The following is a 55876-nucleotide window of genomic DNA, read 5'->3' as shown; positions in this document are numbered from 1 at the left end:
CTCGGGTTCAACGTCACGACCCAGGACGGCCGGCCCGGCTTCCTGACAGCGGGGCACTGCGGCGTCGCCGTCGAGCAGTGGTCCGAGCAGCAGAACGGCCAACCGATCGCAACCGTGCAGGAAGCCGTCTTCCCCGGTGAGGGCGACTTCGCACTCGTGACGTACGACGACCCGAACGTCCAGGCCCCGAGCGCGGTGGACATCGGAGACGGTGAGACCGTGGAGATCAGGCAGGCGGCCGATGCGGCGGTCGGCCTTCAGGTGTTCCGCATGGGCAGTACGACCGGTCTGCGGGACGGCCAAGTGACAGGCCTCAACGCCACCGTGAACTACCCCGAGGGCACAGTCTCGGGGCTCATCCAGACCGATGTCTGCGCGGAGCCCGGTGACAGCGGCGGTGCCCTGTTCACCCGGGACGGAAACGCCATCGGCCTCACGTCGGGCGGCAGCGGCGACTGCACCTCGGGCGGTGAGACGTTCTTCCAGCCGGTGACGACCGCGCTGGACGCCGTGGGCGCCCAGATCGGCTCGGGCGGTGGCGACGACGGCGGCACCGACAACGGTGGTGCCGGTGACGGCGGTGCCGACAACGGTGGCACTGGTGACGGCGGCGCTCAGGACGGTGGCGTCAGCGGCGGCGAGGATGACGGCAACGGTGCCGCCAGCGGTGCCGTCGAGGAAGGCGACTACGAGAGCGGCACCGGCTGACGGTCACGGAGCCACGCAGCCCTGGACATCGGTGGCCGTCCAGGGCTGCAGCCGCGTCCACGGCATCGACCGGTACTTCACATGCCGAGCACTGGAGCTCGATGCTCGTAGAGGGCCATCCCGACGGCTACATCGACTGGTTCACCCACTCCGGTTCGTGGGAGGTCCTTCCGCTGCGGCCGATGCCCGGTCCGCGCGACAGCCGGGTCAAGGCGTACCGCAAGCAAGCCCGCGAAGGAACGCTCCCGCCCGTCCTGTTGTGGTGGGTCAGCGGCCTGGACTGCCATCTGGTCCTGGACGGTCACGCGCGGCTCGCTGCTGCGATCGCCGAGTTCATCGAACCTCCGCTGTTGCAGTTGCACCGCACGGTGCCGCGCGATGGCCTGGACGCCCGGTGGAGACGCGCAGTGGCACCGTATCGCACGTGAGGTGACCGCCGGCCAGGACTGGCCCCGCATCTGAGTCGCTCCCTCAGCCGGGTGGCCCTCCGAAAGCATCCTCCGGAGGCACCTGTTCTAACCGCAGTTGTCGACTGGGAGTGAGTACCTGTCCGGCCCGTTGGAGACGTGGCGGCGGAGGATCTGGGCCCGTATGAGGCAGACGGTTGGCGGGATCGGAGCGCGCACGGGCTCTCGGCTCCAACGCAGCCACAAGGCGAGGTCGCCAAGTGCGGCGGCTTGGGTGAGCTTGTCGAGGGAGCGGAGTTTGGTCCCGCGGTCGATCTCGATGCTCAGGCACCGTCCCTTGCCGGAACGGTGCGTGAGCCGGAGGTCGAGCAACTGTCGTCGTCCGTCAGGCCGGTTGGTGGGGAGCGGGACTTCCTGATGGGCGTTGTAGCCGAGGCTGTCCGCCCACTGGGCTGTCGAATGGGTGAAGAACCTCGTCACTTCAGGCGCGGTCAAGTCCGCGAAGTGCTGGGTGTTGAGCCAGGCGCGTAGGGAGTGGGCGGCGGTATCGAGTCCTGCTTCCGGCATGACTCGAGTATCCGGGACACCACTGACATGCGTCCGTTCCGAAGACGTGGACGACGACGAGGAGGAGGACCGGAACGGGAGCACGTTCCCGCGCCTGCCGTGTGCCTGTGCGGTCGTTGAGCAGGTAGGTCCGGCACTCAGCGGGCGCTTGGGCGCTCAGTACTCGCCGGTCACCGGCGCGCATTGGACTTTCGGCAGTGGCCGGACGGCGCCTGATGTCCGTACCGTCACCTCCGTGGACAGCACAATGATCAACGGGGAGTCGGTGGCCGGAGCCGCTGTCTTACGACGGGCGCTTGATCCTGGAACCGTCCTCACAGCGGCTGCCGCGGTGGCCGCCGGGCTGAGCGTGATGAATCTGTGGTGGGCTGTTCCGACTGCCATCGCCGCGTTCCTGGCAGGACGACGACCCGGACGGACGGCGCCGACGGCGCTCGCCCTGGTCGCGATTCTCGCGGCCGGCGTCGTGGCCCTGTCCGTCGTTCCTGCTTGGCTCTCATTGGCCGGGCGGTTCGTGACGGTGGTGGTCGCCGCCACGATGCTGCCCTGGTTCGCGGGCCGGTTCTGGTGCCAGTACCGGCAGCTTGTGCGGGCCGGGTGGGAGCGTGCCGATCAGCTGCAACGTGAGCAGCAACTGATCGCTGATCAAGCCCGGTTGCGCGAGCGGGCACGTATCGCTCAGGACATGCACGACGTACTCGGCCATGACCTCAGCCTGATCGCTCTGTCGGCCGGCGCGCTCAAACTCGCACCGGACCTCGAAGAGCACCACCGAAGGGCCGTAGGGGACATCAGAGCCAGAGCCGCGACCGCGGTGGAGCGTCTTGGCGAGGTGATCGGTGTGCTGCGTGAGGAGACCGACGCAACGCCGATGGACCTCAACGACTCCAGTCTCACTCGTCTGACCTCAGAGGCTTCCGCGGCCGGCCTCACGGTGGAGTTGCGTATCGACGGCGAGGCGGACGACGTGCCGCCCGTGGTCGGACGGGCGGCTCACCGGGTGGTGCAGGAAGCACTGACCAACGTTGCCAAGCACGCGTCGGGCGCGACCGCGACCGTCCATGTGTCGCACACGGCGGCAGAGACGAAGGTCGTCGTGGAGAACGGCCCGCCGTCGACTGTGGCCGACCAGCGGCCCCCGCCCCGGCCCCGGCCCCGGAGTGGAGGGCGTGGCCTTATCGGCCTGGATGAACGTATGCGGTTGACCGGCGGTTCATTCGCCCACGGCCCGCGCGACGGAGGCTACGCCGTCGTCGCGCGCATCCCGCACACCCCCTCGCCACCGCGCCTCGCGTACTCAGCCTCTCTCGGTGACGGGGTGCCGCAGGAACATCGTCGCGCTCGGCGCCGGGTCGGCCGGGCCCTGGTCGCCGCGGTCATGGTGCCCCTCGTGACAGGAGCTGTGATGAGCGGAGCTCTCATGGGCTGGGAGTTGCTGTCGGCGTCGCAGTCGGTCCTGGACCCACGCGACTATGCCCGTCTGCATGTGGGGCAAGATCGTTCCGAGGTGAAGCGTTTCCTGCCGGACCGGCAGACCAACTACCGACCGCTGACCGCCGAGCCGACGGGAGACGGCACAACTTGCGAGTACTACGCGATGACGGCCGACCGGTTCGACGACCGGTCCGGCGACGCCTATCAACTCTGCTTCCGCCAGGACACCCTGGTGTCGCTGGACACGATCACCCCGTGAGCGTTCGATGATCCGGGTACTGATCGCCGACGACGAGCCGATGATCCGCGCAGGTGTACGCACCGTTCTTGCCACGGATCCGGATATCGAGGTCGTCGCCGAGGCCGTCGACGGGCACGACGCCGTGGACCTGGTCCAACGTCATCGTCCCGACGTGGCCGTACTCGATATCCGCATGCCGGGAATCAACGGCATCGACGCCGCCGCCGAAATCCGCAACACCGTGCCGGCCACGAACATCATCATCCTGACGACCTTCGGTGAGGACGACTACATCCTCATGGCACTCGGCGGTGGTGCAGCAGGCTTCCTGATCAAGTCGGGCGAGCCGGAGGAACTGATCACCGGAGTCCGTGCGGTGGCCGAAGGTGCCGCCTACCTGTCACCGAAGGTCGCGGCCCGGGTCATCGCGCATCTCGCCGCGACAGGAGCGGGCACCATGGCCGGCCGGCGCTCCGCCGCCCGCCACCAGGTCGACGCCCTCACCGCCCGCGAGAGGGAGGTACTGGCCTTCCTCGGAAGCGGCCTGTCGAACGGGCAGATCGCCCGGCGGCTCCACGTGGTGGAGGGAACGGTCAAAGCCCACGTGAGTTCCATCCTGGCGAGGCTGGGCGTCGACAACCGGGCCGCTGCCGCGGTGGTGGCCCACGAGGCCGGGATCATTCCGCCGCACCCCTCCCAACGGTGATGCCGCCCCCTGGGCAAGGGGCATGAGTGTGAGCAGCACCGCCGCCACGAGAGCGCCGCCGAGCGCCGCGCCGGCGAGCACATCGTGCGGGTAGTGAACCCCCACCAGTACACGCAGCAGCGCAGCAGCCCCGGCCAGCGGCAGCGTGATCGCGGCGAGGCGGGGCCGCAGCACGGCCATGCCGACCGCCAACCCGGCGGCCAGGGTGGCGTGGTTGCTCGGGAACGCCCAATCCCCCGCTTCGGGGCACTGAGCGACGGATTCGGCGACAGCGCGCACCGCACGGCAAGGACGCTCCTCGTCCACGATGAGCTTCACCGCTTCGCTCACCGCATACGCCGCGACGGCACCGAGCCCGGTCAGGACGGATCCGGCGACCTCCCGTACGTCCTTGCGGCGGATTGCCGTCCACCACATCCAGACCAGCAACACTCCGAGGATCACCAAAGTACCTTCGGTGGCCACTTCCAGGAGCGGACCCAGCCACGACGGCGCACCCGCCACCGCCCCGGCCACCGACCGGTACGCGGACGCCGAGGCTCCACGCGTGACCTCGACGGCACCAGCCTCGCCCAGCCCACCGGGGGACAGCCACGTGACAGCTCCTGCTCCCACGCCCAGGACGGCCGACGCGCTGAGCAGCCGACCGGCTCGGGCTTTCCTTCGCGGTTCTCGTTTCATGAGGCCCGAACGTAGAAGCGGGAACAGCCGGGAGCCCGAGCCGAAAGGCAACACCGAGCCTTGACGATCGTCAGGGTTGACGGCTGCGGGCTGCCCTCCGTCGCAGCGCGTCGACCAGACGCACGCCCGGTCCAGCAAGGTGGGGGCCCGGCAGGCACGTTGTACGGCGGGGGCGCCGGCCTATTCGCGACGAACTCGCACACCGGCGGCATCTACGGATGCAACCTCATCGCCCGCGCCTGGTCTCCGACGGGCGGCCCCGCCAAGACCTTCGCCGCGGACGGCGAGCACCTGTACGGCCTTCGCGGTCCCTCTGCCGGCGGCCTGAGCGACGGTCAGGCGACGGGGTACCGTCAAGCGAGCCCTGGCACGGCGCGACTTCTCAGGCTTGCCCGGGTGACAAATTACCGTGCTGTAGCCTCGGACTCCCCTGGCATGCCCATGATCGAGGAGTCCGGATTGTTCGGGTGGTTTCGGCGGAGGCCGAGAGCAGCAAGGCCGCGGCGGGAGATACGGCCGCAGCGAGCAGATCTTCCATCGTGGATGCGGCCGTTGCCTGAGCGCGCCCGGACGCTGCCCGTGCCTGTCGAGGCTCAGAATGAGGCCCTCAAGCACATGCGGGCCGAGCGGCAGATCCAGGCAGTCAAGGTGATCCGGGCGGCCACGGGCTACGGGCTTGAGGACGCGGTGGACGTAGCGGTCGCCTTGCTGGACGGGATCGAGGTTCCGGAGCCTCGCGCCTAAAGCGTGTTGCAGAACGGCCTGCCGCTGGCGGACCGGGTCCTGCTGGTGGCTGTCTACTACCGGACGAACCTCACCATGCGTCAGCTCGCGCCGCTGTTCGGCTGCTCGCCGGCGACGGTGTGCCGGGTCATCCAGCGCCTGCGGCCGTTGCCGGCCATCGAGCCGGCCTCCCGTCGTGTCGATGCGGTCGAGCGGCTGTGGATCGTGGACGGCACCCTGGTCCCGGTCCGTGACCGGAAGGTCGGCGCCTCATCGCGCAACTACCGGTTCTCCGCGAACGTGCAGGTCATCATCGACGCCGACACGAAACTCGTAGTGGCTGCTGCCCGGCCGGTGCCGGGGAACACCGCCGATGCCAGGGCGTGGCGGGACTCCGGCCTGGCCGAGCAGTGTGTAGGCGTGACCGTGCTGGGCGACGGCGCATACATCAATACCGGTCTCGTGGTCCCACACCGCAAACGCCCTGGGCGGGCGCTGCTGCCCGGCGAGGAAGAAGACAACGCCGAGCACCGGAGGGTGAGGGCCCGCGTCGAGCACGCCTTCGCCCGCATGAAGCACTACAAGATTCTCCGCGACTGCCGACAGCGCGGCAACGGCCTCCACCACGCAGTCCAAGCCGTCGCACACATGCACAACCTCGCCCTCGCGACGTGATCAGACAGGCCGTAACCCCGCTCTGACCTGCCTGTTCACGACCTTCTGCAACACGCTTTAGGAACAGCCGGGCGCGCCGCGTGCCGCCGTCGTCCGGCCGGTCACGGTCTTCGCCTCAGCTTGCCCACGGCGGCCCGGAACGACAGGCCGTGCTCCGTCCACACCAGGCCGAGCGCCGCCCCCAGGACCAGCACCACACCTATGGCGATGAAGAACGACATCAAGGCGAACACGGTCCCGATCGCCCCGTACCTCTGGTTGTAGCTGACGATCAAGTCGGAGAAGATCGCCGAGAACACTGCGATCATGCCCACCCAGCACACGCTCGTGGCGACCGCACACGGCAACAACCTGCGCCAGGTGATCCCTCCCCCGAGCAGGAACCACATCGACAGCCAGAAGAAGCCGGTGCTCAGCACGAGATGCATGATCCAGAACAGGGCCGGCTGACTCTCGCGCACCCCCGACCCCGCCGCGGAGACCGCGAACAGCGCGCCCACGACCAGGGCCAGCCAGACGAGCGCGCGCACCGTGTCCGGCACGGCCCGGGCGCTGACGTCGAAGACCCTTTGGTACAGCTGCTGGACCGCCTTCGCCCCGGCCAGCCCGGCCAGGACGAAGAAGACCCACGCCGTTCCGGTCACCGCTCCGGAAATGGCAGACGATGACGCGAACAGCTCGCCGACGTCCGCTGCGGCCTGCTCGCTGAGCCCCATACGGTGCGACAGCGTCGCCGCCGCCGACGCCCCGGCCAGCGCGGTCACGATCAAGAAGAACGGCACCGCGCACAACAGCAGCGTGGCTGCCAGCACCATGGCCTGGCTGATGAAGTCCACCGCCCCCAACCGCCGCCACAGGGAATCGGCCCACGACCCGGTGTACTTCCCTCTCCCCCACTCGGCCGCCCGCCGCGCATGCCCGGATGACTGTGCCGGCTGATCAATTTGGTTGCTCTTTGAACCTTTGCTCGACGAATTCATGGTCTTCTCCCGGCGGCGTTCACCTGGAAGTCGGCGATCGGCGGGGCGTCCCCTACCTCGATCGTCCCTCGCACCTGCCGGCGGCGCAGGGCCGGCCGGCCCCCTCGCCCCGGGGCGTTCCGTGGGGAAGACGTTCGGCCGTGCCAAACTGCCGCGCCTCGGCAAACGGGCGACCGTGATCAGACGGGACGCAGCCGTCGGAGTACGAGCTGGGCGGTGGGGTCTCAGAGCGTCGAGCGCTCGGTGATCCAGGCGCGGCCGGCTGCTGCGGCGCGGGCTCGGTAGGTCTGGAGCCGGGGGGAGCCTTGGTCGGCTCGGCTGGTCCAGTAGGCGGTCAGTGAGGTGGCGAAGGCTGTGACGGCGGCGGGGTCTGCCTGCTGGTAGGCGGGAATCCGGGCGGCCCATTTCTCGGCGTCGGGCGCGGTGTGCCCGGCGAGGATGAGCTGGGGTACCAGGAAGGCGGTGTCGATCCAGGCCGGTCCCCGATGGGGCCATGCCCAGTCGATGACCCGGGTTTTGCCGTCTTCGGCGATCAGAAGGTTGTCCGCGCGCAGGTCGCAGTGGAGCAGGGTGTCGCCGGCGAACTGTTCGGCGGCGGCTCCCTGCAGGATGGCGCTGGTGGTGATGTGCGGGGCGTCGGGGAGCGGGCAGGGCGTCAGCGGCTCGTGGAGGCGGCTGAGGGTTTCGCTGACCAGCTGCAGGTCCGCGGAACCGGGGGCCAGGTCGGGGTGGCGTCCGACGATGAAGTCGAAGGCCAGCGTCACCCAGCCGTCGGCTTCGAACGAGGCGAGCAGACGCGGGCCGATGCCGGTGGGCAGGACCTCGTTGGCGGAGGCTTCCACGCGGTACATGTCCGCCGCGCCGGAGTCGGACGGGATCGCCTTGACGAACACGGCACCGTTGCGGGTGGGCATCCGGACTCGGACGCCGGGAGTGAATCCGCCGATGACGGGAACGGCGGAGCCCGTCGGCCGGACGAGGCCGTCCAGCCGGGCGCGGACGGCGGGAGGCAGGTCGTCCCAGGTCTGGGTGGTCACGCGGGTCTCTCCAGGTGTTCTCGTCATGGCCGACGTGGACGACCAGGCCCTCGCTACGACGGCGTACGACGGCGTACACGTGACGGCTGAGGTGGTGGCCGAGCAACGGCTCACCGGTTGGCCTGTCTGGTGAGGAGAGTAGAGCGTCCAGGGTCTGGTGGAGATCGAGTTTCGGCTTGCCGACCTTGCTCGGGGACGGCGGGCGGAGCTTGTATGTGATCGAACGACGCTCGCTTGCTCGCTCCTCCGGAGTCGTCTCGATCTTCGACTTGAACTCCTTGTGCCGGTCTCGGTGGCGGAGTCCTCCAACAATTCTCCTTGCATGTAGGGCCATTGCCTTCACTACGCTGGCGGGCATGATCACGTCGTCGAGCCCCCGCCTGACCCTGCAAGTCGCCCGGACGCTCCAGAACATGCTCCACACGGAGATCGGGCCCGGGCTCACCGAGCGGGAACTCGACGCGGTCGAGGCTCGGTTCGGCTTCCGCTTCGCGGCCGACCACCGGGTCTTCCTCTCCGCCGGCCTGCCGCACGGCTCCTCGCAGTGGCCCGACTGGCGCCACGGCGACCCCGAGGACCTGGCCGAGCAGTTGGCGTGGCCGGTGGAGGGTGCGCTCTTCGACGTGGAGCACAACGGGTTCTGGCATCCCGCCTGGCCTTCGAAGCCGACGGAGACCTCGGAGGCTCTGCGGGTCGCGCGCTCGGAGCTGGCGACCGTACCGCAGTTGGTTCCGGTCTACGGACACCGGTACCTGCCCGGTACGGCGGGCGAGTCCGGGCACCCTGTCCTGTCCGTCTGGCAGACGGACATCATCCTTTACTCGAACGACCTCATCGACTACGTCCACGATGAATTCGCCGGCCATCCGAGCAGCCGCCTCGCCCACGCGACCGTCGACTTCTGGTCGTACTTCGTCGAGGGTGGTTCGCACTTCGACGCCATCGCGCCCACGCCGTTCACGCCGTACGCCCTGAGCGCGCCGGAGGCCGTCGAGTGCCTCCGGATGCTGGCCCTCGAGCGCCTGATCGGCCGGCGGCACCACCCCGAGCAGCTCATCGACGCCGGCCTCACGGCCCTGGTCCTCGACGTCGAGACAGAGTCCCTGCCCCTCCTCGCCGGACTGACGCGCGCCGAGCGCGAGCAGGCCGACGCCCTGTTCGACCAGGTACTGACCGAACTCGGCCTGCTCAAGTACCTCCCGGCCGACGCCTCCGACCTCCCCTGGGAAGCAGCCCGCTGGGAGCTCGTCCGCTGGTGGCTGAGGCTGATCGTGAACGGAAGCCTGTCCCCCGGCTCCGGCGGGGACCTGATCGCCCACGAAGGCTGGGCCGCACTCACCCGGCCGCAGAAGCTCGGGCCTCTGGTCGAGAGGACCGACGCCTACAACACGTGGGCGGCGACCCGGCGCGGCGACCGGGGACAACTGGCGGACGCCATCGTCGAGGAGGCCCGACGCCTGCTCGCCGGGCCCTGGCCGCCGCTGGACTGACCTCACCGGCAAACACTGCGCTCGCCCGGGGTCATAGCGGGCCCAGCACCTCTCGAGGTTCGGCTTCCAGCTCAAGTGCCTCCAGCACAGTGAGCAGTTGCCGTTCCTCGTAGCGGAAGTGGCTCTCCATGATCGCGGCGATGCCTTCGAGGTGGCGATCGAGCTCCTCGGGTGGCGCAGCCCGTTCGACGGCGGTGCGGAGGCTGCCGAGCAGGTGGGCGATCATCGAGTGATCCTGCTCCAGCGCGCGCAGCACCGGGCGCAGCTCTGGGTGCGCGGCTGCGATGGCCGGGAACAGGGTGCGGTCTTCGCCCTGGTGGTGGGCGTCGAGGGCCGCGCAGAACCCGTGGCAGTACAGCAGGAGTTCACGGGTGGCCGCCTCGCCGGGGGTGCCGTCGGCGAGGGACTCACGGGTGACGGACAGTGCTTCCCGCAGGCGATGGTGCACACGGCGGAGTTCTTGGCTCCAGGCGACGAGCCTGGTCGTCTCGCGCTCAGTCACGCGAGAGCGAAGGGTGGTGCGACGAGAACATCGTCGGCCTCCTTCGGTTCGGCGCCTCCATGCCTGACACGGTCTGTCACCGGCACGCGACGCTTTCCCCACACTACCGCGCCTGTTGCCCCGTTGACACCCTCCGCCGACCCTCGCGCCGCGGTGCGCGTCAGGGGATCGTACGGAAGGACGGGGGGAAGGGTCGTGCATGACCGTGCGTCCGTTGATGACGACGGTACGGACGTTGGCTCCTGAGCAGTTCATGAGCAGGGTGCGGATGGGGTCGTCCACCGGGCCGGTGCGGGGATCGGTCAGGTCGACCACGATGAGGGCGGCCGCTGTGCCCGGTGCCAGGCGGCCCAGGTCCTCGCGGCCCAAGGCGCGGGCGCCGCCCAGCGTGGCCGCGCGGAAGTAGTCGGTTGTCTCGTGTAGTCCTCGGCGGGATTGTGCAACACGCCGTGGCCGGTCGCGGCTCAGGCTGCGATCATGCACGGCATGCTGTCGCTGAAGATGAACGAGGCCGCGGTACAGGCGCTGGGAGTACTGACCGGGCCGGCGGCCATGGCACCGCCCGGCGGGCTCGCACCCGGGCTGCGGGATCAGCTCGCCAGCGGAATCAGCCGCCGAGGTGACGTGCTCACCTGGGCCGACTCCGTCGGTAAGGCCGAGAACGCGCCCTCGTTCTTCAACGACCTCACCGCCTGGGAGTGTTCCGACAGTTCCTTCCATCTGGAGGACCACGCTCCCGTGCCTGTCCCCCTCGTCGATCACACGCCGCAGATCGCGGAGGACGACCAGCGGACTCTGCTCGTCCACGGCGTCGCGTTCGCCATGGAGTTCGGCCGGCTCGTTCACGGGCTCGACCGGCCTGTTCCCGTACGCTGCATCGTCGCCGCGAACGAGACCAACGCGACGTTCAGGTTCCACCAGATCCGTCCTGGCGAGTTCTGGAACCATCCGGACCTCGACCGCTACGCGTCGGAGAAGTTGATTGTGATCGACTTCGAACCCGCTGCCGCCTGAGACGGACGCTGTCGCCCCGTTCAAGCAGAACCGCCCGGCTCCTCACGCAGGGCGGCGGCGGCCAGGCCTTCGAGGGCCTCGCGCGGTACGCCGCCGCCGCTCACCAGTCGGTCGAAGACCAGCCCGTCGATGCAGGTCAGCAGGGTGTGCGTGCGGTTCTCGACGTCTGCGACGCCGTGCGCGGCGAGGAACAGCCGGACGGCCTCGCGGCCGGCGTTCTCGCGCGGTACGAGGATCTCGCGTAGCTCCGGGTCGCGCACGCTCTCGACGGTGCAGGCGTAGCGGGCGAGCGAGCGGCGCCGGCCCTCGCCGGTGAGCCGCTGTCGGGCGAGCAGCGCCATGCCGTCCACCAGGTCCTCGACGGTGCGCAGGGGCGGCAGCTCCTCGGGCACCGACTGCAGTTCCGCCTGGTCGAGTTGGACGAGGCGGGTGACGAGTGCGGTGAGCAGCGCGGCTCGGGTGCGGAAGTAGGCCGAGGTCGTGCCGGGTGGCATGGCGGCTCTGCGGTCGACCGCGCGGTGGGTCAGGCCGCGGATGCCTTCGTCGGCGAGTACGTCGATAGCCGAGTCCGCGAGGAGGGTGCGTCGATCCGAAGCCATGCTCCTTTCTACACCTGTTTCTACACCTGTAGAAACTCGGATAGGATCACCTTCTACAGATGTAGAAGAATGGGGGCTTCGGTATGGGCAGGACGGCAGTGGTGGTCGGAGGGGGCATCGGCGGGCTGGCCGCCGCGATCGGCCTGCGCCGCGTCGGATGGGACGTGACCGTGGTCGAGCGCGCGTCCACGCTGGAGGACGCCGGGGCGGGCATCTCACTCGCCGCCAACGGCCTGCACGCCCTCGACGAACTCGGTGTCGGCGAGGCGGTACGGGCGGCCTCGCGAGGCCAGTACAGCGGCGGCACGCGGACGCCGCAGGGCGGCTGGCTGGCCCGGATGGACGGCTCGGCGCTGGAGAAGGCCGTGGGCACGCCGATCATGGGCATCCCCCGCTCCACCTTGCACCGACTGCTCCGCGACTCCCTGCCTTCCGGATCCCTGCTGGTCGGCTCGGAGGCGACCTCGGTGGAGCAGACCGGCCCGGGAACGGTTCAAGTCGGCTGCGGAGACACGGTCCTGAACGCCGATCTGGTGGTGGCGGCCGACGGAATCCGCAGCAAGGTCCGCAGCCGTCTCTTCCCGGACCATCCAGGCCCGGTCTACAGCGGCTCGACGGTGCTGCGCGCCATCACCGAGCACGCGGTCGACGCGCGCGCCGACTTCGAGCTGACCTGGGGCCGCGGCGCGGAGTTCGGGCACATCGCCTTCCTGGACGGGCGGGCCGAGTGGCACGCCGTCCTCAACCTCCCCGCCGGAACGCGATTCGCCGACCCGCTCGACGAACTGCACCGACGGTTCCATGACTGGCACGACCCGATCCCCGCCCTGCTCGATGCGACCATGCCCGCCGCCGTGCTGCACCACGACGTGAACGAACTCCGCACACCGCTCCCCTCCTACGCGGTCGGCCGGATCGCTCTGCTCGGCGACGCCGCTCACGCGATGACCCCGAACCTCGGACAGGGCGCCTGCCAGGCGCTGGAGGACGCGGTCACCCTGGCTGCCGCGCTCGGCGCCGAGTCCACCGTCGAGTCCGCGCTCGCCCGCTACGACGCCGAGCGCCGGCCGCGCAGCCAGGCCGTCGCCCAGGCAGCCCGGCAGGCCGGGAGCATGGGCCAGCAGCTCTCCCACCCCGTGGCCGTCGCCCTGCGCAACACGGCGATGCGACTGACACCCTCGCGGACGGCCATGCGCATGATCCTTCGCCACCACGCCTGGGTCCCGCCACGGCTGAACTGATCCGGTTCGCCAGAGTTTGCGTGGCGTCGGTGACGGGCTCATAGTCCGAGGTATGGACGCGCGCGAGACGGCGCTCCGACAGGCCCACGACCATGCCGTCCGATGGCTGGCCAGCCTGCCCGACCGTCGGGTTCCCGCCCGCGCCTCGGTCGACGAGATCGTACGCGCGCTCGGCAGCGAACTGCCCGACGCCCCCAGCGCACCCGCCGACGTCGTGGACCTCCTGGCCACAGCCTGTGAGCCGGGGCTCACGGCGTTCCCCGGCGGCCGTTTCTACGGGTTCGTGGTCGGCGGCGCCGAACCGGCCGCGCTGGCCGCCGACTGGCTGGTCAGCGCCTGGGACCAGAACTGCGTCATGCGGACCGTCACACCCGCGTACACGGCGGCGGAGGAGATCGCCGGTGACTGGGTGCTCGATCTGCTCGGTCTGCCGAGCGACAGCTCCGTGGGCTTCACCACGGGTGCGACGATGGCGAACTTCACGTGTCTCGCCGCGGCCCGTGACGAGGTGCTGCGGCGCAGCGGCCGGAACGTCGCCCGCGACGGCCTCACCGGCGGCCCGAAGGTACGCGTAGTCGCCGGCGAGGCCCGCCACATGGCCATCGACCTGGCGCTTCGCTACCTCGGGCTCGGCCGGCCCGAACTTGTAGCGGCCGACGGCCAAGGGCGCATCGATTCCGAAGCCCTGCGGCGCACGCTCGCCGCAGGCGGGCCGGGCCCCACGATCGTCGTCCTCCAGGCCGGCGACATCCACTCGGGCGCCTTCGATCCCTTCGTCGAGACCATCCGCGCCGCGCGCGAGGCGGACGCATGGGTCCACGTCGACGGCGCCTTCGGACTCTGGGCGGCCGCCTCACCCCGGTACGCCCATCTCGCCGAGGGCTGCGCAGCCGCCGACTCCTGGGCGACGGACGCCCACAAGACCCTGAACGTCCCGTACGACTGCGGCCTCGCGATCGTCCGCGACCCATCGGCAGTCCGGGCGGCCATGGGCGCCCGCGGCGACTACCTCATCCAGCACGAACACGGCGACCCCATCGACAAGGTTCCCGAACTCTCGCGACGCGGCAGGGCCTTCACCGTCTGGGCCGCACTCAGGTCCCTCGGCCGATCAGGCGTGACCGACCTCGTCGACCGGCTGTGCCGGCACGCCGCCGCGTTCGCCGCCGGCATCGCCGAGATCGACGGCGCGACCGTGCTCAACGAGGTGGCATTCACACAGGTCTGCGCCGAGTTCGGCAGCGACGCACGCACGGACCGGGTCCTCACCCGGCTCCTCGACGACGGCACGGCCTGGATCAGCGGATCCACCTGGCACGGCCGGCGCGTCATGCGCATCTCGGTGAGCAATTGGTCGACCACCGACGAAGACGTCAGGCGCACCCTCGGCGCGATCCGGCGGGCGGCTGCCGAGACCTGACACGAGGACGCCGGCCCCAGGCACATCGGGCCGTGTCGGGCGCTCGCGGGCGGGTCAGAAGTAGCGGCTGAGGATCGCGTCGAGACCCGCGGTCAGCTGCTCCTCGCCGCCGCGGGCGGCCAGCGCGGGGCCGATCGACCGCAGACGGGGGAACTCCTTGACCGGGAGGCGGTGCAGACCGAACCGGAACGCCGGATCGGACTCGTCGGGATTGTCCACGACTTCGCGCAGTTCGATGACGATGTAGCCGAGCACCCACGAGACGAACGCCCGGTAGATCTTCAGCGTGGTCTCCTCGTCCAGACCGGCCGTGTCCAGGAGGGCGAGCAGGCGTTCGTGGGCGCGCAGCACCGCCGGAGGCCGCCGCGTCAGGGGCACGGCGAAGGGCCGCGTGGCCACGAGCGGAACGACGTGGGGGTGGGCGACGGCCACCCGGTACATCGCCTGCGCTATGCACAACAGCGTCTCGCGCCACAGCAGCGCGGCGTCGCCGTGCGGGCCGGGCGACGGGTGCGGGGAGGGCGGCGTGGCGGCACCCAGCATCTCCTCCACCTCGATGAACAGGTTCTCGACCAGGCCGTCGAGAAGATCGTCCTTGCTGGGCGTGTAGCGGTAGATCGCCATGGTCTCCACACCGAGCTCGTCGGCCACCCGGCGCATGCTCAGGCTGCCGAGCCCCTCGTGGTCCACCACGTGGAGCGCCGCTTCCAGCACGAGCTCGCGGCTGAGCCGACTACGGGCGGCCATGGCCGCACCTCCCTGGGTCCCGGCGCGGGCCGGCCTGCGCTTGACTGCGATAGGGGACGGGTGGAGCCTGTACATGTACAGCATAAACGGACGATGTACGTATACGTGCACAAACGTCCTCAGCGTCGTGGTTCGACACGATGCCCGTGATCATCCGAGTAGAAGAGTGGTCGCGATGCGACACACGAACACACTCCCCCGGCGACACCAGCAGACCTGCACCGGGCCCTGCCCGGTCCCGATGTCCCCCGACGCACTGGCCCAGCTCTATGCCGACTACCTGGACCTGGTGGCATCGCGCCGGCTGCCGGACGGCACCACGTTCGAGGAGTACTACTACGCATGGCGCTCCGGCCGGCGGGGCGAGAGGCTGGTCGGCCTCGACGACGGCGCCGTACGAGCCGAGCAGGTCGCGGGACGGCGCCTGATCACACGGCCCGACAAGCAGCTCAAGGGGATCGTCCGCACTCTCGTGCTCCTGATCGACTTTCCCGACAAGCCGCATGATCCGGACCACCGCCCGGGCCACTACGAACAGCTGCTGTTCAGTACGAACTCCCTGCCGACCGGCAGCATGCGCGAGTTCTACCGCACGGTCAGCGGCTTCCAGTCGCTGGGCGAGGGCGGCATCGACGTCCAGGGCGAGGTCCACGGCTGGTTCCGGCTTCCGAAGCCGCTCTCGTTCTACACCGACGGCAACTCCGGCATGAACGGGTTCCCCCGCAACGCGCAGGGCATGGCCCGGGACGCGGTGAAGCTGGCCAGGGACGAGGGTGTGGACTTCACGCCCTTCGACGCGCTGGACGAGAACATGGTCACGGCGCTGTTCCTCTGCCACGCGGGACCCGGAGCCGAGAAGACCAAGAGCGGCGACGACATCTGGAGCCTCAAGTGGGGCGTCCCGGGAGGCGTCCAGGTCGGCCCGAACCTGACCGTGGAGACGTTCCTCACCGTGCCCGAGGACTGCGCCATGGGCGTCTGCGCGCATGAGTGGGGCCATCTGGCGGGGCGCTGGGACGACTACTACGACACCGGCGAGCTGCGGGCGACCACGTCCAACGGCCTCGGCAACTACTGCCTGATGGCCTCCGGCTCGTGGGGCAACTCCGGGCTCACACCGGTGTTCCCCAACGGCATGCTGCGGATGTTCCACGGCTGGGCCACACCGAAGCGCATCAGGAGGACCACGAAGGACGTGGTGCTGACGCCGGCCGCGGAGGGCGGCGACCTGCTCTTCATCCAGAACGAGGACAGGATGTCGGAGATGCAGTACATCCTCGTCGAGTACCGGCGGCGCCGGCGGCAGGACGCCTTCCTGCCGGACGAGGGCATCTCCGTGTACTCGGTCGACGAGGCCATCCCCGATGTGAACGACGAGGACCGCCTCGCGATCGAACTGCTGCAGGCCGACGGCAGGCGCGATCTGGGCGCGATCTTCGACCGGGGCAACCGGGGAGATTCCAATGACCTGTATCCCTCCCTGGGGAACAGGATCGTCGGCGAGACGACGACCCCGGCGCTCGACCTGCCCGATGGCACGTGGTCCGGCGTCACCCTTGAGTTCGACGGCAACCCTGGCGACGACGAGATGGCCGTCGACATCCACATGGCGTGAGTCCCGACGACCGGCCGACCGGCCGGAACTCCCTCACGACCGGAACTCCCTCACGAAGGGAGGAGCGTGGTGAGCACCTCCGCCGTCACCATCGCCAACCTGCTGGAGGACGCGCCCGCGGACTCCGCTCCCCGTACGCTCCCCTCCGCACCGGCGGCCGGCGCAGCACCTCCGGCCGCCCGTCCCCCGCTGACCGTGACCGTGGTCTGGGGCGACCTGCCGGAGGTCCCGGCCGATCTGCACGTCACCGGGCACTACCAGGCGGTCCTGCCCGCGGCCGCGGAGCTGGCCATGGACCGCGCCATCTCCGGCGGGCCGCGCCGGCTGATCACCGAACACACCAAGCTCGGCTGGATCGACGCCCAGCTGGGAGAGGTCACGTACTTCCCCTGCCGGCAGGGCACGGTCCGCTCGGCCGCCGTCGTCGGCATGGGCCCCTTGGGCACCCTGACGGAACGCCGCGCCGCCCAGTTGCACACGTCCCTGCTCGGCGAGGTCATGGGGCTCGGCCATGTGCAGACCCTCGCGACGGTCCTCATCGGCTCGGGCACGGGCAACCTCACCGTCGCGCAGGCCGCTCGGGCCCTGGTGAACGGCTTCGGTGGCGCGCTGCGCTCGCCGGCGCCGTCGGCAGCGGAGTCCGGGCTCACCGAGGTGCTCGTCGTCGAGATCGACCGTCTGCGGGCCGAGCAGCTCGTACGGGCGCTGACCGAATCCGCCCAGCGGCAGAAGTCCCTGCGGATCGCACCGCGGCTGCGTGAGGAGGGCAGCGGCAGGCTGTCGCCCCAGTCCGCGGCGGTGTACGCGCTCACGGCACTGACCGGGCTCACCGGAGGCGCGGGCCCGGCGACCGGTGAGGCCGGGCTCCCCGACGGTGCGGAGCCGCCGGTCGCCGGTGACGTCCTCGGCGAGGTGCTGGCCGGCCTGGAGCCCCGGATCCGTGACCGGGTGCGGGAGCAGCTGGGCCGGCTCGCCGACGTCGACCGGACCGACCTGTCGTTGAGGGTGCGCCGGACCATGGACACCGCCGAGGGCGCCGTACCGGTGCGGGTGTCGGCCCTGTCGGGCGTCGGCGGACTGCGCTGGGCAGCTCTGACGGAGCGGGCGACCGCGCCGGAACGGCTTGTCCCGGTGGACATGGACCTGTTGCGGCAGCTCGTGGACCGGCTGACCGAACCGAGCGCCGAGGACGCGCGGGACCTGCCCGACCTGCTGTCCCGGTTCGTGGTCCCCCCGGACTTCCAGCAGCTCCTCACGGATGAGGCGACCGTGCTGATGGAGCTGGACCAGGAAACCGCCCTCGTCCCCTGGGAGTTCCTGGCCGACGTCAAGCAGCGCAGCGGCGACAGGGAGGCGCCCTTGGCCGTCCGCACCCCGCTCTCCCGGCAGTTGCGCACCCCGTATTCGCGCGTGATCGCCGAGGAGACCGCGGCGGGTCCGCCGAAGGCCCTGGTGATCGGCGACCCGGGCGATCCGGAGAAGGGTTTCCAGCTGCCCGGGGCCCGCAACGAGGCCCTGTCCGTCGCGGCCCAGCTCAGCCGCCTGGGCGTGGAGGTCACGCTGTTCGTCGGCGCGACGGGCTCCAGCCGGGTGGCGGGCGTCCCGCCCGCGACCCGCCTGGACGTGCTGCGCGTCCTGCTGGCGGGAGGCCATCACATCGTCCACTACTGCGGCCACAGCACCCTCCAGGCCTCCGCCTCCGGGGTGCGGTCGGGGTGGGTCTTCGCGGACGGCCTGCTCACCGCGCAGGAGCTGGTACAGCTCGAACGCCCCCCGCGGATCGTCGTCGCCAACGCCTGCTACTCCTCCCGTCTCGCGGACGCCGGCAGGGCCGCGCCGCCGGCCGAGCCGCTGCCCGGCACCCCCTGGGGAAGCCCGCAGGCCCGCCTCGTGCCCAGCCTGGCCGACGAATTCCTGCGGGTCGGCGTCGCGCACTACATCGGAGCGGGCTGGCGCATCCCCGACGGCCAGGCGACCTCGTTCTCCACGGCGTTCTACAGGCATCTGCTGGAGACCGGGCCGGGAGAGCCCGAACACACCGTCGGCTCCGCGGTGCACACGGCGCGCAGGGCGCTGTACAGCGGACACGACGGTTCCCCGTTCGCCGGCGCCATCGCCCAGGAGGACCCGCCGGACGACGCGCCGGACGACGCTCCGGACCGGCGGCGGAACAGCACCTGGGCCGCCTACCAGCACTACGGCGACCCGACCGACCCGTTCGTGAGAGCGAGGGGCGACTAGAAAGGTCCGCTCATGGCCAGGATCCCGATGACCGACGTCGTCGTACTCCTCCCCGGCATCACCGGAAGCGTGCTCACCAAGGACGGCAAGGACGTGTGGGCCCCCTCGCTGACCGCCGTGCTCGGAGCGCTCACGAGCCTGGGCCGCTCGCTGGACTCGCTCGAGCTGGAGGACGACGACTGGCACGCCGACGACCTGGGTGACGGCATCGTCGCCGAACGGCTCGTGCCCGACCTGCACACCCTGCCCGGCCTGTGGAAGATCGACGGCTACAGCCGGATCGAACGCTTCCTGACGGAGCAGTTCGACATCAAGGAGGGCGAGAACTACTTCCCGTTCCCCTACGACTGGCGGCGCGACAACCGGGCCGCCGCGCGCCGGCTGAGGGACCGGAGCCGCGACTGGCTCGGGGACTGGCGCCGGACCAGCGGCAACGACGACGCCCAACTCGTCCTGATCGGCCATTCCATGGGCGGTCTCGTCGCCCGCTACTTCGTCGAGGCGTTGGCCGGCTGGCAGGACACCAGGGCCGTCGTGACCTTCGGCACGCCGTTCTACGGATCGCTCAACGCCGTCGAGTTCCTGGCCAACGGCTTCTCCAAGCGGATCGGCCCCTTCGAGCACGACCTCACCCGGCTGCTCCGCTCCCTCACCGCCCTGCACCAGCTCGTCCCCGTCTACAAGTGCGTGTACGGGCCGGACGGCGAGCCCGTCGCTCCCGTGAAGGCGGGGCTGCCCGGCTGGCAGCCGCGCTGGACCTCCCATCTGACCGACTTCTTCGATGAGATGGAGACGGCCGCCGTCGTCAACCGTAAGGACCCCGCCTGGGATTCCCACCAGGTGGTCTACCAGCCGATCGTCGGCATGGACCAGCCCACCCGGCAGTCCGCCCGGCTCGTGGACGGGAAGCTGGAGACCCTGCTGACCCGCGGGGACCACGACGAAGGCGGCGACGGGACCGTGCCCAAGCTGTCCGCCGCCCTCTCGGGCACCGAGAACGCCAGCACCTTCGTCCCGCAGCGGCATGCGAGCCTGCAGAACCAGGACGCGATGCTCGATCACCTCAAGGGCGTCCTGCAGTCCCTGCACCACGTCCAGATCGATGACCTGCGCGCAGCGGTGACCTCCTGGTTCAGCTACCTCGGCGACGACCTGTACCTGCCCGGCGAGCCCGTGGTCTGCGAGATCGGCTTCGAAAGCGCCCTCGGCGAAGCCCAGTTGCCCGAGGTGCCGGCGCGCCTGACCGTGACCGACAGACTCACCGGGCAGCAGGTCCACGACCGTCCCGTCACGGTGACCCGGCAGCGGCGGACGTTCAGCCTCGACCCGCTGCCGCCGGGCACGTACGACCTGCTCATCAGCGCGACCCCCGACACCGCGCCTCTGTCCGACGTGTTCGTCGTCGCAGCGCACGGCGCCGACGGCTGAGCCTTCGAGCCGGCAAGGACGACAGGAGGCGACACGATGAACTCCAACGGCAGCGAACCGCCCCCGTACGGCTTCATCGCCAAGGAACTCGTCGACGGCCGCGCCGTGCCCTTCCTCGGCGCGGCTGCGTCCTACGCCGGGGTGCCCGACGACCAGCCCCACCGGCTGCCCGGAGGCCAGGGCCTCACGGAACGACTCATCGCCGACTGGAGTGGTTACCCGGGCTCCGCCAGCGACCCGCTCACCCAGGTCACGCAGTACTACGAGGAATGCGTGGCCAGCCACATCGACCTGTGCCGCCGCTTCCGTACGGTGTTCTACGAGGAACAGCTCGAACAGAGACCGCCTCCCACCGCCCGGCTGCTGGCCGCCATCCAGCCGCCCGACGAGCGGCCCTTCGTGATCATCACCACCAACTACGACTGTCTGGTGGAGAAGGCGCTCGACCAGGCCGGTCGCCCCTATGCGGTGGTCATCCAGGATTCGAACCCGTGGAGCCCGCACAACCTGAGGGTGCGCGAGAGCGGCAGCGAACGCTTCGAAGGGGTGCAGAGCCAGGACCTGGTCCTGAAGGACTACGCGGGAGCCACCCTGATCTACAAGCTGCACGGCGGCTTCGGAGACGGACTCGACAAGGACGTCGACACCCTCGTGGTGACCGAGGGCGACTACATCCGGTTCGTCGCCTCGCTCGCCTCCAACGCCGTGCCACCCGTCGCCATCGCCGAGCACATCCTCCACGACCGGCGGATCCTCTTCCTCGGCTACTCCATGGCCGACTGGAACATGCGGGTGATCCTCTACCAGCTCGCCCAGCGCCGCCCCCAGCAGCAGGGCGTGCCGAGGTCCTGGGGCGTGCGCCGGAACATCTCCGTGGTCGAGAAGAGGTTCTGGGACAAGCGCGACGTCGAGCTCTTCGACATGGACCTCGCCGACTTCGTGGTTCAACTGCACGAGGCGATCGGAGCGGACGTATGACCACCACACGGGAGACCTCCGGGAGCGGCCCCTACGTCGGCCTGCGGCCCTTCACCGAACACGACCGGCACCTGTTCTTCGGCCGCGAACGTGACGCCGAGATGCTGTTCAACCTCGTCTACTCGACCCCGCTCACCCTCGTGTACGCGCCGAGCGGCGTGGGCAAGTCCTCGTTGCTGCAGGCCGGGCTGAGCCCGATGCTCGAAGAGGCGGAGGACTTCGACGTCGTCTACGTCCACTCCTGGCGGCCCCCCGTCGCCGATCAGCTCACCGAGGTGATCGCCGAGAGCTTCCCGTCGCGTGCGCACAGCCAGTCGTGGTGTGAGGCCCTGCGTGCCCACGCCGCCGACACCGGCCGCTGCCCGGTGCTGATGCTCGATCAGTTCGAAGAGGCGCTGCACTATCCGTCAGGACTGGACGCGGTGTGGGAGGAGCTGTCCGTCATCGGGACCCACCCGCGCAGCGGCGTACGCGTGGTGCTCGGGATCCGCGAGGACCACCTGGCCGAGCTCGACGAACTGCTGCGGCGGGTCCCCATGCTGATCGAGAACGGCATGAGGCTGGGACGCCTGAACGAGAAGAATCTGTCCCGTGCGTTCTACGCCCCGCTCCACGTCATGGAGCCGCCGTTCGAGGCCGACCCCGAGCTGTTCCCTGAGCTGATGTCCGACCTGGCCGAGAACGGACAGGACGGGGCGAAAGGCTTTGCCGAGCCTGGCTACTTCCAGGTTGTCTGCCAGCATCTGTGGGAGCTCGACCGCGACCGCCCCGACCGCACGCTCACCCTCGCCACCTACGAACGCGAGGGCCGCGCCCGCAAGGTCGTGCGGTCCTACGTACGGGGCAAGCTGGACGACTCGCTACCGGCCGACCATCTGGAGGTGCTCTACGCGATCACCCGGTATCTGGTCACCCCCACCGGAACGAAGATCCCGCTCGGCGTCGACGACCTTACGGAGATGGTGACCGTCCACGACTTCACTCCGCAGGCCCGGAGGCGTTTCGGGCTCGTGGACGACGAGAACGAGTGGCCGTTCGAGCAGCCGCGATTGCAGGGCCTGCTGTCCGACGTGCTCGAAGAGCTCTGCGGCGGCGGCGTTCTCATCCTGCGCCGCGTGTCCCACGGCACGACCCCGCGGTACGAGCTCTTCCACGATCTGCTCGGCCCGATCCTGCGCAAGTGGCGTGCCCGACGGCGCTCCCAGGCGGAGCGGGAACTCGCACGGCTGGCCGCACCGGTCGAGGGCCTGCGAGGAACGGCCATGGCGTCACTGGCGCACGCGAGCCGGCTGGAGGAGGCGGACGAGGAGGCACGCCGCCAGGTCGTCCGGGAACTGCGCGAGGTGCTGTTCCAGTCGACGGCTCTGAAGGACGAGGCTCTGTCCAGCGATGCGCGCAAGCGCCTGGAGGACCTGAGGAGACACGAGGACGACTGGAAACTCCGGCTGGAAGCCGGGCGGGCGCTCGGCCGGACCTCCGTCATCGAGGCCCCGTCCTGGCGCCGGGCCCTGCTAGCCGTCGTCCTCTACACCGTGCTCAGCGTGGCCGCCGTCGTCCTCCTGGCCTTCGGGGCGAAGGCGGCCATCGAGGCCGCCGGGCTGGAGGCGCCGTGGCTGGCCCTCGTCTTCGGCCTGGGCTGGATCGCGCTGCTCTGGCCCCTGCTGTACTTCGCCCAGGGCGTCTCCCACGGGCTGTACTCCCGGCACGGCTACTGGAGATCCCTGCTCAGACCGCCGTTCGAACCCTATGCCCTGGCCATCGGCTGGTTCGAGCACACCTCCGCCTGGCCCTTCAACTTCGTCGTGAGCGTCGTGCCCGCGGTGATGCTGGCTCCACTGCTCGCCCACGTCGCCCTGCCGTTCCTGTTCTGGCTGATCGCGCTGGTCTGTCTGTTCACGGCGTTCAGCCTCGTGGCGTACAACCGTGCCGTCGTACTCATCTGATGCCGGTCACACTCCCGTCGGCACGGCCGCCCGGCGGCGGCGCAGCAGCAGGCCGCCGGCGGCGAGCCAGCCGAGGATCGGCAAGGAGGCGAGTGCGTAGAACCACGGGCTCGACGTCGCCGGAGTGGGGCTGGCGTAGGCCTCGGGCAGTGGCTTGGAGCTGGTGATGCCTCCGAGCCAGACTTCGCGGCCGGTCCCGCTCGGCGCGTGCAGCGCGTTGCGTGCCGAGGACACAAGTCCGGGGTGGTCCTCGGCGAAGGCGGTGGCGCTGAGCCGGTTCTGGTTGATGCGGGTGAAGTCCACCCCGCCGTAGACATAGGTCTGGGTGTAGACGTACCCGCCCTTGGTCGTCTTGTGCTTCACCTTGAACTCGCCGTTCTTGTACGACTGCACGTAGCGGTCGAAGACCTCGCGAGGCGTCCATTTCTCCCGCGAGGCCCAGCGGCTGATGTCGCCTTTGCCGATGACGTCGGAGTACGCGGTGTGCTTGGTAGTGCTGCGCTTACGGAACCATTCGGCGGCGACCCGGCTGGCGTAGACCCGACGCAGGTCTGCGTACTCGGGCGCACGGTTCACCGCGTTCTGGACCTGCGGCAAAATCGTCGTACGGTACAGGGACTCGTTGTGCTCGGTGGTGGCCTCGTCCTGGAGGGGACAACCGTTGGCGCCCGCGACGCCTTTGGCCTTGACGACCTCCGATTCCATCTTCACCTGCAGTGGCGCGTCCAGGATGTACAGCTCGTCGCCGTTGTCGCGGACGGTGGCCGTGCCGGGCACGATCCACTGCCGCATCTGCAGGCACTTGGTCTCGCCCCGCAGGGATTCCCAGAACTTCCTGCCGCCCGCGGTGTCGGGGTGGATGAACTTCGCGACCGACTTCTTCATCGCCAGGTCGGCCTCCAGCAGCACCCGCCCGGCGTCGGTCCTGCCGAACTTCTCGTCGATGATCCGCTCGGGCTCGTCCGGGTTGAGGTTGACGGTGAACGCGGACGGCGGCAGCGCCAGCCAGACGAAGAACGGGTCCGAGGCGAGCCGGGCCGCGCGCCGCCCTCCGAAGGACTGCCGGCCGGTGGCCAGTTTGTCGGCCTTGAAGGCGTACTCCACGCCGGAGCCGTTGTGGTAGGTGTCGGAGACGTAGCGCAATTCGAGAGTGGAGAAGTCGACACCGCCGAGGTCGGGCTGGGTGACCGCCGGGATGTCGCCGTCCGCGGCGAGGTTCTCGGTGTGCCAGTCCTGGACCAGCCCGGTCCGAATTGCTTGCTGCAGCGAGTCGGGCGAGGATTCGACCGCCTCGGTCATCGGGCTGTCGGCAGGCAACTGGCCGGGAGCGGCGAGGACGTCCGGGACGGCCGCGTCACCGGCCGGCCCGCCTTGCGGCCCGCCGGGAGGGGTGGTGGGAGCCTGGGCGACGCCGCCCCCGCCGGGGGTGGGCGGCGGTGTGCTGCCCAAAGACCCGGGCGGTGCCTTCTGCCCGATCGCCGGAAAGTAACGGACGTCTGTCCGGACGCCGTGCTTCGCCGCGAGCTTCTTGATCATCTTCACCGACCCGGGGGTGGGTCGCTCGCCGAACACGGTGATCAGGCGGCAGCCGGTCGCTTTGGCGATCTTCATCAGGTCCTCGAACTGCTTCCGGCCCTCCTCGGTGTCGACGTCCTTGCCCGACTTGATCTCCAGGATGACCTTCAGCTTCTCAAAATCCGCGGCATCGAGCGGGCGGTCCTTCTTGTGCAGGCGCAGGCGCGAGAGCAGGGGCAGGAGCTCCCGGGGCACCCTCTGTCCGAAGCGCCAGTGGCCGTCGGGGTTCAACCCCTCCTTCTCGACGTACTCCTCACGGACGAGCGGCTCGAACGCCGCGCCCTTGCGCTTACTGTTGAACGCGTTCACATACCCGGTGCGCCACGTCTTCCAGTCCGGTACCGAACTGCCCTCCTTCTGCAGCTTCCAGTGCGCGAACATGAAGTTCCGGGTGGCCCAGGTGTATTGGCCGGGGGCACCGATGCCCTTCAGCACCTGCTCCGAGGGCTCGGTGACCGAGTTCAGCACACCGGGCTCGTTGAAGACGATCTTCTCGAACCGGGCGCGGAACTTGTCCCAGGTCACCCCCTTCTTGCTGTACGTCTTCCAACGTGCGAACAGGTGCTCCCGCGTGCCACGGGTGTACTTGTTCTTGTGTCCGATCGGGCCGAGATCCGCCTGTGTGGGCTCGGGAATGCCGTTGAGCACATCGGCGCTCTCGTACTGGTACACACCCCTCGGGTGCGTGTCCTCCGTCGGCCCGACACCCGGGAGCGGGAAGTCCTCTGCGGCGACGGCCGGTGCAGATGGACCGGCCAGGCCCACCAGCGTGACCAGGCTCAGGCTCGCCGCAAGGGCGAGCGTACGGATCCGAGGGAGCGCTAAGGGAATCACCACCATGCAATTGTCGGGACCCGATCAAGAGGTGGTCAAGGGCCTCCCGCCGGGGCGGGTCGGGGACGGAGCCATCGGAATGACGCCCGGGTGCCCGCAGCGACGTGCCCCGCACGCCTCCGGCTCACCGGCGGGGATCGGCCCTACGGTGCAAGGAGCCCGTCCGGATACCGGACGGCTTCCCGCCACCCCGGCTTTTCCCTGGAGGTCATGATGCCCAGTCCGCCCCAGCCGTTCGGCACTGTCGTCAGCACCGCCGGCGTCAACCTGCGGAAGTATCCGAGCACGGACTCCTCCGTCATCGGCAACCTGAGCCACGGCACCGAGATCGGCCTGCGCAGCAAGGTGCACGCCCAGACCATCGACGGCAACAGCATCTGGTACCTGCTGCGCGACAAGTCCGCGTGGGTCGCCGCCCGGCACGTCGACAACACCGGACAGGTGCCGCTGTCCAAGGACGTCGAACCGGCCAACCCGCAGGGCTGACAGAGGACGAAGCCGTCCCGGGGCGCCGTCGCGGCAGTCCCCGGGACGGGCCTGTGCCCGGAGAGCGTCACCGGGGCCGTCTCGCGCTGCGTCGGCCCTGCTAGATTCGGCCGCCATGCGATCACGTCAGTACGACCTCGACTTCCGCGACCGGGCCCGTCGCATACGGACCTGGGGCATAGGGCTGCTGTCCTTGGCGGCGCTGCTGTGGACGTGGTGCGGTCTGTTGCTGCTGACGCCGTACGAGGTCGACAGGAAGCCTGACGACCGGTACCCCGCAGAGTGTGAGTCGCGGTTGTTCACCGACAGGGGCACGGCCAACGACGGTCTGTACAGGCATGACTGGTGTCAGAACGAGCGCGACTGGCCCGAGGCCATGCTCCTGCTCGGGCTCTCCCTGCCCGTGACGGCCGTCGGTGTGGCGCTCTTCACGACCGGCAGCGTGACCCGCACGATGAGCGCCCACGGCGAAGCCATGCGCGAGCTGGACAAGCTCGCCGGCACGCCGAAGGCGTAGCCCGCGCTTGCGCGTTCGTACGCTCGGCTAGGGCCTGTCCGGCGGATCAGGGTCGGATAGGCCGCGGCGGCTGGTGCGGTGCATCGCAAGGCGCCGGAGCGCCTCGATAGCGGAGCTATTGGGGCGTTTCGGCAACGCGGCGAGGTGCCGTGCCAGGCGTCGCGGCCCCGGCCATGATCCGCCGGACAGGCCCTAGTCCTGCCAGTAGAACAGCAGCGTGTCGACGGTGAGCGGTAGGCGGTTGCCGAAGTAGTAGACGTGCAGGTCGGTGACCGTGATGGCCGTCTCCTCGTCCATCCAGCGAAAGCCCGCCGCCTCGAGTGCCGGGCGGGCCCGGTCGCCGTCCTCGTAGGCGAAGGCGAACGGGCCGAGGGTGCTGATCCAGACCTCGCTGCCGCCGAACTCGATGATGTGGTAGGTCCCGTCCCCCTGCTGGTGGTACGCCCCGCAGCCAACGGGCGCACTCGGGGCCAGACCTGCCGAAGTGAGCGCCTCGGTGGCCCGGTGCAGCCAGCCCTCGACGTCGTGCGGGGCGGGCGGTTCGGTGCACAGGGCCTCGACGCGCCAGCGGGGGTCGGTGAGCCGATGACACCATGGTGCGTACTCGTGGAGGATCGGGACGCGCAGTTCCTCGTCCAGGCCGGGGACCTCCACGCGGGGACTGCCCAGGGCCTCATAGAGGCGGCGGGTCTCGTCCGGGTCGTCGGTCCGTTCGTACAGCGCGAGGATCGCCCAGAGCTTCGACTCGGTCGTCGGCGCCCGGGTGAGGAAGTCGCGCAGCTCGTCGGCGCCGTGCACCACCCTGTGGGCGAGGTGGGCCACCATCCGGTCCGGGTCGGCGAGGGCGTACGTGACGTCCTGATCGGCCCGGTATCGCATCCGCAGCCGGAACAGACGGTCCTCGGGCCGCTCCTCCCCCAGCCGGTCCAGGACCGCCTGGAGGCCGTGCCGTTCGACCAGTGCGTCGAGCGCGGCCTCGCCCGCCTCCTCGCTGCGCCGCCACGGCGACGCCGCGAGGACGGCGAGTTCCTCGGCCGCGGTGATGTCGCCGATGCGGCCGCGCGTGGCGAGGAACGCCTCCGGCATCCCGTACGACTTCTCGTGGCGGCGGTCCTCGTCGCGTAGCCAGGGCAGCAACTCGGGGCGGTCACCGACGAGTTCCAGCAGCGCCTTGCGTACTTCTCCCTCGTCCTCCACGTCGCGGACGCGGTCGAGCAGCGCGCCGGTCCACGTCTGCGGGACGCGGCCGGCGAGCGCCTCGACGCAGGGCTTGCGCCGCCACCACGGATGGGAGGGTTCGGCCGCGTACCGGGCGAGTTCCTCGGCGTCGTACGTGCGCAGCGCGTCGGTGTCGGCCTGCCCGGCCGACGGGATGAGCGTCTCTATGTCCTCGGGCATCCGGGGATGCTACTGGGCTGCCGCGGCCCGCGACCTCCGGTTTTCCGGTGGGAGGGTGGTGCGAGGGCCGGGGCGTGCCGCAGAATCGCGGGCCTGTGCCGAAGATCATGACCAGGGGGAGTCACGACATGCGTGTGCTGTTCTCGACGTACGGGTCGCGTGGGAGCGTCCAGCCGATGGCCGGGCTCGCGGTGCGGGTGCGGGAGCTCGGTGCGGAGGTGCGGGTGTGCGCGCCGCCGGACGAGGAGTTCGCGGAGCTGCTGGCCGCGGTCGGCGTGCCGGTGATACCGACCGGCGCGCCGGTGCGACCGCTGGTGACCACCGTGACGCCCGGCTCGGCGGCGGGACTGGCGCAGCGTGCGGCCGACTTGATGGCCGCACAGTTCGAGGCGGTCGCCGCGGCGGCCGAGGGCTGTGATGCGCTGGTGGCGACCGGCCCGTTGCCCGTGACGGCCGGGGCGCGGTCGGTGGCCGAGGAACTGGGCATCCGCTACGTGCACGCGAGCCACCAGCCGGTCGTCCTGCCGTCGCCGTACCGCCGGCCGCCGGCGCGGCGGGGCCGGCCGTTGCCGCCGGACGTGACCGACAACCGGGCGCTGTGGGACCTGGACGCCGAGCTCGCGAACGCGATGTTCGGCGAGATGATCAACGGTCAGCGGGCCTCGATCGGGCTGCAGCCGGTGGACAACGTCCGCGACTACGCCTTCACCGACCGGCCGTGGCTGGCCACGGACCCGGTCCTGTCCCCGTGGCAGCCGACAGACCTCGGCGTCGTACAGACCGGCGCGTGGGTCCTGACCGACGAACGCCCGCTTCCGGACGGGCTGGTGGCGTTCCTGGAGGCGGGTGCCCCACCCGTGTACGTCGGCCTCGGCAGCACGCCCGTCAGCGCGCCGAAGGACTTCGCGCGGGTGGCCGTCGAGGCGATCCGCGCGCAGGGCCGCCGCGCCGTCGTCTCCCGCGGCTGGGCCGAACTGGCCCTGGTCGACGACCAGGACGACTGCTTCGTCGTCGGCGAGGTCAACCATCAGGCCCTGTTCCGGCGTACGGCCGCCGTAGTGCACCACGGCAGCGGGGGCACGACGACGACCGTCGCCCTGGCAGGCGTGCCTCAGGTGGTGGTGCCGCAGGGGGCGGACCATCCGTACTGGGCCGGCCGGGTGGTCGACCTGGGCATCGGCGCGGCGCACGACGGTTCGGTCCCGACCGCCGAGTCCCTGTCGGCCGCGCTCGGGACGGCCCTGACGCCGGAGACCCGGGCACGAGCGACCGCCGTGGCCGGCACGATCCGCACCGACGGGGCGACGGTGGCCGCGCGGCTGCTGCTCGACGCCGTCGGTCAGGGCTGACCGTCGGACTTCACGGTGTCCTTGGACACCAGCCGGTCGTCGGACCAGCAGAGTCGGTAGAGGTCGACCGGGGCCAGCAGGTCGCGGCCCGAGCGGTAGAAGTCGCAACTGGCGCCCGGCGGCCGGGACATGGAACGGGCGCCGTCGGGCGGGTACGGGAAGGGGCGGGCCGGAAGGAGTGGCGCGAGGGCGGCGCGGGACCGGCCGAGCTCCAACTGGTCGAACCGGGAGGGCGGCAGGACGCCCGTCGTGAGCTGCCAGGCCAGATACACGGCTGCGGGGACGAAGAACGCCGCCGCGGTGAGGGGGGCAACGAAGGCGAAGGCCGCGCGGCGGCGCGCGGAGCGCCGTACGGCGGCGAGACGTTCCGTGGCCTCCGGTGCGGCGAGTGCCGCGCCCGTGTCTCCGTCCGTACCGGCGTCCGTGCCCATGCCAGTTGATCGGGTCCTCGTACGGGCCTGGCCCTGGTGCGGCAGGTCCGCCGTGACGCGGAAGCCGCCCCGGTGCGGTCCTGTCTGCAGCGTGCCGCCCAGGACCCGTACCCGCTCTCGGAGCCCTGCCAGGCCGTGGCCGCCGGTGCCTGAAACCCGGTCGTCGGGCGTCCTGGCCGAGCCGTGGTCCGGGGCGGCGGCGTTGACGACGCTCACGCGGGTGCGGTCGGTCTCGTGGGCGATGCCCACCCGCACCACGCTGCCCGGGGCGTGTTTCACGGCGTTGGTGAGGGCCTCCTGCACGACCCGGAACATCCCGCGTTCGACCAGCGGCGGCAGCGCGGGCGGCGCTCCGCGAAGCTCCCAGCGCACGGGCACGCCTGAGGCGACCGCGCGGGCGAGGAGGTCCTCGACGGTGTCGTTCACGGGCGGACCGCCTGCGCTCGCGTCCCCGCGTTCCCCGCCCGGGGTTCGTGGTTCGTGCAGGACCGCGACGGTCTCCCGCAGCCGTTCGACGGCGTCCGCGATCGTCCCGCGCAGTTCGGCGAGGTCGGCGCGGTCGCGGTCGGTGAGGTCGGGGGAGAGTTCCAGGGCGCCGGCCCGCAGCGCGACGAGGCTCAGTGCGTGGCCGAGCGAGTCGTGCATGTCGGCCGCGATGTCCGCCCGTTCGGTCAGTCTGGCGCGCTCCGCCACCAGGTACTGCCGCTCCTCCAGGCTGCGGGCCAACCGCCAACCCTCCCGTACGAGTTCGCGGCGGCCGCGCCAGTGGCGTCCCGCCAGCCACGGCAGGAGGAGGGCGGCGGGCAGGACGGCGAGGGCGTAGAACCACCAGACGGCCGGCACGCGCAGCAGGGCGCACGTCACCACGTCGACGGCGAGGCACGCGGCGAGCACCAGCAGCGGGTCCCGGGCGCGGGCGACCCGGACGCCGAGCAGACAGCTGAACGCTGCCAGTGACAGCGCATGGGCGTTGCCGGGGGTGGCGGAGTCGGCGAGGCCCAGTGCGCACAGGCCGTTGACCACGAACACCGCGGCCGCCGGCCGGCTGCGCGACAGCGGCACGGCCATGGCCAGGACGGCCAGCGGGAGCAGCAGGTCCGCCAGGGGCGAGGGGTCGCCCGCGTCCCGGTACCCGTACACCGTGGCGGCGGCGAGCACGGCCCACAGCGCTCCGTCGGCGAGGCCGGACCGAACACGAGGGATGCGCGGGTGCCGCATGGTGTGGGGTGTCCTTCCGCGGTCGGTGTCGTGACGTGTCCGGTGTCGTGACGTGTCCGGTCGATTCTGCAGGACGCCCGGGCGAGCGATGCCCGCGTCGCGTCAGGCGTCTCTGCGCCGCAGGACGTACAGGCCGGTCGCGTGTGCCGCGGCCGTCCACGCCAGCAGGATGAGGACGGCCGTCGGAGAGGAGTACGGGGCGTCGGCGCCGGCCCGCATGAAGTGGTCGCCCGCTCCGTACGGCAGACGGTCGTTCACCGCCGCGAGCCCGTCGCCGCCGAGCCCCAGAAGCACGCTGGGCAGCGCCCACAGCAGTGCGGCGAGTATCGACAGCGCACCGGCCGGATGCCGGGTGGCGAAGGCCACGCCGACCGTGAGCACCGTGACGAGGGCCTGGTAGACCCCGATGGCCAGGACCTGCCGGACGGTGGTGCCCGCCTCGAACGAGGCCCGTCCGTCGAACGCCGACCAGGCGACGACCGTGCCCACCACGGCGAACGCGGCCCCTCCGAGAAACGCGACGGCACCCGTGACCAGCGCCTTCGCGGACTGCACCGTGTGCCGCCGCGGCACCCACAGCAGCGAGGCCCGCACCGTGCCCGTCGCGTACTCGGAGGTCACCGCCACCGTGGCCAGGACGACGAAGGCGAACTGGGTGACGACGACGGAAGCGGCCGCCGCGTTCCCGACGGGCTGGACCGGGTGCTCGTTGATGCGGGCGATCGAGGCGTAGTAGAAGGTGAACACGCCGGTGATCGCGAGGCCTGCCAGGAGGCTGAGGGAGGAAGCCCGTACGGACCAGAGCTTCGTCCACTCGGACGCCACCGCTCCGGCGAAGCCGCCGCGCCGTCGGCGTTCCGATGGGTCGTGCGCGGTCTGCGGGACGGCCGTTCGCCCGTCCGCCGTCGTCGTGGTGGTCATCGTCGTCCCCCTTCGTCGGCCACGCCCGTCGTGTACTCGACACTTCGTGCGGTCAGGTCCATGTACGCCTCCTCCAGCGACACCCGGACGTCGCTCAGCGCGTGCAGCCGTACGCCGCAGTGGTGGGCGAGGTCTCCGACCTCGGCCGCGGTCCTGCCCGTGACGGTGACCCGGCCGTCCGCCGTCGTCTCCACGCGGACGCCGTCGGCCGCCGCCAGGCGTCGGACCAGCGAGGACCGTTCCTCCGGGTCGGGCACCGAGGCGCGCGCCGACGCGGGCGACGCGGCGGCCAGGAACTCGGCCATGGAAGTGTCGCTCAGCAGGCGTCCGCGCCCGATGACGACCAGGTGATCGGCCGTCAGCTGCATCTCGCTCATGAGGTGGCTGGACAGGAACACGGTGCGCCCCTCGGACGCCTGCTCGCGCACGAGCCGGCGGATCCATCGCACGCCGTCCGGGTCGAGGCCGTTCACCGGTTCGTCCAGGACGAGTACGGGCGGGTCGCCGAGCAGGGCTCCCGCGACGCCGAGCCGTCCGCTCATGCCCAGCGAGTACGTACCGGCCGGCCTGCGGGCCGCCTTGGCCAGGCCCACCGTCTCCAGCACCTCGTCCACCCGGCGCGCCGGGATGCCGTTGGCACGGGCCTGGGCGAGCAGGTGGGCGCGACCGGTCCGGGCCGGGTGGACGGCCCGGGCGTCGAGCATCGCGCCGACCGCCCGCAACGGGCGGCGCAGGTCCGCGTAGGGCCGGCCGGCGATCAGGGCGCGTCCGCGGGTGGGGTGGTCGAGACCCAGGATCATGCGCATGGTGGTGGACTTGCCGGCCCCGTTGGGGCCGAGGAAGCCGGTCACCCGGCCGGACATGATGTCGAACGTCAGGTCGTCCACGGCGAGGGTGCCGCCGTATCGCTTCGTCAGTCCTCGGATGCTGATCACGCCATGTTCCTTCGCTGTCGGTCGCCGAGCTCTTACGGCAGCGACGCTACGAGCGCGCTCGGCCCGCGCCCATGGGCCGAAGGGAAGGGGCGTCCTGCCGTTCGTCAGGGGGCGACCCCACCCCTGGACGGATCTGCGGGCCTCGCCCCCGTCACTGCGGGGAGCCGGCCGTAGGCTCGTGGCGTGGAAGAGACGACAGCGACCGGACGGCCGGTCCGGGTCCTGGTGGCCGACGACGAGGCGATGGTCCGGGCCGGTGTGCGCGCCATCCTGGCCCGGGATCCGCAGGTCGACGTGGTCGCCGAGGCGGGCGACGGGCACGAGGCCCTCGCGCTCGCCCGCCGACACCGGCCGGACGTGGCCCTGTTGGACATCCAGATGCCGGGTCTCGACGGGCTGACGGCGGTGGGGCGGTTCCGCCGCGAGGCGCCGGCCGTCGGCGTGATCATGCTGACGACGTTCGGCCAGGACGACTTCATCGCCCGGGCGCTGGAGGAAGGCGCGGACGGTTTCCTGCTGAAGGCGGACGATCCGAGGGAACTCCTCAACGGCGTACGGGCGGTCGGCGCCGGCGGGGCGTATCTGTCTCCGCGGGTCGCGGGCCGGGTCATCGCCGGAATGCGCGCCCACCGGTCGGCGCATCCCCACCGCTCCCTGGACCGGCTGACCGAACGCGAGCGCGACGTGCTGGCGGGGCTCGGCTCGGGGCTGTCCAACGCGGAGATCGCGGGCGAACTGCACCTCGTCGAAGGCACGGTGAAGGCGCACGTCAGCGCGGTGCTGACGAAACTGGGGGTGCGCAACCGGGTGGAGGCGGCGATCGCCGCGCACACGGCCGGCCTGATCCGGCCGCGACGCGACTGACTCGGCGGCCGCCTCGCTTCTCAGTCGGTGCGGTGGATGCGGAAGCGCTCGGGATCGGCCGGGTCCCGGTCCACGACCTGGATCGGGGGCTCGACCCACTGCCAGACGTCGATGCCCGGCGTGCGGGAGAACTGGATCTTCCCGCGCGTGCCTTCGACGGTGACGTGCGGCCAGGATGCGGCGAGGCGCGTTCGGTCCGGGCCGTGGGAGCGGAGGGCGGCGGCGAGGGTGGTGATGGTGTCGTAGCCCTCGAAGGCCACGAAGGAGGGTGCTGCGGTCAGCTGCTCTCGGAGGGCCGTCTCGATGCGTGCGCCGAGGAGGGTGAGGCGGTCGGGGAGGTAGCGCAGGAAGGGGATCGCGGTGCCGTCGTCGCCCAGCAGCGTCGCCCATTCGGCGAACTCCGGCTGTCCGGCCGGGGCGCCGATCAGGGTGTCGGCGAGGCGGGGGTCGCGGCGGACGGCCTGGACGATCGGTACGGCGGGGTCGGGGTGGCCGACCAACAGGAGGAGGGCCGTCGCCTCGTGGGCGACGAGTTCGTCGCAGACTGCGGCGGGGGTGAGTTCGCGCATGTCGAGTTCGATGAGCGTGCCGCCGCGTGGAGCGAGGTGGTCGCGCAGAATCCGCGTTCCCGACGCCCAGTAGACGCTCGGGGCCGCGGCTACCGCGATGCGGCGGTGGCCGGCGTCGAGGAGGAAGTCGGCGTAGATCCGCCAGCCGCGGGACTGCGGCGGGGCGAGGCGCGCGACCCAGTCCGTCGGGTGTTCGGTGAGCGTGTCCAGCACGGCCGACGAGCAGAGGAACGGCAGGCCGAGGGCGTCGGCCCGCGCGGCGGCGGCGCGGGCGACGACGCTGTGGTACTCCCCCGCCACCGCCGCGACGCCCAGGCCGGCGAGTTCGTCCACGGCCGCCGCGGCCTGCTGCGGATCGGCCGCCGTGTCCCGGACCAGCAGCTCCAGTGGCCTTCCGTCGATGCCACCGCTGTCGTTGACGTCGTGGACGGCCAGTTGGAGTCCGGCGAGCAGGTGCCGGCCTGCCTCGACCCAGCCGGGTCGGGTCAGGGGGACGAGAGCGCCGATCCGGACGGGTGATCCGCCCGTCGGTTCGGCCGCGTGTGTCTGTGGCGCCTCGGTGATCATGGCGGTCATTGCATACACCGCCTTCGCCAGGCGGCAAGCGAATTACCGGTCCTTGCGTCGCGGGCTCTGCGCACCTGCCTCGTGGGTCATGGCCGTGGGACCGCTGCCGTGAGGGCCAGCCAGGTCGTGGTGTCGACCGTGCCGGTGGGTTTGAGGCCGTGGCGGGTTTGGAAGTCGGTGACCGCACGGAAGGTCGCTGTCGTGTAGACGCCGGTGATGTCGGCGGGGAGGCCCGCCTGGGCCAGGAGGTCCTGGACCGCCTCGACCGCGTGGCCCTTGTCGCCCGAGGCGACCGTGCGGACGAGCATCGGCCACGTCCGCTCGCCCACCTTGCCGTCCGGTTGCAGCCCCCTCGTCCGCTGGAAGGCGATCACCCGGGCGCGGGTCTCCGGGCCGAAGATGCCGTCCGCGTCGAGGCGGTGGCCGTCGGCCTTGAGCAGTCGCTGGATCGTCCAGGTCAGGGACGACCGCTCCCCCGCCCTCACCAGGGGCCAACGGGACGCAGCGGCCGGGCCCGCCGCCGCCGTCACCGAGCGGTCGGTGTGGGTGGCCGGCGGGTTGTGGGTGAGTACGGACCAGGAGGCGATGGCGATGCTCACCGTCGCGGTCACCGTCAGGGCCGTACGCCACACACCTGGCGGTGTCCAGGGACTCGGGGCGGTGGGGCGGGCCGTGTCCGTCGCGTCGGCTGCGGCCAGTGGCGCGGCCTCCCCCGGGGCCGCTTCCGTCAGGGCCAGGGCCCGCGGCAGGTCGTCCGGTGGTGCGGTCAGCACGGCGTGGAGTGCGTGTACGACGTCCTTGGGAGCCGTCGACGGGTGCAGCGGGTTGAAATAGCGCGACAGCGTCGTCTGGTTGACGCCGACCTTCCGCGCGAGGGACTCCTGCGTCGGCTTCCTGCCGGCCTCGTCCGCGGACGCCTCCCACCAGGCGCGTAACAACAGCGCCAGTTCCTGCCCCGTCCCGCCTGCCGTGCGGTGGGGTCGCGGCTCGACCAATGGTGCCTCCGAGTTTCGCTGCGCGTGCATCACCGCACGTCAGAGCCCTGCATATGTGCATGCATCATCACGCATCGACGCATGCCGCATGGATCGCCGCAGTGCGGACGACGGGGGGCATGGTTGTTCCGGCGGCTCGCCCCGACCGGTCCGACAGGCCCGGCAACAGGCGATATGTCCCGGGCAATTGCCCCCGGAACAAACGAGCCACGTCTCCCTCAACCCTCTAAGGAGTGATCACCCATGTCCGTGATGTCACCTCTGCGTGTTCGTGCCGCCGCGATCGGGATCGGCGCGCTGACTCTCGTGACCACCGCCGTCGCCACGGCCCCGAGCGGTCAGGCCGCGCCGGCGGGTCAGGGCGGCCGGGCCCAGGCCGCCGCGGTCGTCACCACGCTGAAGTTCGTCAGGAACACGAGCGACCCGCAGAACTCCCGGCTGTACATCGTCCGCAAGGGCAAGCCCGTGGCCGAGTTCCGCGCCGGGTCCGGACTCGGCAAGGCCCACCGGAACGGCCGCAAGGAGTGCGCCCGGGGTCAGGGCTGGCTGCCGGACGGCACGTACAAGGTCGGCACGCCGCAGAACCGCTACAACGGCCGCATCATCAAGGGCTACGCGATTCCCCTGAGCAACAAGACGTGCAGCGACGGCCGTACGACGCGCACCGAGCTGTTCATCCACAGCGAGATGACCCGTAGCGGCGGGCAGGGCCGCAAGGAGAGCCAGCGCTGGGACGGCGTCAACGACTACAAGTCCGCCGGCTGCATCAAGCTCGAGCACAACGACATCAAGAAGCTGTTCCGCAACCTCAGCCGCTACCCCGCGCCCACGCGTCTGACGGTGGTCTGAACCGGACCCGATGAGGACGGGGTGCGCTCGCCTCGGCGGCGGGCGCACCCGCGCGGACTCAGCGGCTCACCGTGGCGAGGTAGGCGGCCAGGGTCGCGATGGCGGCGGGGTTGCGGGGGCTTTCCACCAGGTCGACGTAGTCGAGGGTGACGATGCGCTTGTGCTTGACCGCGGAGACCTTGGCCAGGGGCGGGTACGACAGGAGGAAGTCGCGCTTCTGGGCGGCGGTCGTGTCGCCGTAGTCGTTGATCACGATCACCTCCGGGTCGCGTTCGACGATCGTCTCCCAGCCGACCGTCGTCCACGAGTCGCCGAGGTCGGCCATGACGTGGTCGCCGCCGGCCTTGGTGATGATGTCGTGGGGCGCGGCGTAGCGGCCGGAGGTGAACGGCTTGTCCTGGCCGCTGTCGTAGAGGAAGACGCTGGGCCTCGCCTTGCCGCGCGGGGCCTTGGCCTGGGCGTCGGCGACCTGCTTCTTGAAGTCGGCGATCAGCTTCCGGGCCCGTTCCTCGACGCCGAACAGCTTTCCGAGGTTGGTCAGGTCGGTGTAGAGCGCGTCCAGGGGCGGCATGATGCCGCGTGCCGCGCCGGGGCCGTTGCGGCAGGACTCCGTGAGGAGGTACGAGTCGACGCCCAGGGCGCGCAGGGAGTCCGGGGTGAGGCCGTTGTCCTCGCCGAACCCGTAGTTCCAGCCCGCGAAGACGAGGTCGGCGCGGGCGTCGAGGACGAGTTCCTTGGTGATCGCGTCCTTGGACAGCCACTTCGCCCGGTCGTAGCCGGCCTTCCACGGCACCTGCGACACGTCGCCGCGGTCGTCCGGCATCACGAAGCCGGCCATCCGGTCCTCCAGGCCGAGGGCGAACATGATCTCGGTGATGCCCACGTCGTTGGTGACGACACGTTCGGGACGCTTTGCGTAGGTGATCTTCCGGCCGCAGTTCTCGATCGTGACGGCGGTGGGGCGGTCGTCGTCGGTGTCGCCGGGGGCCACCTGCGCGCCGCAGCCGGTGAGGGCGAAGGCGAGGGCGAGTGCCGCGGCCGTGCGGGGGGCGGGGAAGGGGATCGAGCGGGTCATGGCAATGCCACCTGTTCTTGTTCCGTAAGGCGGTCGAAGAGGAGTTGCACGGCGCCGGTGTCCGGGTGTCGTACGCGGTGGGCGCGTACGCCGAAGACCTTGGCCAGCAGGTCCGGGCTCAGCACGTCGTGCGGTGGGCCGGAGGCGACGATGCGGCCGTCGGCGATGACGTACAGGACGTCGCAGTGGCGGGCCGCGAGGTTGAGGTCGTGCAGCGCCACCAAGACCGTCGGGCCGAGGCCGCGGACGAGGGCCAGGACCTCCAACTGCTGGGCTATGTCGAGGTGGTTGGTCGGCTCGTCCAGGACCAGGACGCGCGGCTGCTGAGCCAGTGCGCGGGCGATGAGGACGCGTTGCCTCTCGCCGCCGGAGAGGGTGAGGAGGCTGCGGTCCGTCAGGTGCGCCGCGCCGACGCGGGCCAGGGCCTGCGCGCAGATCCTGTCGTCGTCCGCGGTGAGCCGGCCGGTGGCCCCGCGGCGGTGCGGGAGCCGGCCCATCGCGACCACCTCGCCCACCGAGAAGTCGAACTCGGCGGAGGTCTCCTGCGGCAGCGCCGCGAGGAGGCGCGCGCCCTCCCGCGCGTCCATCGCATGAAGGTCCTCGCCGTCCAGGCGGACCGTGCCGGTGGCCGGTCTCAACGCCCGGTACACGCAGCGGAGCAGGGACGACTTGCCGCTGCCGTTCGGGCCGACGAGGCCCACGACCTGCCCCGCCGCGGCGTGCAGGGTGATGTCCCGTACGAGGCGGGCGCCCGCGACCTCGACGGAGACGTCGTCCATGTCGACGCGCATCAGCGGCCTCCTGCGAAGGCGTAGCCGCGGCGGCGCATCAGGAGCAGGAAGCACGGGACGCCGATCAGCGCCGTGATCACGCCGACCGGCAGTTCCGCCGGGGCCAGGAGGAGACGGGAGACGATGTCCACCCAGACCAGCAGGACGGCGCCGGCGAGCGGCGCGACCGCCAGGACGCGCCGGTGGTCCGCGCCCACCAGCATCCGTACGAGGTGGGGCACCATCAGGCCGACGAATCCGATCGCGCCGCTGACGGCGACGACGGTTCCGGTGACGGCTGCGGTGACGACGAACAGTTCGCGGCGCAGGCGGCTCGCGTCGACGCCCAGGGCGGCGGCCGTCTCGTCGCCCATGGCCAGTGCGTTGAGGCGTCCCGCCGCGAGCATGAGGTACGCGGTGCCCGCGAGCACGGTCGCGGCGGCGACCGGTACCGACGCCCACGTCGCGCCGCCGAGACTGCCCAGGAGCCACATCATGGCGGCGCGGGCCGCCTCGCCGTGTTCCGCGCTGAACACCATGAGCGTGGTGACGGCGGAGAAGCCGTAGCTCATGGCCGTGCCGGTGAGCACGAGGCGCAGCGGTGTGAGGCCGTGGGCGGTGCGCGCGGCCGCGTACACCAGGGTCATCGCGGCGAGTGCGGAGCCGAACGCCGACACGGACAGGGCCCAGACGCCGAGGGCGGAGAACGCGCCGAGGAGGATCACCGCGTTCGCCCCCACCGCGGCGCCGGAGGAGATGCCGAGGACGAACGGGTCGGCGAGGGCGTTGCGGACCATCGCCTGCACCGCGACGCCGGTCACCGCGAGGCCCGCGCCGACGACGGCCGCGAGGACGGTGCGGGGAAGGCGGATCTCCCAGACGATGGTGTACGCCGACACCTCGTCGGGGCGGATGACGCCGCCCGTCAGTCCGGCGCGCAGGAGCGCGAGGACGTGACCCGGCGTCACGCCGGCCGCGCCCAGGATCACCCCGCAGAGCAGGGACAGGACGAGGGCCGCTGCCAGCGCGGTGGTGAGGGGCGCCGTCCCGAGGCGACGGGGTGGAGCGGGACCGGCCTCGGGGGGCGCGAGCGTCGTCACGGACGGACCTTCGTCTCGGGCCGCGTTCCGTACGGACGAGGACGGCCCGCGGCCCGTGGGGACACGGCGAGGTCCGCGAGGCATCTCCGGTCGCAGTCCACGGCGAGTGGCGGGAAATGCTGCCGTCCCCCGGGCGATCGGGCTCGTACGGCACGTCTGTGCTGCTCTGACGCTCGTACACACCGTTGCGGGTCAGCGCCGGACTCTCACCGGACTTCCCCCACGGGACGCGCTCGCAGCGTAGCAAGGGCGGCGAGGACGAAGATCTCCGGGCCCGCTGTGTTCTGCGGCGCGGGCGGCGATACTGGCCGGATGGGGTTCCTCGTCTTCATGACACTGCCGGGGCTGGTGCTGCTGCTCACCGCGCTCGCGCTGGTCGACCAAGTGCTGCTGCAGGCCGGCCGCGGCGGGCTGCTGCCCTGGCGGACGAGTGTCCGCCAGGGGCAGGTTTCCGCGACCGGCTTCGAGCAGTTGCACGCCACCTTCTCGGCGGGCAAGCAGCACGAACTCAAGGAGCGCCAGTCGGTCCTGATGCTGCGCGACGACGACGAGGACGGCGCCCCGCCGAATCGCACCGAGGTGGACCTGGCGCGCGGTTCCGCGGTGATCCGACTGCCGAAGGCCTCGTGAACGCCATGTCGATCAGCGAGGTCTCGCTCGACGAGTGGATGCGGTTCGACCACGCGAAGGCCGTGGGGGTCGCCGAGGCCGCCGCGCGGCAGGCGGGGGGTGTGGTCCGTTCCGTTCGTCGTCGGCTGTGGGGCGGGCGGGCGGCGTTCAACGCCGTGATCGAGGTCGGCGGGGAGCCGTTCGTCCTCGTCCCCGGCGGCGAGGCACGGCTCGGCTTCGACGGCGCGGGCTGGGCGCCGACCGATGACGAGGTGCTCTCGTATCTGGGGAGTTATCAGGCGCTGGATCCGTTCCCCGAGTACGCCGACGTCGTGGAGGACGATCGGGACGAGGCCCGGGCCGAGTGGGCCGAAGGGACCGTCGAAGAGGTCAGGGCACATATCGACAAACTCACCTCGCGGCCCCGTACGGTGCCCCTGAAGGCGTTTCTGGCGGCTCCCCGTGCCCATGAGGCCGGCGTGCGCGCGGCCGCGTTCGACCATCCGACGATCGTGCCGCTCGTCGACAGGTGGAAGCCCGGGCTTCAGGCGCTCTTCGGCGACTTCGGACTGGCCGACGACGACACCCGGACCTGCGGGCGGGTGCGCTTCGACACCGAGGGGAAGCCCACGGCCGCCTGGCTTGTGACCCACGTCACGTACGAGGGCGTCGACGCTGAACTGGCGTGCTCCGGGCGGCGGTTGCCGACTCCCGACGAGTGGGAGCACGCTTATGCGCTCGGGGCTCGCACCCTGTTCCCCTGGGGAGATCGCATGCCGACGCGGTGGATGAAGCAGGACGAGGTCTTCGTGACGCCCGACGGGATTCGCCTCGCGGGCGACGAGCCTGGGCTGTCCGGCCTGTACATGGCCCAGGACTCCTACAAATGGGAGCTCACGGCCGACCGCCGCGAGGTGCGCGGGGCGGACGGCGGCGGGGCCGCGTGCGGCGGGGAGCCCTGGTTCGGGCAGTGGCTGCTCCAGGCGAGCGCGTACCGTGACCCGGAACAGAGCGCGTTCGTCTCCGGTCGCCCGCACACACGCGGCACTCTTGTCCGGCCGGTCATTCCCCTGGGGTGACGGCGCGTTCCTGTGCCGCCGGCCGGAGTAGGACTCCTAGGACGTGCGGTCCTTCGTCGCGGCGCGGTGGGCGCGGATGATGTCCGCGTACCGGCGGCCGCTGGTCTTCACCGTCCGCCGCTGCGTCGCGTAGTCGACGTGCACGAGGCCGAAGCGCTTGTCGTAGCCGTACGCCCATTCGAAGTTGTCCAGCAGGGACCAGGCGTAGTAGCCGGCCAGCGGGGCGCCCTTGCGCAGGGCGCGGGCGCAGGCCGCGAGGTGCCGCTCCAGGTAGCGGGCGCGGTCGGGGTCGTGGACGTGGCCGTCCGGGCCGACGGTGTCGGGGAAGGCGGAACCGTTCTCGGTGACGTACAGGCGGCGGGCGCCGTACTCCTCGGTGAGCCGCATCAGCAGGGCCTCCAGGCCGGCGGCGTCGACGGGCCAGTCCATGCCGGTGTGCGGCAGGTCGGGGCGGCGGACCTCGCGGGCGTGGGGGACGGGGCCGTCGGGGTCGTCGGCGACGGTCACCGGGAAGTAGTAGTTGAGGCCGTGCCAGTCGACCGGGCCGGCGATCAGCTCCATGTCCCCGGCGCGTTCGGGGAGTTCGACGCCGTACAGCTCGCGCATGTCGGTGGGGAAGCCGCGGCCGTACACCGGGTCGAGCCACCAGCGGTTGGTGTGGCCGTCGGCGCGGGCGGCGGCCGCGAGGTCCTCGGGGCGGGTGGAGGCGGGTTCGACGGTGGAGTGGTTGGTGACGAGGCCGACCTGGGCGCCGGGGGCGGCGGCCCGTACCGCGGCGGCGGCGAGGCCGTGGCCGAGCAGCAGGTGGTACGAGGCGCGCACGGCGGCAGTGAGGTCGGTGTGGCCGGGGGCCATGCGGCCTTCGAGGTGGCCGATCCAGGCGGAGCAGAGCGGTTCGTTGAGCGTGGCCCAGCGGGTGACGCGGTCGCCGAGGCGTTCGGCGACGACGGAGGCGTAGCGGGCGAAGTGTTCTGCGGTGCCGCGTTCGGTCCAGCCACCTCGGCTCGCCTCGGCGCGGTCCTGCAGGGCCTGCGGGAGGTCCCAGTGGTAGAGGGTGACGTTGGGGGTGATGCCGGCGTCGAGGAGCGCGTCGACGAGGCGGTCGTAGAAGTCCAGGCCGGCGGCGTTGACGGGGCCGTCGCCGCCGGGGACGACGCGGGGCCAGGCGATCGACATCCGATAGGCGTCGGCGCCCAGTTCCCGCATCAGGGCGAGGTCCTCGGGCCAGCGGTGGTAGTGGTCGCAGGCCGTGTCGCCGTGGTCGCCGTTCTCGACCGCTCCGGGGGTGTGGGAGAAGGTGTCCCAGATGGAGGGGGCGCGGCCGTCCTCGGTGACGGCGCCCTCGATCTGGTACGCGGAGGTGGCCGTGCCCCAGGCGAAGCCGGGCGGGAAGGCGGCGACGTCCAGCGGCAGCGCGGGGGCTGAGCGGACGGTTCCGGTGTCGGACACGAAGTGCCTTTCAGAAGTCCTGAGGTGAGGGATCGTCACTTGACCGCGCCCGCCGTGAAGCCGGCGACGAGGTAGCGCTGGAGGAAGAGGAAGCCCGCGACGACGGGGACGCTGACCACGAGGGAGGCGGCCATGACCTGGTTCCAGTACACGTCGGTCTGGCCCGCGTAGCTCTGGAGGCCTACGGCGAGGGTGCGGGTGGAGTCGTCGGTCATGACGGAGGCGAACAGGACCTCGCCCCAGGCTGTCATGAAGGCGTAGACGGCGACCGCGACGATGCCCGGGACGGCGGCGGGCACGATCACGCGGAACAGCGCGTGGACCGGTCCGCAGCCGTCGACCTTGGCGGCCTCGTCGAGTTCGCGCGGGATCGAGTCGAAGTACCCGGTGAGCATCCAGATCGAGAACGGCAGCGAGAAGGTCAGGTAGGTGAGGATCAGGCCCTCGCGGGAGCCGAACAGGGCGATGCCGGTGGCGTTGCCGACGTTGACGTAGAGGAGGAACAGCGGCAGCAGGAAGAGGATGCCGGGGAACATCTGCGTGGACAGCACCGTCACCGTGAAGACCCGCTTGCCGCGGAAGTCGTGGCGGCTGACGGCGTACGCGGCGAAGATCGCGACCGTGACCGAGAAGACGGTCGCGGCGACCGACACGATGATCGAGTTCACGAAGTAGTCGGCGAGCGGGACGGTCCTCCAGATGTCCGCGTACGGGCGCAGGGTGAGCCCGGACGGGATCCACCGGAACTCCCCCGAGACGTCCTGGAGGGACTTCAGGGAGCTGGAGACCATCACGTACACCGGCAGCAGGACGAAGGCCGTGAGCAGGGCGAGGACGATCCGGCGGGTCCAGAGGAACGAGGGGGGCGGGGCCGTCGGCGAGCGGTCAGACATCGGGGGTCCTCCTTCCGCGGGTGGTGAGCAGGAGGTAGGCGCCCGTGACGACGAGGAGGAACAGCAGGAGCAGGACGGACATGGCCGAGCCGGCGCCGAAGTTCCAGGTCTGGAAGGACGACTGGTAGATGTGCAGGGAGATCAGGTCCGCGGCCTCGGGGGCGGCCCTGCCGAAGAGGACGAACGGTGTGTTGAAGTCGTTGAAGGTCCACAGGAACAGGACCAGGACGAGGACCTGGTTGACCGGGCGCAGGAACGGCAGGGTGATGTGCCGGATCTGCCGCCACACTCCGGCCCCGTCGAGCGCGGCGGCCTCGTACATTTCCCGGGGGACGGTCTGGAGGCCGGCGGTCACGGTGAGGAAGGCGAACGGCCAGCCCTTCCAGACGGAGACGGTGAGCAGCGCCCAGAAGCTGTTGTCGCCGATGAGCCAGAAGGCGGGGCTGTCGCCGATGCCGAGCTGGTCGTGCAGCACGTGGTTGATCACGCCGTTGTCGTGCTGGAACATGAACGCCCACGTGATGACGGCGGCGTAGACGGGCAGCGCGTACGGGACGAGGAACAGGGTGCGCAGCAGGCCCCGGCCGCGGAAGTTCTCCTGGAGGAGCACGGCGGCGGCGGTGCCGAGCAGCCAGCACAGGCCCACCGACAGCACGGTGAACAGGCAGGTGGTGAGGAAGGACTTCAGCAGCGCCTCCCCGAGGGGGGCGTCGAAGTCGATCGCGACGGAGTAGTTGTCGAGCCCGGTCCAGGGCGCCTGCGACCAGTTGGCGATGAAGAACTGGGTGAGCTGCTTGAAGCTCATGCCGATGCCCATCAGCATCGGGACGAGATGGACGAGGAGTTCGAGGAGCAGCGCGGGCAGGAGCAGCAGGTACGGCAGTGCGAGGCGGCGGCGCCCGGAGCGGCGTGCTGCGGGCGCCTCTCCGGGTGCCGCGCTGCGCACCGCGGGCGTGCTGGGACCCGGGCTCGCGTTCGCCGGAGCGGCGGCGGTCTTCGTCATGGGAGGGACGGCCTACTTCTTCGGCATCTGCTGCTGGGCCTTGTCGAGCTTGGCGCGTACGGACTCGGTGGTGACCGGGCGGCCGGCGGCGGCGTCGGCGAAGAGCTCCTTGACCGCGGTGCCGACGACGGTCTCGAACTGGGACTCCTCCGGGACCTGTGGGAGGGCGGCGGCGCTCTTGCCGAGCGTGTCGCGGATGACGGTGAGGGAGGGGCCGGAGAAGGCCTTGTCCTGGAGCGCGCTCTTGACGGGCGGGACGGAGCCGTAGGCCTTGTTGAGCGTGATCTGCTCCTGGTCGCCGGTCATGAACTTCACGAACTTCATGGCGCCGTCGAGGTTCTCGGTGTTCTTGAAGACGGCCAGGTTGATGCCGGCGACCATGGAGTTGGTCTGCCTGTCGGCGCCGGGGGCGCCGGAGGCGACGGGCGCCGGCACGACGCCCCACTCGTCCTCCTTCATGCCCTGGGCGGCGAAGGTCTGCTGCGGGGTCTGCCACAGGACCATGGCGGTGCGGCTCTTGGCGAAGTCGCTGAGGGACTGGTTCTGGGCGTACTCGGCGTTGCCGGGGGCGACGATCTTGGCGTCGGCCATGAGGTCGACGTACTGCTTGACGGCGGCGACGGCTCCGTCGGAGGTGAAGTCGGCCTTGCCGTCGGTGGTGAAGAAGTCGGCGCCGTGCTGCTTGCCGAGGACGAAGACGTGGTGGATGTTCTCGGCGAGGTTGGCGCCCTCGACGCCGATGCCCCACTTGCCGTCCTTGCTGATCTTCTTCCCGGTGGCGATCACCTCGTCCCAGGTGGCCGGGGGCTTCGTTATGCCGGCTTCCCGGAACATCTTCTTGTTGTAGTAGAGCGCGTAGGCCATGGAGTAGAGCGGGACGGCGGCCGGGTCCTGGCCCTGGGCGCCGGTGGAGCCGAGCGCGGAGGCGACGAAGCGGTCCTTGCCGCCGATCTTGCCGAAGGTGCCCTCGTCCCAGGGCACCAGGGCCCCGCTCGCCTGGAGGGAGGCGGTCCAGGTGTTGCCGATGTTGAGGACGTCGGGGCCCTGGCCTGAGGTGGTCGCGGTGAGGATCCGGTTGAGCAGGTCGGACCACGGGATCACCTCCAGTTCGACCTTGATGCCGGTCTCCTTCTCGAACCTGTCGAGTTCGGGCTGCAGGATCTTCTTGTCGGCCTCGAGGTTCGGTCCCTGGTTGGAGGCCCAGTACGTGAGGGTTTTCTTCGCCCCGCCGCCGTCCTCCTCCCCGCCGGCGCAGGCGGTGGCCGTGAGGAGGAGGGAGAGGGTGACGACTCCGGTGACAGCGGCTCTGGTTCTGCGCATGGCTCGTGGGCCCTTCCGGGGGACGACGCGAGTGCCGGGGCCGGGCTCTCGGTCGGCTCGCCCGCCCCCGTCGGCTTAATTTAGGATGTGAGTTAAACCCCATGAGAAGGGAGCGTCAAGGCCTGCTCTCCGGGTATGTTGCAACGAACCACTTCGACAGACGGGGACCAAAGTGCACGCGAAGAGTGGCCGCACGGTACGTGATCTGCGACGCGAGAACCGCACCGCCGTGCTGCGCAGGTTGTACTTCGAGGGGCCGATGAGCCGCCTCATGCTCGGCCCGGCGACGGGGCTCAGTTCGGGGTCGATCAGCAACGTGGTCGCCGAACTGGTCGCCGAGGGCCTCGTCGAGGAGGCCGGCAGCGTCGACTCGGCGGGCGGCCGCCCCCGCACGCTGCTGCGCGTCTCCCCCGGCGCCGGCTGCATGATCGGCGTCGACATCGGCGAGACGCGGCTGCGGATCGAGCTCTTCGACCTCACGCTCACCGAACTGGCCCGCACCGAGCGCCCGTTGGCGAGCACCGGACCGCGGACCGCACGGTACGACGTCGGGCTCGTCGTCGACCATCTGCGCGAGGGCATCACGGAGGTCCTGGACACCGCCGGCGTGCCCACCGAGCGGCTGCTCGGCGTCGGGGTCGGCGTCCCCGGCATCGTCGCCCGGACGCCCGAGGACGGCGCGGTGGTGCACGGTCAGACGATCGGCTGGGACGCCGTCCCGCTGGAGCGGCTGCTGCGCGAGGCGGTCGACCTGCCGGACTCGGTGCCGTACTGGATCGACAACGGCGCCCGCACGCTCGGCCAGGCCGAGATGTGGTTCGGCGCGGGGCGGGGCGCGCGCAGCGCGGTCGTGGTGCTGTTCGGCTCCGGCGTCGGCGCCTGTGTCGCCGACGACCCGCTGGGTCCGGGCAGCGCCCTGGACTGGGGTCATGTGCGCGCGCTGGAGTGGGGCCACATGACGGTACGGGTCCGGGGCCGGCGCTGCCGCTGCGGTTCCCAGGGCTGTCTGGAGGCGTACGCGGGGGCCGAGGCGCTGCTGGAGCGCTGGCGGGAGGCGGGCGGGCGGCCGCCGGCCGGGGCGGACGAGGAGACCGCGCTGACCGCGCTGCTGGCCGCCGCTTACCCGCCCGCGGGGGAAGCGGAGGCCGACGCGACGGCCGTCTCCGTCCTGGCGGAGACGGCCGAGTACCTCGGCGCCGGCTTCGCCGATCTGATCAACCTGTTCCAGCCCGAACGCATCCTCGTCGGCGGCTGGGCCGGCCTCCAGCTCGGCGAGCGGTTCCTCACGGCCGTACGGCGGCACGCGCAGGAGTACGCGCTGCGCTACCCGGCCAGCCGCACCGCCATCGGCCTCGGGACGCTTGGCCCGGAGGCGGTCACGGTCGGCGCGGCGCTGCTGCCGCTGGCCGACTTCTTCGCCCGCGGCGGCCGCCGGGCCGAGAGCGGGCCCGAGCTGCCCGGGCCCGCCTGGCAGGCCACGCTGCAGGACCGGGTGTCGACCTGAGTCACCAGCGGTCGGCCGGTACGACGGGCGCGTACTTGTAGTCGGCGTCGTCGGTGTCGTAGTCGACCATGCCCGAGGTCAGCTGGCCGGCGAGGCCGAGCGCCAGGAAGACCCAGACCAGCACCTTCGCGCCGGTGCCGAGGACGAGCGGACGCGTCGCGGAGGGCGCCTGGAGCGCGGCGGGGCCGGCCTCGTCGCCGAGGATGCCCTTGGGGTACACGGGCGTCAGCAGGTACATGTAGGCGGCGAGCCGCATCCGGTAGCGCAGGACGGCCGCCGTCGCGCCGAAGACCGGGTCGGGCAGGCGGCCCAGGATGATGCCGATCAGCCAGAACACCCAGCAGATCGCGAACCAGCCGGACACCGCGAGGCCGCTGATGATCGCCGCCGGGATCACCAGGATCAGCCGGAAGAACACCGCCAGACGGTTCAGCGGGGTGCGGCGCAGCTCGATCTGCACCGGGTATTCGGGGTCGTCGAAGGCGAACGGCGGGTAGCGGTCGACGAGCAGGGCCGCGCTGGCCGAGACGCGGGTCTGGTAGGCGAGGACGCCGCCGAGGAAGTCCGCGATCCCGTCGGGCAGCCGACCGAGCACCAGCGCGGCGAACCAGCCCACGATCGCGACGAAGAACGACACGAAGGACAGCACGAACACGGCGATGAACTGGGGCAGGAGCAGCAGCCAGCGCAGCAGCACCGTCCACCGCCGCTGCTGCGCCGGTGCGGGCACGTCCAGGGCCGGCCGCCACTCGCCGCTGTCGCGGCCGTCCGGGGGGCGGGGTTCCCAACCTGTCGTCACGGCAGCCTCCGTAGGGTTCCAGGGGTCACCTCGATGCTGCTGCGGCCCGCCGCTCCCCGCACGGCCACGGGGGCCACAGGGGTCACTCCGGCGTGGGGGCGGGGCGCTCGGGGACGAGCCGCGACGCGATAATGGCGGCCGTACGACACGAGGGACGAGGGACCGATGACGCTCGAAGCGGGCCGGCGCGTGAGGCTGGCGGCGGAACTCAGGCTGGCCGGATCGCTGGTCCCGGCCCGGGACACGTCGGGCGCGGCGCCGTTCGCGGGCTCCCTGTCCCTGGCGGCCGGCGCCGAGGGCACGGTCGAGCACGTGGACGGGGGCCGGCGCCCGGAGCCGAGCCAGGAGGTCCGCGAGTACGAGCGCCTGAAGTCGCTCCTGGACTCCTTCGGCGCGCAGATGCCCCCGGCCAGCCGGGAGCGCCTCGCGGAGGAGCTCGCCGCCCTGGAACCCGCCTGGACCGCCCACCAGGAGCACGGCCTCCGGGCGACGCTCCGCGTCCGCCTCGACAACGGTTTCGTCCTCGACGACGTGCCCGAGGAACTGTTCACGGCCGTCTGACGGAGGGACACCTGGTGCCCGCCTGGAGGAGCAGCGGTGGCAGGGCCGTGGCGGCGCTCATAACTTCGGGCTTATGACCAATCGACAGATCGCCTGCCTGGCATGCGCCACGGCCGTCGTGACCACGCTGCTCGGCGCCGCGGGCCCGACGGCCGCCGACCCCCTCGCCGCCGTCCCGAAGGTCCACCGGGTGAAGGCCGGGGCCTCCATTCAGAAGGCCGTGGACGCCGCGAAGCCCGGGGACACCGTCCTGCTCGCCCCCGGCACGTACCGGCAGAGCGTCCGCATCACCACGTCGAACCTGACCCTGCGGGGCTCCGGCGTGCTGCCCACCGTCCTGGTGCCCGCCACGACCCCGGCCGCCGACGACACCTGCGCCAAGGCCGGCAATGGCGTCTGCGTGACCGGGACGGAGAGCAGCCCGGTCACCGGCGTGACCGTGCGCTCGCTGACCCTGCGCGGGTTCGCGTCCAGTGGCCTGTGGTCCGCGTGGACCGACCGGCTGAAGGTGCAGTACGTCGTCGCCGAGAAGAACGGCAAGTGGGGCATCGGCCAGGAGCGTTCCGTACGCGGCGCGTTCAGCCGAAACGTCGTCCGGGGCAACGGCGACGCCGGCATCTTCCTGGCCAACACCATCGACCGGGAGCACGGCTCCACGGACGCCCGCGGCGCCTCGGTCAGCCGCAACCACATCACCGGCAACCGGATCGGCATCACCGTACGGCGGCTGCGGAACGTGACCGTCGAGCGGAACGTGGCGACGGGCAACTGCGCGGGGCTGTTCGTGGTGGGCGACGAGTCCCGGCCGCGCGCCGAGGCGACCGTGCGCCGCAACGACATCAGCGCCAACAACAAGCACTGCCCGGCGACGCCCCGGCTGCCCTTCCTGCAGGGCTCCGGCATCGTGCTGACCGGCGCCGAGGAGTCGCTGATCGAGCGGAACCGGGTCGTGGACAACGTGGGAACGTCCCCGCTGTCCGGCGGGATCGTGCTGTTCAAGAGCTTCGTCGGCGCGTCGAACGACCAGAACGAGATCCGCGACAACGTGGTGCTGCGCAACAGCACGGCCGACCTGGCCGACCGGGACGTCGGCAAGGGCAACGCGTTCGTCGGGAACCGGTGCACGGTCTCCGAGCCCGCCGGAATGTGCTGACCCCCGCCGACTCTCTCCTCTCCCCCTGCGCAAGCAAAGGCAAGGCCACAGATGACGATGATCGAACCTGCTCCGCCGCCGTCCATGCGGCTGCGTGAGCTCGTCTTCGGGGCGGCGTGCGCCGCCGCCGTACGCGCGGCCACCCGCCTGGGCGTGGCGGACGCGCTGGGCGACACGCCCACGACCGTGGAGGACCTGGCCGCGGCGGTGAAGACCGAGCCGCACACCCTGCGCCGGCTGCTGCGCGCCCTGGCCTCCCAGGGCGTCTTCGCGGAGCAGTCCGACGGGCTGTTCGCGCACACGGACATGTCCCGGCTGTTGCGCGAGGACGATCCGCACAGCCTGCGGTACATCGCCCTGTGGTGCACGGAGCCGTGGACCTGGGACGTGTGGCCGAAGCTGGACGAGGCGGTGCGCGACGGCCGGACCGTCTTCGAGGGCGTGTACGGGAAGGAGTTCTTCCCGTACCTCCACGAGGAGGCGCCCGAGTCGGCGTACGTCTTCAACCGGGCCATGACGACGTCGAGCCGGCAGTCCGCGCAGGACGTCGCCGAACTCCTCGACCTGCACGGCGTGTCCTCCGTGGCCGACATCGGCGGCGGGCAGGGCCACGTCCTGGCGAGTCTGCTGGAGAAGCATCCGGCGCTGCAGGGCGCGCTGCTCGATCTGCCGGGCGTGGTGGAGAACGCCGATCCGCGGCTGCGGGACGGCGGGGCGCTCGCCCCGCGGGTGCGGGTGCTGGCCGGGGACTGCCGGGAGGACATCCCCGTCCGGGCGGACGTGTACATCATCAAGAACATCCTGGAGTGGGACGACGACAGCACCCGCCGGGCGCTGGCCAACGTCCGGCGTGCGGCGCCTCCCGGCGCACGCGTCGTGGTGATCGAGAACCTGGTGGACGACACCCCCTCGATGCGGTTCACCACCGCCATGGACCTGCTGCTGCTGCTCAACGTGGGCGGTGCGAAGCACACCCGGCAGAGCATGGTGGAGCGGCTGACGGAGGCGGGGCTCGTCATCGGCGAGATCCGCCCGGTCAACGCGTATCTGCACGCCTTCGAGTGCACCGTGCCGGCGTAGCCGGCTCCTCCTCACATCCCGAGGCCGCCGGTTCCGCGTCTGACGCGGGGCCGGCGGCCTCGGGATTCTGTGCGCCGCCTAGGGGCGGCCGTCCCGCTCCCAGCTGTAGAAGCGGTGCGCCATGGCGTCCTTGGGGCTGCGCCAGGTCTGCGGGTCGTACGCGCTGACGTACGCCGCCAGCCGGTCGCTGACGCCCCGGAACTCGGGGTGGCCGGCGAGCTTCGCGATGGCGGGCGCCGGGTCCTGCTCGGCCTCGATGAGGTGCAGGTACACGTCGCCGAACTGGAAGAGGCTGCGCCGGGAGACGCCGACCAGGTGCGGCAGTTCGCCCTGGTCGGAGTCGGCGAACACGTCGGCGATCGCGGGCGCGGAACCGGGCGCCATGCGGGCGACGATCAGGGTGTGGTGCATCGAGGTCCTTCCCTGGGCGCGGTCAGCGCACGACCGGCGCCGTCTGGCGGCGGTCGCGGGCGGCCTGCTCGATGCGGTCGCGGATGAGGGCCATCTGCGTGCGCGAGTTGCGGTTGATGTTGTCCGTCATCCACTCGTCGTCGACGGGCGCGTCGGGCTTCATCGCGAAGTCCTGCACCCAGCGCATCTGGACGCCGCCGGGCAGCTCCACGTACTCCCACTTGATGTTCATGTGGGCGAACGGACCGGTCTCGACGCGGCGGGCGCGTACGGTCCTGCTCTCACGGTCCATGGTGCGCTCGGAGACCCAGCTCCAGACCTTGCCGGACTCGTCCGGGTGCATGGTCAGCCGGAACGTGGTCGCCTCGCCCTCGCGGGAGAGGACCTCGACGGAGGCGTACTCACTGAAGAGCCGGGGCCAGTTCTCGATGTCGTTGGTCATGTCCCAGACGAGTTCGAGCGGGGCGTCGATGGTGATGCTGTTGTCGGTGTGGCCGGACATGTCAGGCTCCGTTCCTGAGGGTGTCGTTGACGAGGGCGAGGAACTCCTCGGGCGTCTTGCAGCGTTCGGCGTCGTTGGGCAGGGACTGCCCGGTCCGGTTCTCCAGCTCGCCGACGATGCCGAGCAGGCCCAGCGAGTCGACGCCGAGCACCGAGAACGGCGTCTGCGGGGACTGCTCCAGCTCGCGGGGGTCGACGGTGACCCCGGCCGCCTGCTTCATCAGCGTGGCCAGTTCGTCGACGGTGACTGCGGTGGTGGTGGTCATGCGTCTCTCCTTTACGCCCGGCCGGGCCGGGCGGATTCGCCGCCGCGGCGCACGACCAGCGCCGCGTTGGATCCCATCAGTCCCCTGCTGAGGACGAGGGCCGTGCGCAGCTCGGCGGGCCGAGCGCGGGACATCACCAGGTCGAGGTCGTGGCAGATGTCGTACACGTTGGGGGTGGGGGGCACCTGGCCGTGCTCCATGGCGAGCACCGCGGCCACGGTGTCGAGCACCGGGGCCGCGCAGTAGCCGCGGCCGATCCCGGTCTTGGGGGCGGTCACGGGCACGCGGGCGGCGTGCGCCCCCAGGGCGTCGGCGAGGGCCAGCGCCTCGGCACGGTCCGCCTCCGGTACGCCCAGGGCGTCGGCGAAGACGACGTCGATCTCCTCGGGGGCGCAGCCGGCCTCGTCGAGGGCGATCCGGATCGCCCGCGCGAGCCCTTCGCGGGACAGGTCCCAACGGGAGGCGCCGGTGAACGTGGCGCCGTGGCCGGCGATGCTCGCCCGGACGGTCGCGCCGCGGTCGCGGGCCCGCTGCGCGTCCTCGACGACGAGCACGGCGCCGCCCTCGGCGGGGACGAAGCCGCAGGCCGCCGAGGTGAAGGGCCGGTAGGCGCGGGCCGGTTCCTCGACGGTGCTGATCTCGGGGTAGCCGAGTTCGCACACCATCGAGTACGGGGCGAGGGGCGCCTCGGCCGCGCCGACCAGCATCGTCGGGGTGCCGCGGTGCACGGCGCGGGCGGCGTGGGCGAGGGCGTCCAGGCCGCCGGCCTCGTCGCTGGCGACCACTCCGCAGGGCCCCTTGAAGCCGCCGCGGATGGAGATCTGGCCGGTGGAGGCCGCGTAGAACCAGGCGATGGACTGGTACGGGCCCACGAACTTCGAGCCCTGGCCCCACAGTTTCTGCAGCTCCCGCTGGCCGAACTCGCCGCCGCCGGACCCCGCCGCCGTCACCACGCCGATGTCGAAGGGCCGGTCGGGGGCGTCCCGGCCGAACCCGGCGTCGTCGAGGGCGAGCGAGGCCGCGGCCATGGCGTAGTGGCTGAACCGGTCGGTCTGGACGAGGAAGCGCTCCTCGATGAGGGCTGCGGCGTCGAAGCCCCGTACCTCGCCGGCGACCTTGAGCGGCAGGTGGTCGCAGCCCTCGCGGCTGATCCGGTCCAGGGCGACGACGCCCTCCCGGACGGACTTCCAGAAGGCGTCCGCGCTCTGCCCGTTGGGGGCGATCACACCGATGCCGGTGACGACCGCGTCCGGTGGGCGGCTTGTGCTGCTCATCTCGTCCTCCCGCCCGCCCCGGTGAGGAGGACCGCGGACTGGAAGCCGCCGAAGCCGCTGCCGACGGAGAGCACGTTGCGCAGCTTCCGGGGGCGGGCGGTGCGCGGCACGTAGTCCAGGTCGCACTCGGGGTCGGGAGTCTGGTAGTTGGCGGTCGGCGGGACGACCTGGTGCTTCAGCGCGAGCACGCAGGCGGCGACCTCGATCGCGCCGATCGCGCCGAGCGAGTGCCCCACCATGGACTTGATCGAACTCATCGGCGTCCCGTACGCGTGGGCGCCGAGCGAGCGCTTGACGGCGGCGGTCTCGTGCCGGTCGTTCTGCCGGGTGCCGGAGCCGTGGGCGTTGACGTAGTCGACGAGGGTGGGATCCAGCTTCGCCTGGTTCAGCGCGGCGTCGATGGCCCGTGCCATCTCCAGTCCCTCGGCTGTCAGTCCGGTCATGTGGTAGGCGTTGCCGTACGTGGCGTAGCCGCCTATCTCGCAGTACACCGGCGCCCCGCGGGCCCGCGCGTGCTCGTACTCCTCCAGGACGACGACCGCCGCGCCCTCGCCCATGACGAAGCCCTTGCGGTCGGCGTCGAAGGGGCGGGAGGCGTGCTCGGGGTCGTCGTTGTCGGGCGACGTCGCCTTGATGGCGTCGAAGCAGGCCATGGTGATCGGGGATATCGGGGAGTCCGAGGCGCCGGCGATGCAGACGTCCGCCCGGCCCTCCTCGATGGTGTGGTAGGCGTAGCCGACGGCGTCGAGGCCGGAGGTGCAGCCGGTGGAGACCGTCTGCACGGGGCCGCGCGCGCCGAACTGTTCGGCGACGGTCGAGGCGAGCGTGCTCGGCGAGAACGCCAGGTGCAGCTGCGGGTCGGCCGCCCGGTGGTCCACGTCCCAGCGCGAGCCGCGCCCGCTGACCTGTACGTAGTCGTGCTCGAGCCGGGTGGTGCCGCCGACGGCGCTGCCGAGGGAGACGGCGACCCGCCAGGGGTCCTGCCGCCCGCTGTCCAGGCTGGTGTCGAGCCCGGAGTCGCGGACCGCCTCGTGGGCGGCGACGACGGCGAACTGGATGTACCGGTCGGCGTGTTCGCACAGGTCCGGGTCGAGGCCGTGCTCGCGCGGGTCGAAGTCGCATTCGGCGGCGATGCGGGAGCGCAGGCCCGCGGGGTCGAACAGGGTGATGCCGCGCGTGGCGGTGCGCCCCGCGGCCAGCAGGTCCCAGAACGCCGCTGCTCCGGTGCCGCCCGGGGCGACCACCCCGACACCGGTGACGGCGACGCGCCGGGTCACTCGATGGCTCCGTGCACGGGGTCGCCCGCCGCGGCGGTTGCGGCGCCTGCGCCGGTCGCCTCGCCGTCGGTCTCCTCGGTGTCGACGTGGCCCATGCTGGGGTGGGGCGCCAGCGGGCCGAGGTGGAAGACCATACGGGCCTCCACGTCGCCGACGTTCCGGAAGCGGTGCCGCATGTCGATCGGGATCAGCAGCCCCTGGTCGGGCCGGAGCGCGAAGGTCTCGCCGTCCAGGTCCACCTCGAGGGCGCCGGAGACCACGTACACGAACTCCTCGGAGTACGGGTGGTAGTGCTCGCCGATGCGCTCGCCGGGCTGCACGATGGCCAGCCCCATGAAGCCGCTGGTGGAACCCACGGTGGCGGGCGTGAGCATGGCCCTGAGGTCGCCTCCCCGCCTGCGGTTGGGTTCGGTCTCGCTCAGGTTCACGATGCGCGGACGCTGCTTGAGCATGCTTGTTACCTCCGGGTGTGGCAGTGGCGTACGGGGGTTGGGCGGCCGCGGCCGGGGCCGCGGCCGGCCGTCACGAGCCCGCCGCGGTGCGGTCGGTGATGGGCAGCATGTCGGCGTGCGACAGGAGCCGGTTGAGGTTGCGGTCCGTCTGCAGCGAGCCCTCGACGCCGATGGCGGCGCCGTCGAGCAGCCGTTCGAGGACGGCGGCCTTGCGGGGGCCCTTGAGGCCGAGGGAGGCCGCCGGGTCGAGGTCGAGGTCGCCGGTGACGTCGACCAGGCGCACGACGATGTCGTCACGCTGGAAGACGGTGCTGGCGTGGACCGGGCTGCCCGGGTCCTCGGCCGCGGCGGCGTCCTGCGCGGCGAGCAGCCGGGCCAGGTCCGTGCCGCGGCTCTCCCTGGCCGGGTAGTACAG

At 71.2% G+C, this 55876-nt stretch carries 52 protein-coding genes, 4 pseudogenes and 1 riboswitch (1 of these 57 cut by a window edge); of the genes and pseudogenes, 26 read left to right on the top strand and 30 right to left on the bottom strand.

Translation table 11 applies throughout. From position 1 onward, the window contains the following. Together ACGFMM_RS30880 and ACGFMM_RS30875 are read left to right on the top strand one after the other, a co-directional pair. On the top strand, positions 1-708 hold the 3' portion of the coding sequence (locus ACGFMM_RS30880) for a S1 family peptidase (protein WP_393649774.1). It extends 582 nt beyond the left edge of the window; 708 of the gene's 1290 nt are visible here — the last part of the coding sequence; its start codon lies beyond the left edge, outside the window; it ends in the stop codon at positions 706-708. Between the two features lie 101 nt (positions 709-809). After that, entirely contained in the window at positions 810-1136 is a 327-nt protein-coding gene (locus ACGFMM_RS30875) for a hypothetical protein (RefSeq protein WP_393649773.1), read from the top strand. Positions 1137-1223: 87 nt separating this feature from the next. Here ACGFMM_RS30875 and ACGFMM_RS30870 read toward each other — a convergent pair whose 3' ends face one another. Next, positions 1224-1682 carry a hypothetical protein gene (locus tag ACGFMM_RS30870; RefSeq protein ID WP_393649772.1) on the bottom strand — a complete coding sequence of 153 codons (459 nt, stop codon included), beginning with the start codon at positions 1680-1682 and terminating at the stop codon, positions 1224-1226. A gap of 247 nt (positions 1683-1929) precedes the next feature. Between ACGFMM_RS30870 and ACGFMM_RS30865 the strand changes: the two genes are divergently transcribed. Together ACGFMM_RS30865 and ACGFMM_RS30860 are read left to right on the top strand one after the other, a co-directional pair. After that, the gene (locus ACGFMM_RS30865; RefSeq protein ID WP_393649859.1) at positions 1930-3375 is read left to right on the top strand and encodes a sensor histidine kinase; all 1446 of its coding nucleotides are present in this window, start codon (positions 1930-1932) and stop codon (positions 3373-3375) included. Positions 3376-3382: 7 nt separating this feature from the next. Then, positions 3383-4063 carry a response regulator gene (locus ACGFMM_RS30860; RefSeq protein ID WP_393649771.1) on the top strand — a complete coding sequence of 227 codons (681 nt, stop codon included), beginning with the start codon at positions 3383-3385 and terminating at the stop codon, positions 4061-4063. A gap of 42 nt (positions 4064-4105) precedes the next feature. Here ACGFMM_RS30860 and ACGFMM_RS30855 read toward each other — a convergent pair. Next, positions 4106-4480, bottom strand: a pseudogene (locus tag ACGFMM_RS30855) (phosphatase PAP2 family protein); the annotation flags it as partial. An 816-nt stretch (positions 4481-5296) separates the two neighbouring features. Between ACGFMM_RS30855 and ACGFMM_RS30850 the strand changes: the two are divergent. Next, positions 5297-5488: a hypothetical protein gene (locus ACGFMM_RS30850; protein ID WP_393649770.1), complete on the top strand. Its 192-nt coding sequence runs from the start codon at positions 5297-5299 to the stop codon at positions 5486-5488. An 18-nt stretch (positions 5489-5506) separates the two neighbouring features. After that, positions 5507-6142 (top strand): annotated as a pseudogene (locus tag ACGFMM_RS30845) (transposase family protein); the annotation flags it as partial. 101 nt (positions 6143-6243) lie between these two features. On the opposite strand, the gene ACGFMM_RS30840 reads toward ACGFMM_RS30845, so the two are convergent. Then, positions 6244-7122, bottom strand: coding sequence for a YhjD/YihY/BrkB family envelope integrity protein (locus ACGFMM_RS30840; RefSeq protein ID WP_393649769.1), 879 nt, complete (start codon positions 7120-7122; stop codon positions 6244-6246). A 224-nt stretch (positions 7123-7346) separates the two neighbouring features. Next, on the bottom strand, positions 7347-8159 hold the full coding sequence (locus ACGFMM_RS30835; RefSeq protein WP_393649768.1) for a hypothetical protein: 813 nt from the start codon (positions 8157-8159) through the stop codon (positions 7347-7349). Between the two features lie 356 nt (positions 8160-8515). Between ACGFMM_RS30835 and ACGFMM_RS30830 the strand changes: the two genes are divergently transcribed. Beyond that, positions 8516-9649 carry a hypothetical protein gene (locus ACGFMM_RS30830; protein ID WP_393649767.1) on the top strand — a complete coding sequence of 378 codons (1134 nt, stop codon included), beginning with the start codon at positions 8516-8518 and terminating at the stop codon, positions 9647-9649. A gap of 31 nt (positions 9650-9680) precedes the next feature. On the opposite strand, the gene ACGFMM_RS30825 is transcribed toward ACGFMM_RS30830, so the two are convergent. Further along, on the bottom strand, positions 9681-10151 hold the full coding sequence (locus ACGFMM_RS30825; protein WP_393649858.1) for a hemerythrin domain-containing protein: 471 nt from the start codon (positions 10149-10151) through the stop codon (positions 9681-9683). Positions 10152-10364: 213 nt separating this feature from the next. After that, positions 10365-10634, bottom strand: a pseudogene (locus ACGFMM_RS30820) (amidohydrolase family protein); the annotation flags it as partial. Here ACGFMM_RS30820 and ACGFMM_RS30815 point away from each other — a divergent pair. Next, positions 10629-11165 (top strand): hypothetical protein, encoded by a 537-nt coding sequence (locus ACGFMM_RS30815; protein WP_393649766.1) that lies wholly within the window; start codon positions 10629-10631, stop codon positions 11163-11165. The pseudogene ACGFMM_RS30820 and the gene ACGFMM_RS30815 sit on opposite strands and share 6 nt — an antisense overlap. 20 nt (positions 11166-11185) lie before the next feature. Here ACGFMM_RS30815 and ACGFMM_RS30810 read toward each other — a convergent pair whose 3' ends face one another. Next, complete coding sequence (locus ACGFMM_RS30810) at positions 11186-11764, bottom strand: TetR/AcrR family transcriptional regulator (RefSeq protein ID WP_393649765.1); 579 nt, start codon at positions 11762-11764, stop codon at positions 11186-11188. An 83-nt stretch (positions 11765-11847) separates the two neighbouring features. Between ACGFMM_RS30810 and ACGFMM_RS30805 the strand changes: the two genes are divergently transcribed. Further along, entirely contained in the window at positions 11848-13005 is a 1158-nt protein-coding gene (locus ACGFMM_RS30805) for an FAD-dependent monooxygenase (protein WP_393649764.1), read from the top strand. A gap of 52 nt (positions 13006-13057) precedes the next feature. Beyond that, a complete protein-coding gene (locus tag ACGFMM_RS30800; protein WP_393649763.1) occupies positions 13058-14425 on the top strand; it encodes a pyridoxal phosphate-dependent decarboxylase family protein in 1368 nt (455 codons plus the stop codon). 54 nt (positions 14426-14479) lie between these two features. On the opposite strand, the gene ACGFMM_RS30795 is transcribed toward ACGFMM_RS30800, so the two are convergent. Next, positions 14480-15172, bottom strand: coding sequence for a TetR/AcrR family transcriptional regulator (locus tag ACGFMM_RS30795; RefSeq protein ID WP_393649762.1), 693 nt, complete (start codon positions 15170-15172; stop codon positions 14480-14482). Positions 15173-15347: 175 nt separating this feature from the next. Here ACGFMM_RS30795 and ACGFMM_RS30790 point away from each other — a divergent pair, with 175 nt between their 5' ends. The 5 genes from ACGFMM_RS30790 (at position 15348) to ACGFMM_RS30770 (ending at position 23377) form a co-directional block, all read left to right on the top strand. Continuing rightward, a complete protein-coding gene (locus ACGFMM_RS30790) occupies positions 15348-16787 on the top strand; it encodes a M6 family metalloprotease domain-containing protein (protein ID WP_393649761.1) in 1440 nt (479 codons plus the stop codon). 69 nt (positions 16788-16856) lie between these two features. Further along, the gene (locus tag ACGFMM_RS30785) at positions 16857-19028 is read left to right on the top strand and encodes a CHAT domain-containing protein (protein WP_393649760.1); all 2172 of its coding nucleotides are present in this window, start codon (positions 16857-16859) and stop codon (positions 19026-19028) included. 12 nt (positions 19029-19040) lie between these two features. Continuing rightward, positions 19041-20456: a hypothetical protein gene (locus ACGFMM_RS30780; protein ID WP_393649759.1), complete on the top strand. Its 1416-nt coding sequence runs from the start codon at positions 19041-19043 to the stop codon at positions 20454-20456. 36 nt (positions 20457-20492) lie between these two features. Continuing rightward, positions 20493-21434 carry an SIR2 family protein gene (locus ACGFMM_RS30775; RefSeq protein WP_393649758.1) on the top strand — a complete coding sequence of 314 codons (942 nt, stop codon included), beginning with the start codon at positions 20493-20495 and terminating at the stop codon, positions 21432-21434. After that, complete coding sequence (locus ACGFMM_RS30770; RefSeq protein ID WP_393649757.1) at positions 21431-23377, top strand: hypothetical protein; 1947 nt, start codon at positions 21431-21433, stop codon at positions 23375-23377. The genes ACGFMM_RS30775 and ACGFMM_RS30770 overlap by 4 nt, the downstream gene beginning before the upstream one ends. Before the next feature lie 6 nt (positions 23378-23383). Here the strand turns inward: ACGFMM_RS30770 and ACGFMM_RS30765 are convergent, their stop codons facing one another. After that, entirely contained in the window at positions 23384-25789 is a 2406-nt protein-coding gene (locus ACGFMM_RS30765; protein WP_393649756.1) for a hypothetical protein, read from the bottom strand. 207 nt (positions 25790-25996) lie between these two features. Here ACGFMM_RS30765 and ACGFMM_RS30760 point away from each other — a divergent pair, with 207 nt between their 5' ends. Together ACGFMM_RS30760 and ACGFMM_RS30755 are read left to right on the top strand one after the other, a co-directional pair. Beyond that, positions 25997-26272 (top strand): SH3 domain-containing protein, encoded by a 276-nt coding sequence (locus ACGFMM_RS30760; RefSeq protein WP_393649755.1) that lies wholly within the window; start codon positions 25997-25999, stop codon positions 26270-26272. A 115-nt stretch (positions 26273-26387) separates the two neighbouring features. Further along, complete coding sequence (locus tag ACGFMM_RS30755; RefSeq protein WP_393649754.1) at positions 26388-26789, top strand: hypothetical protein; 402 nt, start codon at positions 26388-26390, stop codon at positions 26787-26789. A 192-nt stretch (positions 26790-26981) separates the two neighbouring features. On the opposite strand, the gene ACGFMM_RS30750 is transcribed toward ACGFMM_RS30755, so the two are convergent. Then, positions 26982-28187, bottom strand: coding sequence for a hypothetical protein (locus tag ACGFMM_RS30750; RefSeq protein ID WP_393649753.1), 1206 nt, complete (start codon positions 28185-28187; stop codon positions 26982-26984). Between the two features lie 128 nt (positions 28188-28315). Between ACGFMM_RS30750 and ACGFMM_RS30745 the strand changes: the two genes are divergently transcribed. Further along, positions 28316-29536 (top strand): glycosyltransferase, encoded by a 1221-nt coding sequence (locus ACGFMM_RS30745; protein ID WP_393649752.1) that lies wholly within the window; start codon positions 28316-28318, stop codon positions 29534-29536. On the opposite strand, the gene ACGFMM_RS30740 is transcribed toward ACGFMM_RS30745, so the two are convergent. From ACGFMM_RS30740 to ACGFMM_RS30730, 3 genes are all read right to left on the bottom strand, one after another. Beyond that, positions 29527-31185, bottom strand: coding sequence for a sensor histidine kinase (locus ACGFMM_RS30740; protein WP_393649751.1), 1659 nt, complete (start codon positions 31183-31185; stop codon positions 29527-29529). The two genes, ACGFMM_RS30745 and ACGFMM_RS30740, sit on opposite strands and share 10 nt — an antisense overlap. A 102-nt stretch (positions 31186-31287) precedes the next feature. Then, positions 31288-32106 carry an ABC transporter permease gene (locus ACGFMM_RS30735; RefSeq protein WP_393649750.1) on the bottom strand — a complete coding sequence of 273 codons (819 nt, stop codon included), beginning with the start codon at positions 32104-32106 and terminating at the stop codon, positions 31288-31290. Beyond that, positions 32103-33041 carry an ABC transporter ATP-binding protein gene (locus ACGFMM_RS30730; protein ID WP_393649749.1) on the bottom strand — a complete coding sequence of 313 codons (939 nt, stop codon included), beginning with the start codon at positions 33039-33041 and terminating at the stop codon, positions 32103-32105. Before ACGFMM_RS30730 ends, ACGFMM_RS30735 begins: the two co-directional genes overlap by 4 nt. 183 nt (positions 33042-33224) lie before the next feature. Here ACGFMM_RS30730 and ACGFMM_RS30725 point away from each other — a divergent pair, with 183 nt between their 5' ends. After that, on the top strand, positions 33225-33905 hold the full coding sequence (locus ACGFMM_RS30725; RefSeq protein WP_393649748.1) for a response regulator: 681 nt from the start codon (positions 33225-33227) through the stop codon (positions 33903-33905). Between the two features lie 20 nt (positions 33906-33925). Here the strand turns inward: ACGFMM_RS30725 and ACGFMM_RS30720 are convergent, their stop codons facing one another. Together ACGFMM_RS30720 and ACGFMM_RS30715 are read right to left on the bottom strand one after the other, a co-directional pair. After that, complete coding sequence (locus ACGFMM_RS30720) at positions 33926-35041, bottom strand: ABC transporter substrate-binding protein (RefSeq protein WP_393649857.1); 1116 nt, start codon at positions 35039-35041, stop codon at positions 33926-33928. 86 nt (positions 35042-35127) lie between these two features. Beyond that, the gene (locus ACGFMM_RS30715; RefSeq protein ID WP_393649747.1) at positions 35128-36066 is read right to left on the bottom strand and encodes a peptidoglycan-binding protein; all 939 of its coding nucleotides are present in this window, start codon (positions 36064-36066) and stop codon (positions 35128-35130) included. A 213-nt stretch (positions 36067-36279) separates the two neighbouring features. On the opposite strand from ACGFMM_RS30715, the gene ACGFMM_RS30710 reads away from it, so the two are divergent. Then, positions 36280-36885, top strand: coding sequence for a L,D-transpeptidase (locus ACGFMM_RS30710; protein ID WP_393649746.1), 606 nt, complete (start codon positions 36280-36282; stop codon positions 36883-36885). Positions 36886-36943: 58 nt separating this feature from the next. On the opposite strand, the gene ACGFMM_RS30705 is transcribed toward ACGFMM_RS30710, so the two are convergent. Genes ACGFMM_RS30705 through ACGFMM_RS30695 form a run of 3 tightly spaced genes read right to left on the bottom strand, consistent with a single transcriptional unit; the run spans position 36944 to position 39830 of the window. Then, positions 36944-37960, bottom strand: coding sequence for an ABC transporter substrate-binding protein (locus ACGFMM_RS30705; RefSeq protein WP_393649745.1), 1017 nt, complete (start codon positions 37958-37960; stop codon positions 36944-36946). Continuing rightward, a complete protein-coding gene (locus ACGFMM_RS30700) occupies positions 37957-38751 on the bottom strand; it encodes an ABC transporter ATP-binding protein (RefSeq protein ID WP_393649744.1) in 795 nt (264 codons plus the stop codon). The genes ACGFMM_RS30705 and ACGFMM_RS30700 overlap by 4 nt, the downstream gene beginning before the upstream one ends. After that, positions 38751-39830: a FecCD family ABC transporter permease gene (locus tag ACGFMM_RS30695; protein WP_393649743.1), complete on the bottom strand. Its 1080-nt coding sequence runs from the start codon at positions 39828-39830 to the stop codon at positions 38751-38753. Before ACGFMM_RS30695 ends, ACGFMM_RS30700 begins: the two co-directional genes overlap by 1 nt. A gap of 131 nt (positions 39831-39961) precedes the next feature. Then, a riboswitch (cobalamin riboswitch) is annotated at positions 39962-40051 on the bottom strand. 91 nt (positions 40052-40142) lie between these two features. Here ACGFMM_RS30695 and ACGFMM_RS30690 point away from each other — a divergent pair. Continuing rightward, on the top strand, positions 40143-40460 hold the full coding sequence (locus ACGFMM_RS30690; RefSeq protein WP_393649742.1) for a DUF6191 domain-containing protein: 318 nt from the start codon (positions 40143-40145) through the stop codon (positions 40458-40460). A gap of 5 nt (positions 40461-40465) precedes the next feature. Further along, the gene (locus ACGFMM_RS30685; protein WP_393649741.1) at positions 40466-41518 is read left to right on the top strand and encodes an SUMF1/EgtB/PvdO family nonheme iron enzyme; all 1053 of its coding nucleotides are present in this window, start codon (positions 40466-40468) and stop codon (positions 41516-41518) included. A 36-nt stretch (positions 41519-41554) separates the two neighbouring features. Here ACGFMM_RS30685 and ACGFMM_RS30680 read toward each other — a convergent pair whose 3' ends face one another. The 4 genes from ACGFMM_RS30680 to ACGFMM_RS30665 form a co-directional block, all read right to left on the bottom strand. Next, entirely contained in the window at positions 41555-42931 is a 1377-nt protein-coding gene (locus ACGFMM_RS30680; RefSeq protein ID WP_393649856.1) for a GH1 family beta-glucosidase, read from the bottom strand. A gap of 71 nt (positions 42932-43002) precedes the next feature. Next, entirely contained in the window at positions 43003-43860 is an 858-nt protein-coding gene (locus ACGFMM_RS30675) for a carbohydrate ABC transporter permease (protein ID WP_393649740.1), read from the bottom strand. Further along, positions 43853-44863, bottom strand: a complete 1011-nt coding sequence (locus ACGFMM_RS30670) for a carbohydrate ABC transporter permease (protein WP_393649739.1) — start codon at positions 44861-44863, stop codon at positions 43853-43855. Before ACGFMM_RS30670 ends, ACGFMM_RS30675 begins: the two co-directional genes overlap by 8 nt. 12 nt (positions 44864-44875) lie before the next feature. Further along, positions 44876-46183, bottom strand: a complete 1308-nt coding sequence (locus ACGFMM_RS30665; protein WP_393649738.1) for an ABC transporter substrate-binding protein — start codon at positions 46181-46183, stop codon at positions 44876-44878. A gap of 172 nt (positions 46184-46355) precedes the next feature. Between ACGFMM_RS30665 and ACGFMM_RS30660 the strand changes: the two genes are divergently transcribed. After that, a complete protein-coding gene (locus ACGFMM_RS30660; protein WP_393649737.1) occupies positions 46356-47687 on the top strand; it encodes an ROK family protein in 1332 nt (443 codons plus the stop codon). A 1-nt stretch (position 47688) separates the two neighbouring features. Here the strand turns inward: ACGFMM_RS30660 and ACGFMM_RS30655 are convergent, their stop codons facing one another. Then, positions 47689-48486 carry a DUF4389 domain-containing protein gene (locus ACGFMM_RS30655; RefSeq protein WP_393649736.1) on the bottom strand — a complete coding sequence of 266 codons (798 nt, stop codon included), beginning with the start codon at positions 48484-48486 and terminating at the stop codon, positions 47689-47691. A gap of 165 nt (positions 48487-48651) precedes the next feature. Here ACGFMM_RS30655 and ACGFMM_RS30650 point away from each other — a divergent pair, with 165 nt between their 5' ends. The 3 genes from ACGFMM_RS30650 to ACGFMM_RS30640 all read left to right on the top strand — a co-directional run bounded on the left by ACGFMM_RS30650 (position 48652) and on the right by ACGFMM_RS30640 (position 51280). Then, a complete protein-coding gene (locus ACGFMM_RS30650) occupies positions 48652-49047 on the top strand; it encodes a hypothetical protein (RefSeq protein ID WP_393649735.1) in 396 nt (131 codons plus the stop codon). A gap of 73 nt (positions 49048-49120) precedes the next feature. Beyond that, positions 49121-50200 carry a nitrous oxide reductase family maturation protein NosD gene (locus ACGFMM_RS30645; RefSeq protein WP_393649734.1) on the top strand — a complete coding sequence of 360 codons (1080 nt, stop codon included), beginning with the start codon at positions 49121-49123 and terminating at the stop codon, positions 50198-50200. Positions 50201-50251: 51 nt separating this feature from the next. Beyond that, positions 50252-51280 (top strand): methyltransferase, encoded by a 1029-nt coding sequence (locus ACGFMM_RS30640; RefSeq protein ID WP_393649733.1) that lies wholly within the window; start codon positions 50252-50254, stop codon positions 51278-51280. Between the two features lie 78 nt (positions 51281-51358). Here ACGFMM_RS30640 and ACGFMM_RS30635 read toward each other — a convergent pair whose 3' ends face one another. The 7 genes and pseudogenes from ACGFMM_RS30635 to ACGFMM_RS30605 all read right to left on the bottom strand — a co-directional run. Beyond that, positions 51359-51691: a TcmI family type II polyketide cyclase gene (locus ACGFMM_RS30635; protein ID WP_393649732.1), complete on the bottom strand. Its 333-nt coding sequence runs from the start codon at positions 51689-51691 to the stop codon at positions 51359-51361. Between the two features lie 22 nt (positions 51692-51713). Continuing rightward, on the bottom strand, positions 51714-52193 hold the full coding sequence (locus ACGFMM_RS30630) for an SRPBCC family protein (RefSeq protein WP_393649731.1): 480 nt from the start codon (positions 52191-52193) through the stop codon (positions 51714-51716). 1 nt (position 52194) lies between these two features. Continuing rightward, a complete protein-coding gene (locus ACGFMM_RS30625; protein ID WP_393649730.1) occupies positions 52195-52458 on the bottom strand; it encodes an acyl carrier protein in 264 nt (87 codons plus the stop codon). 11 nt (positions 52459-52469) lie between these two features. Next, complete coding sequence (locus ACGFMM_RS30620) at positions 52470-53732, bottom strand: beta-ketoacyl synthase N-terminal-like domain-containing protein (protein WP_393649729.1); 1263 nt, start codon at positions 53730-53732, stop codon at positions 52470-52472. Then, positions 53729-55009, bottom strand: coding sequence for a beta-ketoacyl-[acyl-carrier-protein] synthase family protein (locus ACGFMM_RS30615; RefSeq protein ID WP_393649728.1), 1281 nt, complete (start codon positions 55007-55009; stop codon positions 53729-53731). Before ACGFMM_RS30615 ends, ACGFMM_RS30620 begins: the two co-directional genes overlap by 4 nt. Then, the gene (locus tag ACGFMM_RS30610; protein WP_393649727.1) at positions 55006-55461 is read right to left on the bottom strand and encodes a cupin domain-containing protein; all 456 of its coding nucleotides are present in this window, start codon (positions 55459-55461) and stop codon (positions 55006-55008) included. Before ACGFMM_RS30610 ends, ACGFMM_RS30615 begins: the two co-directional genes overlap by 4 nt. Positions 55462-55531: 70 nt before the next feature. Next, positions 55532-55876: pseudogene (locus ACGFMM_RS30605) on the bottom strand (TcmI family type II polyketide cyclase); the annotation flags it as partial.

It is taken from the genome of Streptomyces sp. NPDC048604 (assembly GCF_043199435.1).
In the GTDB taxonomy this organism is placed as follows: Bacteria; Actinomycetota; Actinomycetes; order Streptomycetales; family Streptomycetaceae; genus Streptomyces.
This window is presented reverse-complemented; position numbering and strand designations above follow the sequence as displayed.

Coding starts and splice junctions, on each gene's coding strand:
- ACGFMM_RS30875 (WP_393649773.1), top strand. CDS start 810: ATGCTCGTAGAGGGCCATCCCGACGGCTACATCGACTGGTTCACCCAC.
- ACGFMM_RS30870 (WP_393649772.1), bottom strand. CDS start 1,682: ATGCCGGAAGCAGGACTCGATACCGCCGCCCACTCCCTACGCGCCTGG.
- ACGFMM_RS30865 (WP_393649859.1), top strand. CDS start 1,930: ATGATCAACGGGGAGTCGGTGGCCGGAGCCGCTGTCTTACGACGGGCG.
- ACGFMM_RS30860 (WP_393649771.1), top strand. CDS start 3,383: ATGATCCGGGTACTGATCGCCGACGACGAGCCGATGATCCGCGCAGGT.
- ACGFMM_RS30840 (WP_393649769.1), bottom strand. CDS start 7,122: ATGAATTCGTCGAGCAAAGGTTCAAAGAGCAACCAAATTGATCAGCCG.
- ACGFMM_RS30830 (WP_393649767.1), top strand. CDS start 8,516: ATGATCACGTCGTCGAGCCCCCGCCTGACCCTGCAAGTCGCCCGGACG.
- ACGFMM_RS30815 (WP_393649766.1), top strand. CDS start 10,629: ATGCACGGCATGCTGTCGCTGAAGATGAACGAGGCCGCGGTACAGGCG.
- ACGFMM_RS30810 (WP_393649765.1), bottom strand. CDS start 11,764: ATGGCTTCGGATCGACGCACCCTCCTCGCGGACTCGGCTATCGACGTA.
- ACGFMM_RS30805 (WP_393649764.1), top strand. CDS start 11,848: ATGGGCAGGACGGCAGTGGTGGTCGGAGGGGGCATCGGCGGGCTGGCC.
- ACGFMM_RS30800 (WP_393649763.1), top strand. CDS start 13,058: ATGGACGCGCGCGAGACGGCGCTCCGACAGGCCCACGACCATGCCGTC.
- ACGFMM_RS30795 (WP_393649762.1), bottom strand. CDS start 15,172: ATGGCCGCCCGTAGTCGGCTCAGCCGCGAGCTCGTGCTGGAAGCGGCG.
- ACGFMM_RS30790 (WP_393649761.1), top strand. CDS start 15,348: ATGCGACACACGAACACACTCCCCCGGCGACACCAGCAGACCTGCACC.
- ACGFMM_RS30780 (WP_393649759.1), top strand. CDS start 19,041: ATGGCCAGGATCCCGATGACCGACGTCGTCGTACTCCTCCCCGGCATC.
- ACGFMM_RS30775 (WP_393649758.1), top strand. CDS start 20,493: ATGAACTCCAACGGCAGCGAACCGCCCCCGTACGGCTTCATCGCCAAG.
- ACGFMM_RS30770 (WP_393649757.1), top strand. CDS start 21,431: ATGACCACCACACGGGAGACCTCCGGGAGCGGCCCCTACGTCGGCCTG.
- ACGFMM_RS30760 (WP_393649755.1), top strand. CDS start 25,997: ATGATGCCCAGTCCGCCCCAGCCGTTCGGCACTGTCGTCAGCACCGCC.
- ACGFMM_RS30755 (WP_393649754.1), top strand. CDS start 26,388: ATGCGATCACGTCAGTACGACCTCGACTTCCGCGACCGGGCCCGTCGC.
- ACGFMM_RS30750 (WP_393649753.1), bottom strand. CDS start 28,187: ATGCCCGAGGACATAGAGACGCTCATCCCGTCGGCCGGGCAGGCCGAC.
- ACGFMM_RS30745 (WP_393649752.1), top strand. CDS start 28,316: ATGCGTGTGCTGTTCTCGACGTACGGGTCGCGTGGGAGCGTCCAGCCG.
- ACGFMM_RS30740 (WP_393649751.1), bottom strand. CDS start 31,185: ATGCGGCACCCGCGCATCCCTCGTGTTCGGTCCGGCCTCGCCGACGGA.
- ACGFMM_RS30735 (WP_393649750.1), bottom strand. CDS start 32,106: ATGACCACCACGACGACGGCGGACGGGCGAACGGCCGTCCCGCAGACC.
- ACGFMM_RS30720 (WP_393649857.1), bottom strand. CDS start 35,041: ATGATCACCGAGGCGCCACAGACACACGCGGCCGAACCGACGGGCGGA.
- ACGFMM_RS30715 (WP_393649747.1), bottom strand. CDS start 36,066: ATGCACGCGCAGCGAAACTCGGAGGCACCATTGGTCGAGCCGCGACCC.
- ACGFMM_RS30710 (WP_393649746.1), top strand. CDS start 36,280: ATGTCCGTGATGTCACCTCTGCGTGTTCGTGCCGCCGCGATCGGGATC.
- ACGFMM_RS30705 (WP_393649745.1), bottom strand. CDS start 37,960: ATGACCCGCTCGATCCCCTTCCCCGCCCCCCGCACGGCCGCGGCACTC.
- ACGFMM_RS30700 (WP_393649744.1), bottom strand. CDS start 38,751: ATGCGCGTCGACATGGACGACGTCTCCGTCGAGGTCGCGGGCGCCCGC.
- ACGFMM_RS30690 (WP_393649742.1), top strand. CDS start 40,143: ATGGGGTTCCTCGTCTTCATGACACTGCCGGGGCTGGTGCTGCTGCTC.
- ACGFMM_RS30685 (WP_393649741.1), top strand. CDS start 40,466: ATGTCGATCAGCGAGGTCTCGCTCGACGAGTGGATGCGGTTCGACCAC.
- ACGFMM_RS30675 (WP_393649740.1), bottom strand. CDS start 43,860: ATGTCTGACCGCTCGCCGACGGCCCCGCCCCCCTCGTTCCTCTGGACC.
- ACGFMM_RS30670 (WP_393649739.1), bottom strand. CDS start 44,863: ATGACGAAGACCGCCGCCGCTCCGGCGAACGCGAGCCCGGGTCCCAGC.
- ACGFMM_RS30665 (WP_393649738.1), bottom strand. CDS start 46,183: ATGCGCAGAACCAGAGCCGCTGTCACCGGAGTCGTCACCCTCTCCCTC.
- ACGFMM_RS30650 (WP_393649735.1), top strand. CDS start 48,652: ATGACGCTCGAAGCGGGCCGGCGCGTGAGGCTGGCGGCGGAACTCAGG.
- ACGFMM_RS30645 (WP_393649734.1), top strand. CDS start 49,121: ATGACCAATCGACAGATCGCCTGCCTGGCATGCGCCACGGCCGTCGTG.
- ACGFMM_RS30640 (WP_393649733.1), top strand. CDS start 50,252: ATGACGATGATCGAACCTGCTCCGCCGCCGTCCATGCGGCTGCGTGAG.
- ACGFMM_RS30635 (WP_393649732.1), bottom strand. CDS start 51,691: ATGCACCACACCCTGATCGTCGCCCGCATGGCGCCCGGTTCCGCGCCC.
- ACGFMM_RS30630 (WP_393649731.1), bottom strand. CDS start 52,193: ATGTCCGGCCACACCGACAACAGCATCACCATCGACGCCCCGCTCGAA.
- ACGFMM_RS30625 (WP_393649730.1), bottom strand. CDS start 52,458: ATGACCACCACCACCGCAGTCACCGTCGACGAACTGGCCACGCTGATG.
- ACGFMM_RS30620 (WP_393649729.1), bottom strand. CDS start 53,732: ATGAGCAGCACAAGCCGCCCACCGGACGCGGTCGTCACCGGCATCGGT.
- ACGFMM_RS30610 (WP_393649727.1), bottom strand. CDS start 55,461: ATGCTCAAGCAGCGTCCGCGCATCGTGAACCTGAGCGAGACCGAACCC.